This is a genomic window from Methylobacterium sp. NEAU K, assembly GCF_030700285.1.
Classification (GTDB): Bacteria; Pseudomonadota; Alphaproteobacteria; order Rhizobiales; family Beijerinckiaceae; genus Methylobacterium.
Window position 1 is genome coordinate 1 of record NZ_JAUYZJ010000025.1, and the last position, 57,379, is coordinate 57,379.

Genomic DNA, 57,379 nt, shown 5'->3' on the forward strand with positions numbered 1-57,379 from the left:
GGCGAATCGCCGTTCCTGCACTACGTGCGCACCGGCCGGGCGGCCGGGCTGATGGCCTGCCCGGAGGATCTGGGTCGCTTCCCGCCCATGGCCGCGCCGGAGCCGCAGGACTGGGACGGCCTGCCCCGGGCCCTGACCATCGCCCAGGCCCGGGTCGTCGTGATCGTGCCGGTCTACAAGGGCCGCGGCGAGACCCTGCGCGCCATCCACGCCTGCCTGTCCCAGCCGCAGCAGACCCCCTTCACCCTGCTCGCCGTCAACGACCGCTCGCCGGACCCGGAGCTCACCGCCGAGCTGGCCGCCCTCGCCCGCAGAGGCCTGTTCCACCTCGTCGAGAACGAACGCAACCTCGGCTTCGTCCGCTCGGTCAACCGCGCCCTCGCCCTGCGCCAGGGCCGGGCCGTGGTCCTGCTCAACTCCGACGCCGAAGTCTTCGGCGACTGGCTCGACCGGCTGGTGGCCCATGCCGAGACGGCCGAGGCTGAGGGCCGCCCGCGTGTCGGCAGCGTCACGCCCCTGTCCAACAACGCGACCATCTGCAGCTACCCGCGCTTCAACGCCAACAACACCATGCCGCTGGAGATCGGCAGGCCCGAGCTCGACCAGGCGGCCCGCGCGCTCAACCGCGGCCGCAGCCTCGAGGTGCCCACCGGCGTCGGCTTCTGCCTGTACATGACCGCCGCGGCGCTCGACGCGGTCGGCGTCCTGGACGAGGAGGCCTTCGGCAAGGGCTACGGCGAGGAGAACGACTGGTGCCTGCGCGCCCGCAAGGCGGGCTTTGCCAACCTCCTGGCCGAGGACGTGTTCGTCTACCATGCCGGCCAGATCTCGTTCGGGCTCGACCCGGGCGGCGAGTACGACCAGGGCCAGGCGGCTCTGCTCGCCAAGCATCCCGACTACACGGCGCTGGTCGGCCAGTTCGTCCAGGCCGATCCCGGCCGGCGCGGCCGGGCGCGGCTCGACCTGTACCGGCTGGCCCGGCACTTCAGCGGCCGGGCCGTGCTGTTCGTGACCCATTCCTGGGGCGGGGGCATCCAGCGGCACATCGACGACATGATCGCCCGGCTCAAGGACGAGGGCGTGAGCGTCGTGCTGCTCTCGGTCGACCGGGACCGGAACATCCAGATCAACGTCTCGTACCGCAGCCGCGAGTTCCTGTACCTGCCGAGCCTCGACAGCCTGTACCTGCCGCGCGACGCGGACGAGGTCGCCGGGTTCATCGACCGGCTGGCGCCGCGCCTGATCCACGTGCACTCGCTGGCGGGCTTACGCTGGTCGGCGGCGCGGGCGCTGATGGACCTGGTCTCCGGGTCGGGGCGGCCCTACGCCTGGACGCTGCACGACTTCTCGCCGGTCTGCCACCGCAACCACCTGGTGATGCCGGACGGGCGCGCTTGCGGGCTGGCGCCGGTGCCTGTGTGCCGGGACTGCCTGGCCATGGACGCGGACGGGTTCGAGGAGCCGGATCCGGGCGAGCGCCGGGCGGCGTTCGGGCGGTTCCTCTCCGGGGCCACGCGGGTGTTCGCGCCCTCGCGCGACACGGCGGCCCGGATCGGGCGGGTGTACCCGGATCTGGCGATCACGGTGCGGCCGCACCTGGAGCCCGACCTCCGGGTGCGCGCGACCGCCCTGCGGCGGCCGGGCCGCGTGCGCCGGGTGGCGGTGCTGGGCGCGATCAGCGCGACGAAGGGCGGCCTGCTGCTGCAGGCGCTGGCCACCGACGCGCAGGACCGGGACCTGCCGCTGCGGTTTGCGGTCGTGGGCTTCTCCGACCCGGCGCTCGCCGGCGGGCTGGCGCGGGTCGGGGTCACCCAGACCGGACGCTACGCGGGCGACGACGAGGCTCTGGATCTCGTCTGGCGGGTCTCGGCCGACCTGGTCCTGCTGCCGGCGATCTGGCCGGAGACCTACTCGTACGCCCTGACGCTGGGGCTGCGGACCGGCCTGCCGGTGGTCGCCTTCGATCTCGGTGCGCCGGGCGAGCGCCTGCGCGCCGACCCGAACGGCCACGTCCTGCCCTACGCCCTCTCGAACGACCCGGCCGCCTTCAACGACCGGCTGATGGCGATCGACATCTCCGCCGGCCGCCGCCCCTCCGTCCCGATCCAGGCGGCCGAATACGACGACCTGATGCGCGCCTATTACGCCCTGGACCTGAGTCCGGCCGGGACGGAAAGCGCAATCGACGAGGATGCCGCATGATCTCCGTCAACGAGGACATGAAGCAGGAGATGCTTCGGCGCGGCATCTCGGTGCTGCATCCGGCCCCGTTCGCCCTGCCGGAGGACTGCACCTTCGAGCCCCCCTGCAGCATCAAGTGGATGGGGATCGATTACTGCCTGACCATGGGGGCGTTCTCCTACGCGGTGAGCGGCTATTATTTCGGTGCCGACATCGCCCGCTACTGCTCGATCGGCGAGAGCGTGCAGGTCGGGCGCGGCAGCCACCCGGTCCATTGCGGCTCGACCTCGCCGCTGTTCTACACGCACCATTCCGCGGTGTTCGACCGCCTCGATCCCCGGGCGGAGGATTACGAGATCTGCGGCCCCTATCTGTGGCCCAAGCGCGTGCGCATCGGCAACGACGTCTATATCGGCCACGGCGCCTTCCTGATGCCCGACATCACGGTGGGTGACGGGGCGATCATCGGCGCCATGGCGGTGGTGACCAAGGACGTGCCGCCCTACGCGATCGTGGCGGGCAGCCCGGCCCGAATCGTGAAGATGCGGTTTCCCGACACGCTGATCGAGCGCTACCTGGCGGTGCAATGGTGGCGCTACGCCTTCTGGGACCTGCGTCAGTGCTCGATCACCGACCCCGAAAAATTCCTCGACGCCGTCGAGGAGCGGATCGCGGGCGGGATGCAGGAATACCGGCCGGAGCTGATCCCGATCCAGTCCCTCGTGCCGGGCGCCTGAGGGTCAGTCCCGGTCGGCGCCGAGCCGCGCGAAGGCCGCCACCAGCGCGTCGGCGGCCGGCTCGGTCAGGTCGCTGAAGCAGAGGCCCTCGCCGACGAACACGGTCCACACCCCGTCGTAGGTCGCTTCCTTGCGGATCCGCATGGCCGTCCTCCGGCATTGATCCGGATCAACGGCCCGGAGCGTGTGGCGTTGCGTCGATGGCGCCCCATCGGTGCCGAGTCGAGAACCTTCCGGGCGGCGGCGGCCCGTGTTTCGTCTGAGGGAATCCTGCCGGGATCATCACTTCAGGATTGTCATGTGGCTTCGTCCGTGGGGACACGATACATGTGGCGGCCGGCTGCAGGATTCCCGTGCATCAGGAAGCCGTCTCCGACCGACCGACTCAGCACCGATCCGGCCGTGAGCTTGCTGTAGGCCCCCAGACTCACGTTCGGAAGGATCGACGCGCCGGTACCCAGGAATGCGGCCGTCCCGCACACAGCGTGCCCGCACAAGCGCGCGCTCGGTGACAGGACGACGGAGTCATCGAGCCGGGCATCGTGACCGATCACCACCTGCGCGTTCAGCAGCACGTTCTCGCCGACCTGCGCGAAGGGGCCGATGAAGACACCGGGATAGACGATCGCCCCGTCTCCGATCACCGCCGACGGGGAAATGTAGGCCCTCGGGTGGACGATCCGTGCCAGGGTAAGGCCCAACCTGACAATCTCGACATACACTGTGTGCCGTACCACCGGATCGCCGATGCAGACGATGAACTGCTTCGCCTCCTTGGCCACGACGGAGGCGATATCCGCATGCGTTGTGAAGGCGTTGCCGCAGACTGCCGTGAGGTCCACAGCCCGCCCTGCCCCGGGGGAAACCACGTCCGTAACCAGGACGTCGTCCCCCCGCTCGCCAGCGTCGAGATCCCGCAAAAAGGTGGCGATCTCGACCGCCAGACTGCCCCCGCCGCACATCACGAGCCGACGCGTCATGGGTTCATCCTACGGTGCTTCGATCGATGGCCACAGAGCCCGTACGGTGCCCTGAGTCATGGCGCCTCGAGTGGCGCCTCGAATCCGGCCACCGCCCGCCACAGGGACGCGCAGGTGGCCGCGACGTCGGCCTCGGTCAGGGATTCGAAAGTCGGCAGGTTGAGCCCGCGGGCCGACCAAATTTCGGCGACCGGATAGCAGGTATCCTCACGATAGGGCGGCTGCTTGTGCATCGGATAGAAGACCGGCCGACTGTCGATCCCCTCGGCCAGAAGCGCGGCCATCACTGCATCCCGCTCGCGGGCGCCGCCCTCGGTGAGCAGCACGGTAACGAGCCAAGGCACGGGCACCGCCCACGGCTCGGCCCCGAGCAGGCGGACGCCGTTGATCCCAGCGAGGCGCTCCGCGTACCAGGCGGCGACCTGACGCCGGGCGGCGAGGATCGCGTCGATCCGTTCGAGCTGGGCGAGGCCGATCGCGGCTGCGACGTTCGTCATCCGGTAGTTGAAACCGACGACCGGATGTATGTAGCGGCGCTGCGGGTCGACGCCCTGACCGCGGTACAGGCGCAGGCGGGCCGCCAGCGCTGCGTCATCCGTCACCACCATGCCCCCCTCGCCGGTGGTGATGATCTTGTTGCCGTAGAAGCTGAAGGTGGCACAGGTACCGAACGACCCGACGGGACGCCCTCGACAGGTCGCCCCATGGGCCTCCGCTGCGTCTTCGACCACGATGAGGCCATGATGTCTGGCGAGGTCCAGGATCGGGTCCATGTTGGCCGGATGGCCGTAGAGGTGGACCGGCAGGATGGCCTTGGTGCGCGAGGTAATTCGTTCCGCAAGACGATCCGGGTCGAGGTTGAGGGTCGCAGGCTCGCAATCGACGAAGACCGGCTTGGCTCCGCAATAGGTCACCGCGTTCGCCGACGCGATGTAGGTGAGGTCGGGCACGATCACCTCATCACCGGGGCCGATGCCGAGGGCGGTGAGAGCAAGGTGAAGCGCGGCGGTGCCGTTGTTGACCGCCACGGCGTGGGATACGCCGCAGAAACGGGCGAAGGCGGCCTCGAAGGCATCGAGGAAGCGGCCGGTGGACGAGATCCAGGTGCTGTCGAGGCATTCGAGCACGTAGGCGCGCTCGTTCCCGGCCAGGTTCGGAGCGGCCACGGGGAGGAAGGGGCGGGGGGGCATGATCAGACGGTCGGCCCGGCGGCGAGCAGCGCTTCATCCGCCTCGCTGATCGGCCGGCCGGCGGCTTTGCGGTAAAGTACACCGAAACGACGGACCACCGATTCCCAGGTGTGCCGGGCAACGACATCCCGCCCGCGGGCGGTGAGTTGATCACGCAGGGACGCATCCGCCCACAGCTTGAAGATGACGCTGGCCATCTCACCGCTGTCGTCGGGATCGAACAGGATTGCGCCGCCGGCGGTCTGCGACGGCAGCGAGGTTGCGTTGGAGCAGGCGACGGGACAACCGATCGTAAAGGCCTCCCAGATCGGTGCGCTGGCAGCCTCGAATTTCGTCGGAACGAGAACGCCGCGGGCGAGGTGATAGAGCAGCACCAGATCGCGCTGGGCGATGTAGCCGGCCCACCGGATGCAGTCGCTCACGTTGAGGGCGGCCGCCCGCTCGAGTACACGCAGCGAGAACGGCACGAACGCTCCGGTGAAGACCATGAGCGGCGGCTCCAGGCCCTGGGCCCGCAACAGGGCTGCGGCCTCCACCAAGCCGATGTGGTTCTTGTGCGCCCATCCGGCTGCCGGATAGAGCAGGAAGCCGCCCGGCTGGAGCCGCAAGCGGTCGCAGATCGTCCGCACCTCCGCGGGTGTCGGCGGCGTGCGGTCGGCGGCGGGCGGCGCGAACGGGATGACGGCCATCTTCTCGGACGGCACGCGGTATTGCCGCCCGACATCCTCGGCAATCCAGTGCGAGGCCACGGGAATGATTTTCGCCACGCCACAGAAATACTGGTAGATCACCTCGCGATGCTCGAGTTCGGTCTCAGAGAAGAACTGCGGCAGGTGGAGATGCTGGAGATCGTGCGGGTGGTAGACGAGGGGCAGGTCGGAATCGATCGCGAATTGCGACAGGGCGTGCACCACCGTCACGCCTGCGGACCGCAATGGGCCCGTGGCGTCGGAAAGCTTCACCCGGAGCGTCGTGCTCTCGTCCTGGAAGTTGAACATCCGCTTGGCCGCCGGCGTGCCGGCCAGCCTGAACGCACGCTCGCGCACCGGCAGGGCTCCGGTGTTCAGCGGCAGCAACCTGCAATGGTCCGGCATGATGGCACGCAGGTCGTCGCGCGCCGGCGAGTCCACGATCAGGGAAAAGCGAAAGGCGTCCGCCGGGAGATGGTGGAGATGCGTCACCAGACCCCGCGTGACCTCGGCCACGCCCCCGGCTGCCCCGAGGGCGGGACGCGCATCGATCGCGACATGAAGTTGTTCGGACACTGTACGGAGTCCCTTTGACGATCCCGCCCAACAGTTCTGGCGGGCGACTCATCGGGCCGGATCCTTGCCCGGGGCTGTCTCACCAGGGAATGCGGCCGTAACGGTGGGTGAGCCTCGCGTATTCCGCCTGGCTCTGCTGTGTGAGGACCGGGTCGACGGCGATGCGCGCCGTGCCGGAGCGGGAATGCACCAGGCGGGTGACCAGCGGAGCCAGCATCGTGTGGCGCGTCACCTCCAGGTTGGCTCCGCCAAACCGCACGACGTTGGCGAGCCAGGGCCGCACCTGTTCCGCCAGTGCGATGTTGGCCGGCGCCATCGCGTCGACGAGATGACAGCGCCTGATGCCGCTTTCGCCCAGCCGGCCGAGCCATTCATTGTCGAGATGCCAGCGCATGGCAGGATCGAAGCATCCAACCCGCCGGAGGGTATCGAACGGCATCATCCAGCCCGACGGGGTCGGGAAGTCGTTGATGCGGATGATCTGGCCGTTTTCGTCGACCTCGAGCTGGGTTGTCGAGACGAAGCCGTAGCGTTTCAGGGCACCTAGACTCCAAGTCAGGTAGTTCGGATCCCAGCGATCGTCGTCCTCCAGGAATGCGATGCAGTCGAAGCGGTCGCCCGCAGCCGCGATCCCGGCATTCAGGGCTCCCGCCTGCGAGCACGCATCGCTGCGCGCCCAGACGATGTCGCTCCGCGCCGCGAGGCGTGGGGGGATGTCCGCATCCGCATCGATACCGACGATGAAGGCGAGCGAGGCGTCGCCCTCCGCAAGGGCGGTCTGAGCCAATGCGCTGGCGATTGCCCGCTCCACGAAGTGTTCGTTGGGGCCGATCTGCTGCAGACGGGATGGGATGATTACCCCGATCGACAATGCTGTTGACGCCACGCGTCCCTCCGACGACCGCATTCCGTTCCTGATCGAGCCCGGATCTCATCAAGCTCATGATCGCGACCCGACGGGCGGCTAGATGCCGACTTCCCGCACGCGTGTTCCTCGCATGCTTGGCGCGATGATAATATTCATATCCTTCATCAGGCGCCGCAAGTCCGGTAATCACGATTCGGCACGGACCAGATAAATAATTATGTTGTCGCATTACTGATTAATACGTGATCCCCGCCCCGAAGGAACGGGATCAACTCGTACCTAGCCGCTCCGGTTCGAGAGCGGAGATAAATCCGATTCCGCCACCGAACGCCAAACGACGGTCTCTCGCTCGAACAAGATGGTGCAATGAAGCGATTCCGATCGTTCAAAAGAGTTGCATTCGACCGTTTTCCCAATTTTGAGGATCGTATTAATATTCGATGATTTGAATTTCGAATCGCTGCCGGAACATAATCATGAATCTAAATATCCAAAAATCGGCCGATGTGTGATGTCCGATACGTTGACACGCCATCGCGCCGTCTGTCAACGGTGGTTTATTCAAGTATATATTTTTGTCATAATCGATATTTACATTTAAATTTCAAACGTTATAAATCCGCACCTGAAATTTATATCTATTTATTCCGTTCGACTGCGAGGATACTGATCCAGATGATTTACGCGAAATCCATCACGCGGCGAGCTATTTAAAGTCGCCGGCTCACCGGAACATGCGCGACGCAACGACGATCGGGTCCCCGATCGGCGTGATCGGGTTTGACTCTGCTCCAGCGCGTCCCGCACAGATCCGCCGAAAGCCGCGACGTTTCCGCGGCCGACAGGAGGACACCGTCGGCGGGATCCAGTCCTGCCAGGGGAGGCCATCCTGGAGCGGCAACCTCACCCCGCCAGCACCCGCGCCGCCGCCTCCCCCAGCGCCCGCACGCCGAGGGCGAGATCGGCGTCGCTCGTATCCTCCGCCCAGTGGTGGCTGATGCCGCCGATCGACGGGACGAACAGCATCGCGGCCGGCAGGATCCGGGCGACGTTCTGGGCGTCGTGGCCGGCGCCCGAGGGCATCACCTGCCAGGCGCCGGGGCAGACCCGCTCGGAGGCCTCCGACAGCGCGCGCATCAGCCCGGCGTCGCAGGGGGCGGGGATCGCCTTCGACAGGGCCGTGAGGGTGGCGGGGCAGCGCTCGCGCCGGTTCGACTCGCGCACCAGCGCCTCCAGGCACGCCTCCATCCGCTCCAGCACCGGCATCGATACGTCGCGGAACTGAAAGACCACCTCGGCGCGGCCCGGGATGATGCTGAAGCCGCCGGGGTCCAGGGTGATCCGCCCGGTGGTCCAGGTGCTGCGCGGGCCGCAGACCGTTGGGAATTCCCGGTCGATCGCCGCGAGCAGGCGCACCGCCGAGAGGCCCGCGTCCCGGCGCTCGGCCATGGTGGTGCCGCCGGCATGGTCCTGGCTGCCTTCGAACACGATCCGGAATTGCCAGATCGCCACGATGCCGCTCACCACCCCGAGATGCAGGCCGGCGGATTCGAGCTGCGTGCCCTGCTCGATGTGCATCTCCAGGAAGCCCCGGTAGCGGTCGGGATCGAGCCGCATCCGGGGCAGGCCGGTGAGGCCGGCGGCCTCGAGGGCCGTGCGCAGGGGCGTGCCGTCGGTGCGGTTGCGGGCGGCGTCGATCTCGGCCTCGGTCAGCTCGCCGATCGCCGAGCGGCTGCCCAGGAAGCCGCCGGAGAAGTGCCCCTCCTCGTCCGCGAAGGCGACGACGTCGACCGGCAGCCCGGCGCGCGCCAGCGCGACCCCTGCGACGACGCCGAGGGCCCCGTCGAGCCAGCCGGCCTCGTTCTGGGTCTCGATGTGGCTGCCCACCAGGAGATGCGGCCCGGGGCCGCGATGGCGCCCGAGCACGTTGCCGATCCCGTCGATCGAGGCCTCCAGGCCGCAGCCCTCGAGCCGGGCCATCAGCCAGCGGCGGGATTCCATGTCCTGGGGCGAGAAAGTCGGGCGGTGGACGCCGGTGCGGAACCGGCCGATGCCGCGCAGCGCGTGCAGGTCGGCCAGGAAGGCCTTGGTGTCGATCTCGGTCATGCTGGGCCCGGGTGCTGAACGGTCGGGCCGTGCAAGCTCCGTGCGCCGCGGCCCTGGTCGGCATCGTCCCGAACGGCTGCCGCCGTTCGGGACGATGCGCTATTCCGCCGCCGCAGGGCTCCAGGCCGCCGGCGCCTGCGGGCCCTGTACCCCCGCCATCCAGGCGGCGAGGTCGGTCCGGGCCCGGTCGGTCAGGGCCCGCTTCTTCAGCACGGCCTTTTCGGGCCCGCGCAGGCGGCGCCCGGTCTCGTTGCGGGGCGCCCGCTCGAGGGGCGGGAACAGGCCGAAATTGACGTTCATCGGCTGGAACGAGCGCGGGGCGTTGGCCTCGCCGTCGGCCACGACGTGCCCGCCGGTGATGTGGGCGATGAGCGCGCCGAGCGCCGTGGTCTGGGGCAGGGGGGCCAACGGATTGCCCGCGGCCTCGGCCACCGCGAAGCGGCCGGCCATCAGCCCGACCGCTGCGCTCTCGACATAGCCCTCGCAGCCGGTGATCTGGCCGGCGAAGCGCAGGGTCGGCCTGGCCTTGAGGCGAAGGGTGGCGTCGAGCAGCCGCGGGCTGTCGAGATAGGTGTTGCGGTGCAGGCCGCCCAGGCGCGCGAACTCGGCCTTCTCCAGCCCCGGGATGGTGCGGAAGATCCGGACCTGCTCGGCATAGGTCAGCTTCGTCTGGAAGCCGACCATGTTGTAGAGGGTACCCAGCGCGTTGTCCTGGCGCAGCTGCACGATCGCGCAGGGCTTCACCAGGGGATCGCGCGGGTTCGTGAGCCCCACGGGCTTCATCGGGCCGTGCCGCAGGGTCTCGGGGCCGCGCTCGGCCATCACCTCGATCGGCAGGCAGCCGTCGAAATACGGCGTGCCCTCCCACTGCTTGAACCCAATCTTTTCGCCCTTCACGAGGGCGGTCACGAAGGCGTCGTACTGCGCCCGGTCCATCGGGCAGTTGAGGTAGTCGGCCCCCGTGCCGCCGGGGCCGGGCTTGTCGTAGCGGGACTGGAACCACGCCACGTCCATGTCGATGGAGTCGCGGTGGACGATCGGCGCGATGGCGTCGAAGAAGGCGAGCGAGTCGGCGCCGGTGAGCGACCGGATTCCCTCGGCCAAAGCCGGGGCGGTGAGCGGGCCGGTGGCGACGATGCAGGAGCCCCATTCCTCCGGCGGCAGCCCCTCGACCTCGCCGCGCACGACCGCAACGTTGGGATGCTGTTCGAGCGCCCGGGTCACAGCGGCGGAAAAACCCTCGCGGTCCACCGCCAGGGCGCCGCCCGCCGGCACCTGGTTCGCGTCGGCCGCCCGCATGATCAGCGAGCCCAGGCTGCGCATCTCCTGGTGGAGTAGGCCGACGGCATTGCTCTCCGGGTCGTCCGACCGGAACGAGTTCGAGCAGACGAGCTCGGCCAGGCCGTCCGTCTGGTGGGCCTCGGTGCCGCGCACGGGGCGCATCTCGTGGATCACGGCGCGATGGCCGGCCTCGGCCACCTGCCAGGCCGCCTCGGATCCCGCGAGGCCGCCGCCGACGATGTGAAGGGTCTGTGTCATGCCCGAAAATAGCGAAGGACCGTCGCCCGGATCAACGGGCGGCGGTCCTTGGATCGGCTCTTGCGGTCGCGGAGATCAGGCGCGGGCGATGCCGTGGATCTCGCTGCGGTTGATGCCGAGATCGGCAAGATCGCGATCCGAGAGGCGGGAGAGCTGCGAGACGGTGTCGCGGTACCGGAGATAGGCGCGGACGCGGCTCAGGACGCTACGGGCGGCGGACATGGTGGACCTTGACCTCTGTTCAGGCAGATGATGGCGCCCTCTTGCGCATCGCTGCCTCTTGTTGGTGCAACGCACATATAAACCCGCCGCAGCGCAGCAGGAGAGGCAAGGTCAAGCATCTGATCTGCATGGGCCGCATGGCCGGCTTAAGAATCCGGCAACCTTGCGGTCTGGTCATTCTTTGGGCGCATGCGGAACCTGCAACCTGGACGCGCGAAGGGCGCCCCGCCGGCCGGCAGGGCGCCCTTCGCATCGCGGATCGGAACTCGCTCGATCAGTAGAACGGGCGCGGGCCGTAGAAGCCGTAGGGCCGGTAATAAGGCCGCGGCCGGACATAGCCGCCGAAATAGGCCGGCCGGCGCCAGTAGGGGCGGGGGCCCCAGCCCCAGTTCGGGCGGCAGATGCCCCAGGGATTGGGGTGGAAGCCTGGACCGCAGCCGCCCGCCGCCTGGGCGGAGCCCGCAAGCCCGAGGCCGCCGGCGATCGCGGCGGCCATAACGAGCGCCTTCGCGCGTGGTGCGCTCAGAATCGTCATGAGAGATCTCCTCAACGCGTCCGGCGGATCGGCAGCCGGTCGAAGGAGACTCGGCCACGCCGCCTGAACCGACGCTGAGCCTGCGGTTGTATCCGGTGCAGGCTTGCGGCGGCGGTCGGGCAACGCATCGCCCGCGGCGACGGTTTCTTGCGGCACCGCACCGCACCCGACGATCCGCGCAGGCCGCGGATCGTCGGTCGTCCGGCCCGCCCGTCAGTGCAGGGAGGGCGTGCGCAGGAACCGCTCCCGCTCCCCCGAGACGAGGGCGAGCTTCACGCTGCGCCCCTCGCGGCGCACGGTAAGCGGGACCCGCACGCCGGCCTCGCCCAGCGCCCAGATGCTGCGGAACAGGGCGGCGAGGTCCGGGACCGGCTCGCCCGCCACCGCCTCGATCACGTCGCCGCTCTGCAGGCCACCGGTCTCGGCGGGCCCGCCATCGGCGAGACCCATCACCACGATGCCCTCCTCGCTCTCGGTTGCGTAGAGGCCGAGCCAGGGCCGCGGCGGCCGGTTCGCGCGCCCGCGGGTCGCCAGATCGTCGAGGATCGGCGGCAGCAGGTCGATCGGCACCACCATGTTGATCGGGCGCGCGCCACTGGCCCCCCCCTGCTGCAATTGCAGCGAGCCGATGCCGAGCAGCTCGCCCTGGGCGCCGATCAGCGCGGTGCCGCCCCAGTGCGGGTGCGCCGGGGCGGTGAACAGGGCCTCGTCGAGGACGTACTCCCAGTAGCCCGCGAATTCCTGCCGGGCGACGACCTCGACGGCGACGCAGCGCTGCCGTCCGCCCGCTCCCGCCAGCACCGCCCGGTCGCCCGTCTTCAGCCCGGCGGAGCGGCCGAGCGGCAGGGCCGGCACGCCGAGTTCGCCCAGCGCCTGGACCAGGCCGAAGCCGGTGGCGGCATCGAAGCCGAGCACGTGGCCGGGCACCGAGCGGCCCTCCCGGGTGGTCAGCCACACGCTCTCGGCCTCCGTGACGAGGTAGCCGACCGTGAGCACCAGACCGTCCTCCCGGATCACCACGCCGTTGCCGGCGCGCTCGGTCCCCAGCGTCTCGGCTGTGAAGGCACCCTCCGGCACCCGCGCCGACAGGGCGAGCACCGCCGAGAGCGCCCGATCGAGGTCGTAGCCGTAATCCGCAGGCCTGGGCTGGGCCTGCGCGGGGATCTTCCACTCGCCCTGCGTCGCCATGAGGTTCCTTCGGGTCGTCCGCCCTGCGCCGGCCGGCGCCGGACGCGCGAAATCGAGACAAGATAGGATGTCCGTGCGGTTCGTGCCACGCGCGACGGGGCGCCACGCGCGAATCGCAGTCCGGCGGCGCGCCGGCACATCCTGCGCGGCGCCCCGAGTAGCCTTCACCACGAGGTTCTGCGATCCTGCGTTGAGAACCTGCTGACGATCAAAACCACGCGTGGACGAAGTGTTGGCCTACCACCGCAAGTCGGCTTAGAGCTATGCGCGCAGGCGCGACCGGCGGGAAACGGCGCGTGGGAAGCGGGGACGGATCTTGGGGGGACCGACCTTTGCCGCAGGCTCGTCCGGCACCGCGGCGCCGCCGGATGCGCGCGGCTCCGACGATGCGCGGCTGCGTCGGCTGCTGGCCGAGATCGGGCGCGGCGAGGCGGGCGCGCTCGCCGAACTCTACGACCTGACGAGCCCGAAACTCTTCGGCGTGATCCTGCGTATCCAGCGTGACCGATCGCTCGCCGAGGACGTCCTTCAGGACGCCTATCTGCGGATCTGGCAGGCGGCCGGGAGCTACGATCCCGAGGCCGGGCGCCCGCTGGCGTGGCTGTGCACGATCGCCCGGAACCGGGCGATCGACGGCCTGCGCCGGAAGGGCACGGTCGAGGTTCAGGGACCGGTGCGGGACGACGGCGAGGATTGGGTGACGCGGCTTATGGACCCGCACGACGACGCGGCGGCGTTCCTGGACCGGGAGGCGCTGGGCGCCTGCCTGGGCCGGCTGGAGCCGGCGCACCGGGACTGCGTGGTGCTGGCCTATTGCGAGGGCCGCTCCCGGGACGAGCTGGCCCAACGCTTCGACCGGCCGGTCAACACGATCAAGACCTGGCTGCACCGGGCGCTGACCTCCCTGAAGACCTGCCTGGAGGCCGTGTCGTGAGCGCGGGCAGCGGCGGGTCCGGCTCGGAGGCCGCCCCGGATCCGGACCTGCACGCGGCCGAGTACGTGCTCGGCACCCTCGGCGCGCGGGAGCGGGCCGAGATGGCGCGCGCGATCGCCGCCGATCCCGGCGCGGCCGGCCGGGTGCGTGCGTGGGAGCGGCGGCTCGCGCCGCTGCTCGACGCGGTCCCGCCCGTGGCGCCGCCGGCGCGGGTGCGCGCGGCGCTGCTGCGGTCGCTGCCGGGGGGCCCCGTCGGATCGCCCGACCAGCTCGCGCTCCTGCGCCGGCAGGTGCGGCGCTGGCGGATCGCCGCCGCGGGGGCCGGGCTGCTGGCGGCCGGACTCGCGCTGTTCGTGGCGGTCGGGTCGCGCCCGGAACCGGAGGGCGGCCGCTACCTCGCGGTGGTCCAGGGCGGCGGGGCCCTCCCGGCGCTGATCGTCCGGGTCGACACGCGCACCGGCATCGCGCAGGTCAGGCCGGTCGGCGCCGACGCGCCCGCGGGCCGGAGCCTGGAGCTCTGGTATGTCGGCGCAGAGGGGCCGAAGCCCCTCGGCCTCGTGGGGGGCACCCCGAGCCGGGTGACGCTGCCGCCGGGCGCCGCACAGGACGGGGTGATCGCGGTCTCGGTGGAGCCGCCGGGCGGCTCGCCGAGCGGCCGGCCCACGGGGCCGGTGGTCTATACCGGCAGGCTGATCGCCGAGTAGGGCCGCCCGGGCTTTCCCGGCGGCGCCCCGTGAGGCGGTCCCGTTGCGGGGCTCCCGGCGCCGCATCGGAGGCCGGCGGACGCTTTGCCCGCCCAATCGCGCGCGAGCGGAATGCCCGCGGCACCGGGAGGCGCCGCGGGCGACCGGATCAGGGCATCAGCACGGCGTTGACGACGTGGATCACGCCGTTCGACTGCATCACGTTCGGGATCGTCACCGAGGCGGTGCCGCCCTTCACGTCGGTGATGAGGACCGTCTTGCCCTGCACCGCGACGGCGAGCGGCTCACCCTCGACGGTGGTGAGCTGGCCCTGGCCGCCGCCCTTCTTGACCAGCGCCACCAAGTCCTTGGCGGTGTAGACGCCCGGGACCACGTGGTAGGTCAGGATCTTGGTCAGCGTCGGCTTGTTCTGCGGCTGCACGAGGCTCTCGACGGTGCCCGCCGGGAGCTTGGCGAAGGCCGCGTTCGTGGGCGCGAACACCGTGAAGGGGCCGGGCCCGCTCAGGGTGTCGACGAGGCCCGCGGCCTTCACCGCCGCGACGAGGGTGGTGTGGTCCCGGGAGTTGACCGCGTTCTCCACGATCGTCTTGTTGGCGTACATCGGCGCGCCGCCGACCATCGGGTTCTTGGCGTAGGCCGCGCCGGTCGCACCCAGGCCGAGGGCGAGGGTCAGGGCGACAGCCCGCACCGCGCGGCGGCCGTTGAATCCGTTAAGCATCTGGTTTCCTTCCGTCAGGCACCCCGTCATCCGGGATCGCATCGCCCGTTACGGACGCCCGTGCGGAAAGGTTTCGCGGACCGGATCGCGGGCGCGATCACGCCCGCGGCGCAACAAAAAACCGCCCGGCCGGGGCCGGGCGGTGCACCGTCCTGCCGGACGGTCTGGCGGAGATCCGGGATCTCCCGCCGCCGCGCGGGGCGGCAGCGGGAGACCGGCGTCTCGATCCTCGCGGATCAGTACTTGCGGACCAGAGCGGTCGGGACCGGCGAAGCGGGCGCCGGCGAGTACAGCGGCACGATGAACCGGATCCAACCGTCGGTGGAGTAGTCGCTGCGGGTCCGGCCGAAGGCGTTGGTGTACTGCGCACCGGTGACCACGTCGCGGGCGACGTAGGCCTGGACGGTGAAGATCTTGAAGTCGTAGCCGATGAGGCCGCCGAGGGCGAACCGGCCGCGATTGCCGGCCGCAGCGCTGAACTGGCTGATGTCGAAGTTGTAGGTGCCGTAGCCGACGGCGCCGATCTCGAAGTTGCCGAACTTCTTCGTCGCAGTGAGGTCGAAGTTCAGGGCATCCGACAGGCGGATCGGGCCGATCGCGGCGCCGACCTGGCCGGGGAAGCGACCGGGCGAGTCGTAGATGTTGGCGGTCAGGTTGGCGGTGAGGTTCCAGCCGTCGCCGGTGTAGCTGCCGGCGATGCCGAAGCGGTAGGTGTTGGAGGAGAGCTGCGGCAGCACCGGGGTGGCCGTCGTGCCGTTGGCGGTGATGATCGAGCCGCGATCACCGTTGAGGTCGTTCAGGTACACGCCGCCGAGCAAGCTGACGCCGAAGTTGCTGCCGAGGTCGAACGCCCAGATGCCGCCGACGAAGGTGCCGACGTTGATCGAGATGTCCTTGTTGCGCACGCCCGCCGGGTTGCGGGTGAAGGCGAACACGGTCGGAGGCGCGACGAGCAGCTCGACGCGGCCGCCGAACGGCACCAGCGGGGTCGACCACACCAGCACCGGGATGTTGACGGCCGTATCCGGATCGTTCCGGCCGTCGGTGCGGCGGTAGGTGAAGGTATTGATGGCGTAGATGCCCTCGGGCAGCGGAGCGCCGACCGCGAGGCCGACCTGCTCGCCCGGCACGGTCGTGGTCTGCGCCTGCGCGATGGTCGAAGTCATGCCGACCGTGAGCGCGACCGCGCCGGCCGCGAGCCAGTTCTTCATCATTTTCTCATTCCTTCCCAAGGTCTCAAGGCATCCGTCCCGCATTCGGCATTACCCTGCCGGTCTGCTCGCCGATCGCGGCCGCCAGCTTTGGATCTGCCGAGCGCCCCCACGGAGCCCGCCCGTCTCAACGTCGGTGACTATTCTACAGAGACCTGCGGAAAGACAGTGGAATGCCCGCCGAAGCGCCAAAACCGGCTGAACCGTTGCGCAAAAGCCGCATTTTTGCGGCGATGCAACACAGTGCCGGCGCGGGAATTCGGACGGGCGGCCGGCAAAATATCGTTGAACGGTCAAGCTGTTGAGGGCCGCTGCGCTGGGAGAATCCGGCAAAGCGGGGCGGGCGAACGGGCAGCCGCCCGCCGGGGGGACGCGGCCCGGATTCCGCGGCCGGACCGGCCCGCGGGGGGCCGGACCGGAATGCGGCGGCTCGAATCACTGGTTGTGGCGCGCGGTTCAGGCCGGAACCCGGCAAAATCTGCCGCGTCCGGCCCGGCCCGCGCGCCCGCCTCTATTCGGCGGCGTTGCGGCGGCCGGCCTGCGGGCTGGGGCGCCGGGCCAGCACGTCCCGCAGGAAGCGGCCGGTATGGCTCGCCGTCGAGCGGGCGATCTCCTCGGGGGTGCCCTCGGCCACCACCCGGCCGCCGCCGTCGCCGCCCTCGGGACCCATGTCGATCACCCAGTCGGCGGTCTTGATCACTTCGAGGTTGTGCTCGATCACCACCACGGTGTTGCCCTGGTCCACCAGCTCGTGGAGCACCTCCATGAGCTTGGCGACGTCGTGGAAGTGCAGGCCGGTGGTCGGCTCGTCGAGGATGTAGAGTGTGCGGCCGGTGGCGCGCTTCGACAGCTCCTTGGAGAGCTTCACCCGCTGCGCCTCGCCCCCCGACAGGGTGGTGGCCTGCTGGCCGACATGGACGTAGTGCAGGCCGACCCGCTTCAGGGTCTCGAGCTTGTCGCGGATCGCCGGCACCGCCTTGAACAGCTCGGCCGCCTCCTCGACGGTCATGTCCAGCACGTCGGCGATCGACTTGGCCCTGTACTTCACCTCCAGGGTCTCGCGATCGTAGCGCTTGCCCTTGCAGACGTCGCAGGTGACGTAGACGTCCGGCAGGAAGTGCATCTCGATCTTGATGACGCCGTCGCCCGAGCAGGCCTCGCAGCGCCCGCCCTTCACGTTGAAGGAGAAGCGGCCGGGCTGGTAGCCCCGCGCCTTGGCCTCCGGCAGGCCCGCGAACCAGTCGCGGATCGGCGTGAAGGCGCCGATATAAGTGGCGGGGTTCGAGCGCGGCGTGCGCCCGATCGGCGACTGGTCGATGTCGATGACCTTGTCGAGATGCTCCAGCCCCTCCAGCCGCTCGTAGGGCGCCGGGTGCTCCAGGGCGCCGTTCAGCTTCTTGGCCACCGCCTTGTAGAGCGTGTCGATCACCAGGGTCGACTTGCCGCCCCCCGAGACGCCGGTGATGCACGTGAAGGTGCCGAGCGGCACCTCGATATCCACGTCCTTGAGGTTGTTGCCCCGGGCGCCGAACACCCCAAGCTTGCCCTTCCGGCCCTTGCGCCGCGCGGTCGGGGTGCGCACCGACATCGCGCCGGTCAGGTACTTGGCGGTCAGCGAGGCGGGGTTGGCCAGCACCTCCGCGGGCGTGCCCTGGGCGATGATCTCGCCGCCATGGATGCCCGCGCCCGGGCCGACATCGACCACGTAGTCGGCCTGCAGGATCGCGTCCTCGTCGTGCTCGACCACGATCACCGAATTGCCGAGGTCGCGCAGGCGCTTGAGCGTGCCGAGCAGGCGCTCGTTGTCGCGCTGGTGCAGGCCGATCGACGGCTCGTCGAGGACATAGAGGACGCCGGTGAGGCCCGAGCCGATCTGCGAGGCCAGCCGGATGCGCTGGCTCTCGCCTCCCGACAGGGAGCCGGAGCCGCGGGCGAGCGTCAGGTATTCGAGGCCGACATCCACCAGGAAGCTCAGCCGGTCACGGATCTCCTTCAGGATCCGGACCGCGATCGCGTTCTGCTTGGCCGTGAGCTTCTCCGGCAGGTCCGAGAACCAACGATGGGCCTCGCTCACCGACAAGGCGGTCACGTCGCCGATATCGGCCATCGCGACCTTCACGGCCAGGGCCTCGGGCTTCAGCCGCTTGCCGCCGCAGGCCGCGCAGGGCGTCTCGCTCATGAAGCGGCCGATCTCTTCCCGCACCGAGTCCGAGTCGCTCTCCTTGAAGCGGCGCTCCAGGTTGGGGATCACGCCCTCGAACGGCTTGTTGACCGCGTATTTGCGCAGGCCGTCATCGTAGGCGAAGCGGATCGCCTGTTTCCCGGAGCCGTACAGCACCACGGCGCGGGCCGCCTCCGGCAGGCTCTGCCAGGGCACGCTCGTCTTGAAGCCGTAATGCTCCGCGAGCGCATCCAGCGTCTGGCCGTAATAGGGCGAGGTCGATTTCGCCCAGGGGCCGACCGCGCCGCGCTTCAGGCTCAGCGCCGGATCAGAGATCACCAGTTCGGGGTCGATCCGCATCTCGTGGCCGATGCCGCCGCAGGTCGGGCAGGCCCCGAACGGGTTGTTGAACGAGAACAGCCGGGGCTCGATCTCCGCGATGGTGAAGCCAGAGACCGGGCAGGCGAAGCGCGACGAGAACGTGATCGTCCGGGGCGCCTCGCCCTCGGGCGCGTCCGCGAACACGATCTCGCTGATGCCGTCGGCGAGTTCCAGCGCCGTCTCGAAGGACTCGGCCAGCCGGGAGGCGATGTCGGCCCGCACCACGATCCGGTCGACCACCACGTCGATATCGTGCTTGAACTTCTTGTCGAGCTTGGGAGCATCGTCGATCGAATAATATTCGCCGTCGATCCGCAGCCGCTGAAACCCCTTTTTTTGGTACTCGGCGATTTCCTTGCGGTATTCGCCCTTCCGGCCGCGCACCACCGGGGCCAGCAGGTACAGTCGCGTCTTCTCCGGCAGTTCCAGCACCCGGTCGACCATCTGCTGGACGGTCTGGCTCTCGATCGGCAGGCCGGTGGCCGGCGAGTAGGGGATGCCGACCCGCGCCCAGAGCAGGCGCATGTAGTCGTAGATCTCGGTCACCGTGCCTACGGTGGAGCGCGGGTTCTTGGAGGTGGTCTTCTGCTCGATGGAGATCGCCGGCGAGAGCCCGTCGATCTGGTCGACGTCGGGCTTGGACATCATCTCCAGGAACTGGCGGGCATAGGCCGAGAGCGATTCGACGTAGCGGCGCTGTCCCTCGGCGTAGATCGTGTCGAAGGCCAGCGACGACTTGCCCGAGCCCGAGAGCCCGGTGAACACCACGAGCTTGTCCCGGGGGATCGTCAGGTCGACGTTCTTGAGGTTGTGCTCGCGGGCGCCCCGGACCGCGATGACCCGCCGGTCGTGGGCGGAGGGCTGCGCGGCGTCGAACAGGGCCGCCAGCTTGGCGTCGGTGGCGGCCTCCGCGGCGGCGTCCCGCCCGGCGCCCTGCTCCGCCCCCTTCCGGGCGGGCGCGGGTGCCTCGGCCTTCACCCGGCCCGGCTTGGGAAGCACCGACTCGGGACGCGCCGCCTTGGCGGGAGCTTTGGCGGGACCCTGGGGAGACGTAGCCTCGGGAGACGTAGCCTTGGGAGCGGCTTTGCTGGCGACGGCTCGGCTTCCGGCTTGGGCTTTGGCCATGAGGGCGGCGGTCTTTCGAGGCGTCGACGCGGTCGGGGCGGGTTTGCGCGCGGGCCAGCCGCCGCACCGGCTCATGTCGAGCCCGAAGGGGTCGACGGCAAGATGGGGCCGGCGGGACGCAGGCCCGTCATGCGCCGTCCTTGCTAGAACGAAATGAGTACGCCGGCAACAGGTCGCCGGATCGGCACCCCGGTCGGGCCGTCGGCCGGTGTTGCACCGCGGGAGTCGGGGCACCACGTCGCAGGGCGCCCCCGCCCCCTTCGACAGGTGCCGATGCCCTCGCTCGACGCGACCCATCCCCCGGCCGCCACCGGCGCGGCCGGTTCCGATGCGGCCATCCCGGCCGGCCGCTCCCACAGGCTGTCCACGCGGCTGATCTTCCTGATCGTCGGGATCGGCACGGCCACCTGGGCGCCCCTGGTGCCGCTCGTGAAGGCGCGCGCCGGCCTCGACGAGGCGGGCCTGGGCCTGCTGCTGCTCTGCTTCGGCATCGGTTCGATCGTGGCGATGCCGAGCGCCGGGGCGGCCGCCGCGCGGTTCGGCTTCCGCCCGGTCCTGCTCGCCGGCACGATCGCGCTCTGCCTGACCCTGCCGGTGCTCGCCGCGGGCTCAGGGCTCGTGCCGCTCGCCCTGGCGCTGCTGCTGTTCGGGGCCGGGATGGGCGCGGTCGACTGCGTCATGAACCTGCAGGCGGTGGCCGTGGAGCGCCTGAGCGGGCGCCCGATGATGTCCGGCTTCCACGGCCTGTACAGCCTCGGCTGCATCCTCGGGGCGCTGGCCGCGAGCGGCCTGCTCGCCGCCGGGATCGGCGCGGGGACGAGCGTGCTGATCATGGTGGCGGGCATCGCGGCCCTGTTCGCGGCCGCCTGGCCCGGCATCCTGCAGACGGGCGCGGGGACGGGCGGGGACGCGGGGCCCGCCTTCGCGCTGCCCCGCGGCGCGGTGCTGGTCCTGGGCCTGCTCTGCTTCGTGGTGTTCCTCACCGAGGGCTCGGCCCTCGACTGGAGCGCGGTGTTCCTGATCCAGCTCCGGGGGCTCGATCCGGCCTGGGCGGCGCTGGGCTACGCGGCCTTCTCGGTGACCATGACGGCCGGGCGGCTCGCCGGCGACCGGATCGTGGCCCGGCTCGGCCGACGTCCGGTGGTCGTCCTGGGCGGCCTGCTCGCGGCCGCCGGCCTCGCCCTGTCGGTGGTGGTCCCGTCCTGGGAGGCGGCGCTCGCCGGCTACGCTCTGGTCGGGGCCGGCTGCGCCAACATCGTCCCGGTCCTGTTCACGGCGGCCGGCCGCCAGGACGCCATGCCGGAGAGCGTGGCGGTGCCGGCGGTCACGACCCTCGGCTATGCCGGCGTGCTGGCGGGACCCGCGCTGATCGGCTTCGCCGCCCAGGCCCTGGGCCTGTCCGCGGCGCTCCTGATCGTGGCGGCTCTGCTCGTCGGCGTGGCGGCGAGCGGTCGGTTCCTGCGGGTGTGAAGCCGGCGGCCTCAGCCTTCGGCGTTGCGCGCCATGAAGCTGGCGGGGGGTTCACCGAGATCGCCTCGACCGCCACCGGGAGGTCGCGGGGTCAGGGCTCGGGCCGGGCCGAAGTATCCCCGAAGGCGTAGTACAGTCCGACCGGGCGCGGGCGATCCCCGGAGCCTGCCATCCACGCGTTGAAGATGTGGGGCGACATGCACGCCGATGCGGCAAGTACAGTTCGGACTGCCGCCTGATTGGGCATTTGCTCGTTGCATCGAACAACTGCGCCGTAACGGTGTTTTTATCACCGTGCCGGATGGTGCGGGACGACCGACTGCATGGTTCTGGATCCCGATGGCCGTCCTCTCCTCGCTCCGTGCCCGCATCCTCGCGGTGGCGCTCGCGCCGTGCCTCGCCTTCGCGGGGGCCGCGGGATGGGCGGTGTCCGACCAGTGGACGCGGCGCGCCGAGATGGACCGGGTTGAGACTCTCGTCGGCCTCGCCTCGCGGATCAGCGCCTTCGTGCACGAGGCCCAGCGCGAGCGCGGCGCCTCCAGCCTGTTCTTGGGCGCCCGGGGGGGGCAGTTCGGGCCGGAGCTCGCGGCCCAGCGCGGGCGCACCAATGGGTCGCTCGCCGGGCTTCCCGAGGCGGTGGCCGCCGCGACGGACTTCGGCCCCGGCTTCGCGGCCCGGGCCGACGGCTTCACGAAGGCGCTCGCCGGGCTCGCGGCGCAGCGCCGGGCGGTGGATGCCCTCACCTCGGGGGTCCCGCAGGCAGCCGCGTTCTATACGGGCCTGATCGGCGAGGGGCTGGGCGTGGTCCGGGCGATGGGCGGGGTGGTCGACGAAGCCACCATCGCCGCCCGGGCGAACGCCTACGCGGCGTTCCTGTCCCTGAAGGAGGCCGCCGGCCAGGAGCGGGCCGCCGCCGCGGCGGTGTTCGCGTCCGGCAACCTGGACCTGCCCGCCGCACGCCGGCTGGTGACGCTCTCGGCCGATCAGGCGACCTATGCCGGTCTGTTCCGGGCGGGGGCCGACGTTGGGCAGGCCGGGCGGCTCGACGAGGCCGAGGCGACCGAGCCGGCCCGGGAGGTCGCGCGCCTGCGCAAGGCCGTGCAGGAGACGATGCCGGGCACGCCGCTCGCCTTCCACGACGCGCCGGCCTGGTTCCGCCTCGCCACCCAGCGCATCGACGCCCTGAAGGGCGTCGAGGACCGGCTCACCGCCGACCTGGTGGCGGCCGCCGGCGCGGTGCGCGCCCGGGCCGATCGGATGCTGACCCTCTGGATCGTGGGCGGCCTCGCCCTGTTCACGCTCTCGGCCGGCCTCGCGGTCTGGCTGGGCACGGCCATCGCCCGGCCCCTCGTCCGGATGGCCCGGGTGCTGACGGCGATCGGCCGCGACGAGGCGGGGGCCGACCTGGCGATCCCGTCGGGCGGCCCGCGCGAGGTGCGGGCGATCGCGGGCGCCGCGGCGGCGTTCCGCGACAGCGTCGCCGAGCGCCGGCTCGCCCGGGCCGCGCAGGAGCGGCTCGCCGCCGAGAGTGCCGCCGCGCAGCGTGCCGCCGCCCTCGGCCTCGCCGACAGCTTCGAGAACCGGGTCGGCGGCATCGTGGAGGCGGTCTCGGCGGCCGCCGCCCAGCTGGAAGCCTCCGCGCACGGCATGGCCCGGGCCGCGCAGGACACCACCGACCTCAGCCGGTCGGTGGCCGGCGCCGCGGATTCCGCCGCCCGCTCGGCCGACACGGTGGCGGCGGCCACCGAGGAGCTGACGGCCTCCGTGCGGGAGATCGGCGTGCAGGTCGGGGCCTCGGCCGACCTCGCGGCCGCGGCCACCCGGGACGCGGACGGCATGGCCGGGGAAGTCCGCCGCCTCGCGGAGGCCGCCGGCAGCATCGGGGAGATCGTCGCGATGATCTCGTCGATCGCCGCCCAGACCAACCTCCTGGCCCTCAACGCCACGATCGAGGCCGCCCGGGCCGGGGAGGCCGGCCGCGGCTTCGCGGTGGTCGCCGGCGAGGTGAAGAACCTCGCCGGCCAGACCGCGCGGGCGACGGAGGAGATCGCCGCCAAGGTCGCGGAGATCACCGGATCCACCGAGGCCTCGGTCCGCTCCATCGGCGGCATCACCGAGGTGATCCGCAACCTCGCCCGGATCGGGGCCGAGATTGCCGCCATGGTCGAGCAGCAGGGTGCCGCCACCGCCGAGATCGCCCGCACCACCGGCCAGACCTCGCAGGACACCCGCGCGGTCTCGGGCCACATCACGGGCGTCGGCGAGGCGGCGGACACCGCCAGCCACGGCTCGTCCCGGGTGCTGGAGGCCGCCAGCGACCTGTCCCGGCAGGCGAGCGCCCTGCGCGGCGCGGTCGGCGACTTTCTGGCCAACGTCCGGGCGGCCTGAGCCGGCCGCCCAACAAGACGGTCATGGATTGTCAAAAGGTCCGCGACCTTTTGCGGGCGCAGGGCAGAGCCCTGCGAACCTCAGGGGCTCCGCCCCTAAACCCGGCCAAAGGGCTGAGCCCCTGGGAAACCCAAACCTCACCTACGCGCCGAGGCCGAGGCCGAGCAAGCGGTCGGCGTTGCGCCAGAGGGCGGCCTCCAGGGCCTGCGCCGACAGGCCGAGCGCGCGAAAGTCCGCGACGCCCTGGCGCATCGGCCGGAACGGGAACGAGGAGCCGAACAGGAACTGGTCCTTCATGAAGCCGTTCGCCGCCTCCACGTAGAGGCCGCCGCCCGGCGCGAACGTGTACATGTCCGGGGAGACGAACACGTTCTCATTGCGGAAGGCCACCGTCACCATCTCGGCGACGTGCGGGTAGAATCCGTGGCAGCACACGATCGGCAGCTGCGGGAAGGTCTTGGCGACCCGGTCCACCGCCAGGGGGTCGTTGAGGCGCAGGTCCGGCGTCGTCGGCCCCGACATCACGAAGGCCGGGACCTTGAGGTCCTGGCAGAGTTCGTAGAGCGGCATCAGGCGCGGGTCGTCGGCCCGCATGGCCTCGCGGTAGAAGCCGGCATCGAGGTTGATCCCCCTGAAGCCGAGTTCGGTCACGGCGCGCTCGGCCTCCGCCACCGCGGCCTTGCGGCCGAGCTTCACCGGATCCACCGAGGCGATGCCGATCAGCCGCTTCGGATCGTGCCGGGCGACCTCAGCGAGGGCGTCGTTCGAGACCCGCACGCCGGGCACCGAGCGGGCGACCATCACGGCGACGTCGATGCCGGCCCCGTCCATCTCGGCACGGAAGCCCTCGATCGTGGTGCCGCGGGTGAAGTGCTCGACCTCCCGGCTGCCGACCCGCGCATTCAGCCAGCGGGCCACGCCGAATTCGGGCGTGTCCGGCTCGGCGCCGAAGAACCTGTGCAGGAAGGTCGGACGGCTGCGCATGTCCACGACGGGCATGGTCTGGGACTCCACTTTCATGACTCGAACAGAGAGCGTGTCATCGAACGGCGGTCGATGGAATCGTGCGCGCCGTGCGGTCGATCGTCGAACAAGATCATGGATTCAAAAGGTCCGGGACCTATTGCGGATGCAGGGCGGAGCCCTGCGACATCAGGGCTCCGCCCTGACGACCCGCCAAAGGGCTTGCAGCCCTTTGGAAACCCGATGTCGTCCAGGCCCTGTCAGTGCGAGACCGCCTCCAGCACCTTGCCGCGGGTCTCGACGCCGAGGGTGAGGACGAGGGCGGCGGCGATCAGGAAGCCGCCCGCGCCGACTTGGAAGGCGGTGGCCGGGCCGTAGTCGCGCACCAGCACCGGCACGATCATCGGCCCCAGGATCGCGCCGATCCGCCCGAAGGCCGAGGCAAAGCCGGCCCCCGTGGCCCGCGCCCGGGTCGGGTACAGCTCCGGCGTGTAGGCGTAGAGGCAGCTCCACATGCCGAACATGAAGAACTGCATCACGAAGCCGGAGACGAACAGCCAGGTCTCTCCGGCGGCGTTGCCGTACAGGTAGGCCGCCGCGGCCGCGCAGACGAGGAACAAGGCCGTGGTCGGCTTGCGGCCGATCCGCTCGAGCAGCAAAGCCGCGGTGGCGAAGCCCGGGATGCCGCCGAGCGTGATCAGGGTCACGAAGCCCACCGAGCCGACGATCGAGAAGCCGCGCTCCTTGAGCAGCACCGCGATCCAGGAATTGAGCCCGAAGAAGCCGATCAGGGCGAAGAACCACAGGCCGAAGGCCATGACGGTGCGCAGACGGTAGCCGGGCGCGAACAGGGTCGCCACCGCGCTCAGCCGGGGGGCGGGGGCTCCGGGCGCGACGGACGCGGCGATCTGCGGGGTGACCGGGGGCAGGGGCCGACCGGTGGCGCGCACGACCGCCCGCTCCATCGTGGCCATCACGGCCTCAGCCTCTGCGTGGCGGCCGGCCTCGGCGAGCCAGCGCGGCGATTCCGGCATGGCGCGGCGCACCACGAGCACCACCAGCGCCAGCAGGCCCACCACCACGAAGGCCCAGCGCCAGCCGAGATAGGGCAGCACGAAGAAGCTGATCGCCCCCGACAGCACGTAGCCCACCGCCCAGAACCCCTCCAGGATCGCGATGTACTTGCCGCGCACGGGAGCCGGGACGATCTCCGAGACCATCGCCTGCGCCACCGGTGCCTCGCCGCCGACGCCGACCCCGATGAGGAAGCGGCAGGCCATCAGCACCGGCAGGCTCCAGGCCGCCGCCGCCGCGAGGCTCGCCAGGCCCCAGACCACCATGGTCACCTGGAACACCGCCTTGCGGCCGAACCGGTCGGAGGCGGTGCCGGCGATGATGTTGCCGACGAGCTGGCCCGCGAAGGTCATGGCGGCGAGCTGGCCAGCCTCCGTGGGGCTCAGCCCGAAGGCGACCACGATCGAGCCGAGCAGGAAGGTCAGCAGCGCCACGTCGATCTGGTCGACCAGCCATGCGGAGGCGATGATCGCGAATATCCGCCGCTGGTAGCCCGACATCGGCAGCCGCTCGAGGCGCGCGGCGATGTCGGAGACGACCGGGCGCGCCTCCCCGGGGGGCATGACGACCGGCGGATCGGCGGCAAGCGGCACGGCGTTCTCTCCTCGACACCGGGGATCGCGCCGCGCGCGGGCCCCGCGGGCGATCCGGTACAGCACGCCCGGCCGTCGGAACAGGCATGACGCCGGATCGCGCCGCGCTGTCGGCGGCCCGGATCCGGCCTATCTCGTCCGGCGCCCCCGCAGGCCTGGATACGCGATGGACGATCCCACGATGGCTGCGCAGCACGGCCGCTACCGCTACAGCGCGCTGCCCGACCGCCCGGTCTAGGACTGGCCCGGGGGCAAGCGGCTGGCGGTCTATGTCGGCCTCAACCTCGAGACCTTCGATTTCGGGTCCGGGTTCGGGGCCGAGCTCGCCCCGGGCGGTCCGCAGCCCGACGTGCTGAACTACGGCTGGCGCGACTGGGGCAACCGGGTCGGGGCCTGGCGGCTGCGCGACGCCCTCGACGGCCTCCGCCTGCCCGCCAGCGTGCTGGTCAACAGCCGGCTCTACCGGGACTGCCCCGGCCTGATCGAGGCGTTCCGGGCCCGCGGCGACGAGATCGTCGGCCACGGCCGCACCCATGCCGAGCGGTAGGGCACGTTCTCCGAGGCGCAGGAGCGCGCCCTGATCGCCGAGGCGATTGCGATCCTGACCCGGGAGGAGGGCAGGGCGCCCGCCGGCTGGCTCGGGCCCTGGATTTCGCAATCCGGGCTCACGCCCGACCTCCTCGCCGAGGCCGGGTACCGCTACCTGCTCGACTGGTGCCACGACGACCAGCCGACCTGGATGGCGACCCGGCGGGGCGGACGAATCCTGGCGGTGCCCTACCCGCAGGAACTGAACGACATCCCGGCGATCGTCGCCCGCAAGGACACGGGGCGGCAGTTCGCGGACGCGATCGTCGACGCCTTCGACGAGATGCTGGACCTCTCCGCTGCGGCGCCCCTGGTGATGGGCATCGCGCTCGATCCCTACATCGTCGACCAGCCCCACCGGCTGCGGCCGCTGCGGGCGGCGCTCGGCCACATCGCGGCCCACCGGGACCGGATCTGGATCACCACGGCGGGCGCGATCACCGCGCACGCGACGGCCCTGGCCGGTTGACCGGCGCGCACGGGTCCGCTGGGTGCGACATCCCGCCCAACCGCCTTCCGGGTCACGATTTTCGCGCGGTCAGCCTTGCTGCCGCCATCGTTGCCCCGGAGGCGGCAGGACCCGCCTCCGCCGATCACGCCGCTATGCACGACGCCCTGGACCCGTGCCGCCACGCGGCGCCGTCCGACTCCGCCACGCCCGATCCCCCGCCGGAGGCCGGGTTCGGCGACATCGTCCGCATGGCCCGCCGGGCCTGCGGAGCCGCGGTCGCGCTGCTCGGCCTCGCCGACGGGGACCGGCTCCGGCTCGAGGCCCGGGCCGGGCTCGTGCCCGGCCCGCTTCCGCCCGAGACGACCCTCGAGAGGATCTTCGAGCACAGCCAGGGCTGCATCCCCGTCGGGCCGGGACTCCTCGTCATCCCCGACCTGGCGCAGGATGCGCTGACCCGCGACGGCCGGCCGCCGGCGGCCGCACCGTCCCCGCGCTTCTGCGCCGGGGCGCCCCTGGAGACACGGGCGGGCGAGCGCCTCGGCATCCTCTGGGTGATCGACCATGCCCCCCGCCCCGGGGGGCTGGGGGCGGAGGAGGCCGAGGATCTCTCCGCCCTCGCCCGGCTGGCCGTGGACCGGCTGGAGCTGCGGCGGACGCGGGCGGAACGCGACCGCACCCTGGCCCAGCGCGGCGTGGTGGCCTCCGTGCTGGCGGCCCTGGCGGAAGCCGGGGGCGACCTGCAGGCGATCCTCGACCTCCTGGTGGCGGCCGCCATGGATGCGGTGCCGGAGGCCGAGGGCGGCGGCATCGAGATGCGCGAGGGCGCGGAGCTGGTCTACCGCTCGGGGGCCGGCACTCTCGCCCGCCACGTCGGCCTGCGCCTGCCGCTCGCCGGCAGCCTGTCGGGAGCCGCGTTGACGGGCGGTATCGCGATCCTCAGCCCCGATGTGTGGGCGGATCCGCGGGTGGCGCACGACCTGCTCCCGGTGCTCGGGATGCGCTCGGCCCTCTACGTGCCGGTGCGCCGCGGCGGCGAGGCGGTGGGCATCCTCAAGCTGCAATCGGCCCGGGTCGACGCCTTCACGCGCGACGATCTAGAGATCGCGCAGCTGATCGCCGGCACGGTCGCCTCGGGGCTCGCCGAGGCCGGGGAGGCCGAGGCCCGGCGCGCCACCCGTCGCAGCGAGGACCGCTACCAGGCGGTTTTCGAGGGCGCCCTGGACCACGCCATCGCGGTGATGGACCGCGACGGCCGCATCACCGACTGGAACGCCGCCGCAGTCCGCATCCTCGGCTGGAGCCCGGACGAGATCCGGGGCGAGCCGGCCGCGGTCCTCTTCACCCCCGAGGATCGGGCGGCCGATGTCCCGGCCCAGGCGATGCGGCTGGCCCTGGAGACGGGCCGGAGCAGCGACGAGCGCTGGCACCTGCGCCGGGACGGCACCCGCGTCTTCGCCAGTGGCGAGATGCTGGCCCTGCGCGACGACGACGGCGTGGCCACGGGCTTCCTGACGATCCTGCGCGACCGCACCGAGCAGCGCGCGGCCCTGTCGCGCCTGGAGGCGAGCGAGCGCGCCCTCGCGGTGGAACGCGCGTTCCTGGCCGCGATCCTGCGGCAGGCCCCGGTCGGCATCGTGATCGCCTACGCGGACGGGGGGAGCCTGGTGAACCTGCGCGCCGAGGCGATGCTGGGCCACGGCGCCGGCGAGCGGGCGGGAGAGGAAGCCCGCGCGGCCGGCATCGGTCCGGTCGATCCGGACGGACGCCCCTACGGCGCTGCGGACGATCCGACCCAGCGGGCGCTGCGTCGGGGCGAGACCGTCCGGGACGCGCGCATGCTCTACCGGCGGGAACCGGAGGGCGAGCCGCGTCGCTGGGAGGTGTCGAGCACGCCGATCCCCGGGCCGGACGGGCGCCCGGCCGCGGCCGTGACCGTGCTGGTCGACGTGGAGGAGGAGCTGTGCGCCCTCGACGCGGCGCGCACCAGCCAGGCCCGGCTCGCCACCGTAATGGATGCGGTCCCGGTGGGGATCCTGCTCGCCGAGGCGCCCTCGGGCCGCATCGTCATGGGTAACCGGCGCATCCGGGACGTGCTCGGCCACGACACGCTCTACGCGGCGGTCAGCGCCGATTACGGCGCCTACGTCGCCTTCCACGCCGACGACCGGCCTGTGGCCCCGGAGGACTATCCACTCGCGCGCATCTGCGCGGGGGATGTCGACCGCGCCGAGCTGGAGGTTCGCTACCAGCGCCCCGGCGGGTCGCGCCGCTGGATCGCCATCACCGGCGAGGCGATCAAGGACGCGGCCGGCGCCACCATCGGGGCGGTGGTGGCGATCTCCGACATCGAGGCGCGCAAGCGCACCGAGGCGAACCAGGACCTCCTCAACCGCGAGCTGTCGCACCGGCTCAAGAACACCCTCGCGCTGGTGCAGGCGATCGCCGCCCAGACCCTGCGCAACGCGCCCGACATCGACGCGGCCCGGGAGTCCCTGGCCGCGCGGCTGATCGCCCTGGGCCAGGCCCACGACATCCTGCTCGCCGGCCATGCCGAGGCCGCCAGCGTCGCCGCGGTGGTGAACGGGACCCTGGCGCTGCATCAGGACGGTCCCGGGCGGATCGGCCTCGACGGCCCGGACCTGCTGATCGGGCCCTCGGCGGCTCTGTCGCTGGCCCTGATGCTGCACGAGCTCGCCACCAACGCGGCCAAGTACGGTGCCCTGTCCACACAGACGGGCCGGGTCGCGGTGACCTGGGGGGTGGCGCCCGGTCCGGCGGGACAGGAGACCTTCACGCTGGCTTGGCGGGAGAGCGGCGGGCCGCCCGTGACCAGGCCCACGCGAAAGGGGTTCGGCTCGCGGCTGATCGAGCGCGGGCTCGCCGGGGCGGTGGGTGGCCGGGCCGTGCTCAACTACGCCCGCAGCGGGCTGGTCTGCACGCTCACCGCCCCGCTCGCGGGCTTCCGGGCCGAGTCGTAGGCGTCCGGGCGATCGATGGGTCGATCTGATCAGTCCGGGATCGCGAAGCCGATCGACAGGCACAGGGCGGCCACGGCGGTGAGCGCCAGGACCGCCTGACGGATCTGATGCCAGCGCGCCGCGCGGGCCCGCTCCTCCGGGCTGGCGCCCAGGCACAACTCGTCGTCGAAGCCCTTCACGAAGGATTCGAAGCTCGGGAAGGCCCGCCGGGCGAGCCACAGCCACGCGCCGACGGCGATCAGGCTGAGGGCCCAGCCCCCGTAAGTAAACGCATCGTCCAGCATCCGGCGCACGCCTTCCAGCCTACGCCCCCCTCGATCACTCCACTACGTTAAGGTGAAGACATTGCCTAGATCGCCCGCCGGCTCCGGCGGGCGACTTTTTGTTGCCGGACATGTCCCGGCAGCGGATTCAGGCCTGCGGGCGACCCAGCGCGTAGAGCGTGATGGCGGCGGCGTTGGACACGTTGAGGCTGCGGATCGCCCCCGAGAACGGGATCCGGGCCAGGACGTCGCAGCAGCTCCGCGTGCGCTCGCGCAGGCCCTTGCCCTCCGCCCCCAGGACGATCACCAGCGGCCGGGCGACGGTCAGCGTATCGAGGCTCGCCGGCGCGTCGGAATCGAGGCCGATCCGGGTGAAGCCCCGCTCGCCCAGCGCGATCAGCGCCTCCGCGAGATTGCGGACGGTGACGAACGGCACGTGCTCCAGGCCGCCCGAGGCGGATTTCGCCAGGACGCCGGTGGCGCCCGGCGCGTGCCGCACCGTGGTGACGATGCCGGCGACCCCGAAGGCCGCGGCCGTGCGCACGATCGCCCCGACATTGTGGGGATCGGTGATCTGGTCCAGCGCCAGCAGCAGGGCATCGGCGGGCAGCTCGTCGAGGCCGGGGGCGGGCAGGGGCTCGGCCTCGAGGTACAGGCCCTGGTGGACCGCGTCAGGCCCGAGCAGGCGCCCGATCTCGCTCGGCCGCACCAGCTCGGGGGCGATGCGCAGGGACCCGCCGAATTCCTCGGCCAGCCGGGCGGCCGCGTTCTCGGTGGCGAGCAGCCGGTGGAGGCCGCGTGCCGCGTTGCCCAGCGCCTGCGCCACCGGATGCCAGCCGTAGAGCACCGTGACGCCCTCGCCCGGACCGGCCTCGGGCCTGGGTCCACCGGGGCGGCCGCCGGGCCGGAAACCGGGGCGGCGCGGGCTGGCGGGACGTCCGTCGTTGCGGCGGACTGTCATCGGGACGCGATCGGGGGGCAGGGCATCGGCTCGGCCTTCTCTGGATGGATGGGCCGTGAAACCGGGCGGCATCGCCCACGTCAAGCCGGAGCATCCGGAAAGGCTCCCGAGAAAGCCTGCTCTGCGGCTCCGATCGCGACCGCGATTCCCTGCGATCGAACCCCCGGGTTGTGGACGAAGCCTGCATATTCCCTCCAATTCATGTGCCTATCGGCCGGTCCGGGCGGGTTCGTCAGAACGAACAAGCGCTCGGTTAAGTAGGAAGATTATCAAGCTAGAATCTTTTAGAGAGTCAGTTCGGCAAGCTATATGCTGTCCCGGTTTCACCATAGGAGGCAATGACTTGGCGAGGTTTCGCGCATCGAACTCTGCGCGCTGCCGCATCGGACTCTGCGCACGCCCGTATCGGATTCGGCGTGGATCGGGCCGGGCGACGCATTGGATTCTGCGTGGCCGCGTATGGGATTCGGCGCGGATTCGGGCCAGAGGCGGTGGATAACGGGGACGGAATGCGCGGGGCCCCCGTATCGAACTCTGCGCAGGCCGGAGCCGGCGGATCGGCCCGTATCGAACTCTGCGTCAAGCCGGCCCGAATCATCCCCGGAGAAGCGTGGATTGCCGGGACAAGCCGGGCCGGACCGGGGCCGCGGCGCGCGAATCATGGCATGGCAGGCTCGGGCCGCGCCTCCGCCTGCCGGTGGGGGTGCGGTCCCGTGCGGCTCGGGCTGAGGGGCGATGGGCATCGAGGAGAAGATCGCCGGGATCCACGACGCGGATCTGCGGGCCGAGATCGAGGCGGCGCGCGGCGGCTTCCTGTTCGCGCAGATCGTCGAGCACGTGCTGCACCGCCAGCGCGAGCGCGACGCCCAGGCCGCAATCCTGGGGGAGCAGGAGCTCCGCCGGGCCCAGCTGTCGCGCGACCAGCGCCGCCGGGACGCGGTGCGCCTGGTGATCGAGAGCGAGCCGGCGCTGCCCTCGAGCCTGCAGCACATCCACTCTGTTCTGGCTTTGTGCGGGCTGCCCTATCGGGATCCCGGGCCGGTACGGGAGTTCTCCCGCACCTACGGGCGCAATTCGCTGAGCCTGCTGGCCGGGCGGATCAAGGATCCGGAGACCGGTGCCTTCGAGCCCCAGGGGCTGCCCTACGGGCCCAAGGCCAGGCTGGTGCTGCTGCACCTCTGCACCGAGGCCGTGCGCCAGCGCAGCCCGACCGTGAAGGTCGCCGAGACGCTGTCGGGCTTCATGCGCGAGATGGGTTTTGCCGTGACCGGCGGCGAGCGCGGCACCATCCGGCAGTTCAAGGAGCAGCTGAACCGGCTGGCCGCCTGCACCATGCAGATCGGCCTGTGGGATGGGCGCGACAGCGCCACCACCCTCAACGTCCCGCCGTTCCGGAGCCTGGAGCTGTGGCGTCCGCGGGCCGGCGAGGGCGACGACCAGGCGGGGCGGACGGTGCGCTTCGATCCCGAATTCTACGCGACGCTGATCCAGCACGCTCTGCCGGTGGATGTGCGGGCGGCCCGGGCTTTCTCCGGCTCGGCGCGCAAGCTCGACCTGCTGTTCTGGACCGGCTACCGGCTGCGCGCCCTGCAGCGTCCGCTTCGGCTGACCTGGAACAACCTGCACGCGCAGTTCGGGGCCGAGAACGCCTCGATCCGCAGCTTCCGGCAGGCCTTCAAGGCGGATCTGGCGCATCTGCGGGAGGTGTTTCCGCGCCTGCCGATCGTGCTCGACGACGGTGGCCTCACCCTGCATCCGGCCGATCCGAGCGCGCTCCTGGTGCCGCCGAGGCCGGGATCCGCGAAGGGAACGAGGAGCCGACGTCAAGGAACATGAGCCCGGCGTCTTGAAGGGAATACGGTCCCGTCGATCCATTCCTTTTCGAATCTTTGGAATGAGCCGAACGGCCCATGGGAATAAGTGGGCGGTATTCCCGACGTTCCCGAAACGCGCTAAATGTTCCTTCCGGTCGGAGGGAACGCCGCATGGGCCTGTCGGACGATGAGATCGAGGCCCGACTCGCCGCGCTGAGGCGGCAGCGCGAGGCGCTCGACCGGGAGATCGCCGATCTCGTGCTCTATCTGGAACTCGGCCGCCGCCTGCGCGGGGCGGGGGCGAGGCCGGTTCCGCCCGACCCGGACGAGCACGCCCCGGATCGCAGCGCCGGCCCGGCGGCCGGGCCGACCGCGAGACCCACCGCAAGGTCGGCTTCGGGACCCCGAGAGGTCCCGGCTCCCGGCCCGGCCGCCGCCCCGCGGCCCGGGCCGGAGGGGGGGGCGTCCGAGGAGGCCGCGCCGGACGGGATCCCGCCGGCGATCGCCTTCACGGAGGATGCGGCGGGCGCCCGCCGCTACGGCCGGGCGCTGGTGGAAGCGGCCTGTGCGGCGATCGCGCAGGCCGGCCGGCCGCTGCACGCCGGCGAGATCCTGGAGACTCTGCTGGCCCGCGGCTTCACCCTGCCGGGCCGCGATCCGGTGGCGGCCCTCAACACCCGCCTGTGGAAGCGGGCCGGCCCGGGAGGGCCCCTGCGCCGCGTCGCCGAGGCCACCTACGCCCTGGCCGGGGCGCCGGACGCGGAGGCCGATCGCCCGTAGAGTCGGTTCCGCGCACCGCCGGCTCGACGAGAGCGCCGCCTGGGAACCGCCCGGGGCGGGAGCCCGTCGCGCCGGTCGTGGCCCGATTGGGGCGACGCACGAACCGGGCTGTTCGGAGCCGATCGTCTGGAAATCGTGAGTCCTGCGCGAGTCGCTGGGACCGGCCGGGATCGCATCTGCGGGGACGCGTCGCGATGGCGGCGCTCGCCGCGCCGGCCGCCCAGCTCCGCGCCTTCACGCGCGGCGATCCACGCCGGCCGCACGCATGCCGTGGGCATCCGCCCGGTCCGGTCGAACCCGGGCAGCGCTCGGGTTCGACCGGACCGCTGTCAGTTGATCAGGCAGAAGCCCGCCCCGGTGCCGACACGGCGCTCCTGCGCGCACCGGGGCCTGGGTGCCTCCGCGGGACTCTTCAGGGCGGAGGTGGTCTGGGCGGCCTCGGGCTCCGGGTGCCGGAGCGCGAGGCTGTCGAGGACGCTCCGGGAGCCGGGCTCCGGAGTCGCTGCCTCCGCCCCGGGACTCGCCGCCACCGGCTGCGCGAGGGCGGGCGGGTTCAGGCCAGCCTGTCCGGGCCGATCCTGCGCTGCGGCGGGCCCGGCCAGGGCCAGGCAGGCGGCGGCCGCGAGGAACCTGAGCATCGACGAAGCTCCCTGCCGAAGACGTGCGGCCCGCGGATCCCGCGCGGCGGGTCGGACCGAACGGACGAGTGTGGCGGCAGCATCTTAAGAGGGCGCGAAGATTCAATCTTAACCGGATCCGAAGATCGGAGACCGGTGGCCCAAGGCTTCGATTCTGCCGGCAGCTGGCCGGTCTCTCACTGCGTGGGGGCGGCCACCGCGGCAGCGAGGCGGTCATGGGGGATGCCCGAGCCGCCGACCACGGCGACGCGGGTGCCGGCGGCCATGCGCCGGTTCGCCCAGTCACCGATCAACTCCAGGCATGTGTGGTCGATGACCGCGAGGTTTTCGGTGGCGAGGCGCACCTCGCCGCCCACGGGGGTGCGCTCCAGCGCCGCCGTGAGGCTCGGCAGCTGCAGGAAGGTCGCCGCCCCCGACAGCCGCAGCTCCGGCACGCCGGGCACTTCCGGGGCCGCCGCGTGCTCGATCCTGAGCCGCCCCTTGCGCAGGCTCGGGAGGGTCTGGGCGAGGCTCAGGGCGAGGCCCGTGAGCACGCCGGTGAGCAGGTCCACCGCCACCACGGTCGCCATCGTGGCGAGCCAGATCGCCGCGGTGAGCCAGCCGTAGCGCGCCTGCAGGTGCAGGGCGTGGACGGGGTTCGCCAGCCGCCAGCCGGTGACCACCAGGATGCCCGCGAGGCTCGCGGTCGGCACCAGCTCCAGCAGCCAGGGCAGGGCGAGACCAGGAAGGCCAGGATCCAGGTCCCGTGCAGCACCGTGGCGGCGCGGCTGGCCGCCCCGGCCTGGACGTTGGCCGAGGAGCGCACGATCACCCCGGTCATCGGCAGGGCGCCGAGCAGGCCGCAGATCAGGTTGCCGACGCCCTGCGCCCCGAGTTCCCGGTCGAAGCGGGTGCGCGGGCCGTCATGCATGCGGTCGACGGCGGCGGCCGAGAGCAGGCTCTCGGCGCTGGCGATCACCGCGATGACGAGGGCCATCATCAGGATCTCGGCCTCGGCGAGCCGCGCCCAGGCCTCCGCGCCCGGCAGGGCGAGGCCCGAGACGATCGCCTCCGGCACCGCGACGCGCTTCACCGCGAAGTCCCCGAGCCCCGCCACCAGGCTGCCCGCCAGCACGCCGACGAGCGCCCCGGGCAGCATCCGGAGCCGGGGCGGGCGCAGCCGCTCCCAGGCGATCATCGCCGCGATGGTCGCGGTCCCGACCACTACGGCGCCGGTGCGGTCGCCCGTGCCGGTGACGAAGTCGAAGAAGGCGGCCGGGATCGCCACGAGGTTGTCGAGGCCGCTCGCCCGGGGCAGGGCGTCGGTGAGGACGTGGATCTGGGCGAGGACGATCAGGATTCCGATGCCGGCCAGCATGCCGTGCACCACCGCAGGCGAGATCGCCCGGAACCAGCCGCCGACCCGCAGGGCTCCCGCGGCGAGCTGGACGAGGCCCGCCGCCACCAGGACGGGGCCGAGGGCGTCGAGCCCGTGCGCCTGCACGAACCCGTACACGATCACGGCGAGCCCGGCCGCCGGCCCGCTGACCTGGAGCGGCGAGCCCGCGATGAGCCCGACCACGATGCCGCCGACGATGCCGGTGATCAGGCCGCGCTCGGGCGGCACCCCCGACGCGATGGCGATGCCCATGCAGAGGGGCAGCGCCACCAGGAACACCACGAACGAGGCGGGCAGATCCCGGGCGAGGCTCGTCCGGATCGCGCCGCCGGGCCGGAGGCCGGCACCGGACCCGAGGCCGGCGCGGAGGCTGCGGGGGATCCGCATCGCGCTCACGCCGCCCGCGCGCGGGCGGCGGGCAGGGGGAGCGAACCGGGGACCGGCGCGTATTCCGGGGCGGCGACCTGCGGGACCGGGGCCACCGGCATGTCCGCCTCCGCGATCGGCCTGAAGCGTCCGCTCGCGCCGTCATGGGCCAGCAGCGCGCCCGACTCGATCTCGAAGAACCAGCCGTGCAGGCGTAAGGAGCCCTTGGCGAGGCCGGCCGCGACGCTCGGGTGGGTGCGCAGGTTGGAAAGCTGCACCACCACGTTCTCCAGGGCGAGCGCCCGGTGGCGCGCCTGCGGGTCCATGCCCTCGGGATAGGCCTCGCAGACGATGCGCTCGGCGGCCTCGGCGTGGCGCAGCCAGGCCGCGACGCTGGGCATCCGCGCCACGAGGCCCGGGTTCATCAGGCCCTTCATGGCGCCGCAATCGGAATGGCCGCAGACCACGATGTCGCGCACCCCCAGCGCCATCACGGCGTATTCGATCGCCGAGGAGACGCCGCCGATCACATCGGAGGCCGGGGGCACGATGTTGCCGGCGTTGCGGCAGACGAACAGGTCGCCGGGCCCCGCCTGAGTGATGTGCTCGGGCGAGACGCGGGAATCCGCGCAGGCGATGATCAGCGCGCTCGGGTGCTGACCGTCCCGCACGAGCTGCTGGTACATCTGGCGCTGGCCCGGGAAGACGTTGCCCTGGAAGCTGGCGATGCCCTGGATGATGTTGTTCACGGATGTGGCCTCTGAGGCTGGGAGGAGGGGGGCGGACGCGCGAAGCCCGGGCGCCGCGCCTCGGGACCGTCAGTCCGGACGGGGAGGGCAGGGCGGTCGGGCGGCGGCCTCGTCAGCGCCGGGGCCGGCTTTCCGTCGTGCCGGAGGCCCAACGGGGATCGATCACGCGGCGGCGCGCGACCGCAGTCTCGTCCTGGACCGTCGGCCCGGGCCCCGAGGCGGGCGGCGCGAGGGCGCCGCTCAGGAGCGCGAGGATGAGCTGGGTCCTGGTGTGGGTCATCGAGCCCCCTCGTGCATTCGTCGTCCCGACGCCGAACACCGTGTCCTGCGCCGATGAGCCGAACATAACTCCCGTTACTCGAAGTTGATGTGCGTGTTGGCACAGTAAATCAAGATAAAATTTAATCCATTGCTTTGGTTTACTTGGTGTGAGATCGCACCTCGGCGTTCCGCTGCGCGATGATCTCGGGGATTAGAGTGCGTGCTGCTGCGCGCGGGCCCCCCTTCCGGAGAGGCCGCCGCGCGCGTCGGGGATTGGGGGCGGCCGAGCTCGGGCCAGCCAACCGCGTCGGGGTGGCGCGCGGCATCGTTCGGGCCGCCGCGCGACGGCAGGATCTGAGACGCCGCCGGCACGGGGTGAAGAGGCCGCCTGCGGGCCGGTTCAGACCCGCCGTGTCCCTGCGCGGCGCGTGATCGGGATCGGGGCGGCCTCGGGCCGGCAGGCCGCGGGCAGCTGTGCCGACGCCATGTAGACGAGGCCCCCCGGCTCGTACGCGAGGCTCGCGCTGTCGCGGCCGGCAAAGCCCCGCTCCAGCAGGCGGGTACCGAACCCCTTTCGCGACGGGGGCGCCACCAGCGGGCCGGCGCATTCGCGCCAGGTCATCCGCAGGGTCCGGGCGCCGGGCGCGGATTCCAGCGCCCAGGCGAGCGATGCGCGTCCGCCCGGTGCCGAGAGCGCGCCGTGCTTGACCGCGTTGGTGCAGAGCTCGTGCAGGATCATCGTGAGCGCGAGGGCGACCTCGGGGGGCAGCCGCAGGTCGGGCCCGTCCAGGGTGACGCGTGCCGCCTCCTCACCCAGGAAGGGGTGCACCGCCTGGTCGGCGATCCCGCGCATGTCGGCGCCCACCCAGCTCTCGCGGGTGAGGACGTCGTGGGCGCGGGACAGCGTGAGCAGCCGTGCCTCGAAGGCGTCGCGCCCGGCTGCCGCGCCGTCGCCGAGGTTCTTCAGGCTCTGGGCCGCCATCGACTGTACGGTGGCCAGGGTGTTCTTGACCCGGTGGTTCAGCTCGTCGACCAGGAGGAGGTGGGCCTCCGCGCGCCGGGCGAGTTCGTCCGCCGCCCCGGTGAGGGCCTCGGCGATCATCGCGCCTTCGCGTACGATCGCCCGGGGAAGGGGCGGCAGCGGCCCATCGCGCCCCAGCGCCCCCGCGGCCGCCGCCAGGTCCCGCAGCGGGCGGGCGATCAGGCCGGCGAGCAGCCATCCGAGCAGCGCCGCCGCGAGCGCGACCGCGCTGCCCGCTTCCAGGATAGTCCAGCGCAGGGCTGCCACCGGGGCCAGGGCCCGGTCGGCCTTCTGGCGCACCACCACCCGCCAGCCGAGGCCGGGATAGTCACGGTAGCCGGTCGTGCGCGCGCTGGCGCTGAGATACGCGGCGGTGCCGTCGGGCCAGGGTCCGACCCGGCTCGTGCCCTGCGGGTCGAGGGCGCGGCCGCCCGGCAGCACGGCCTCGGGGAGGAGGGTACCCTGCAGGGCTGGCGGCCCGAGCAGCACGGTGCCGTCGCGCGACAGGATCAGGATCTCGGCCCCCTCGCGGTAGCTCCGGAGCGCCCCCTCAAGGTCGCGCGCCAGGTCGCGTGCCCAGATCCAGTCGAGATGGGCGGCGAGCACGCCGAGGAAGCGCCCGTCCGGCGCATGGACCGGGGCGGCGACGTCGAGGAGGCGCAGGGGCTCGCGCGCGACCGGGGCGAGCATCTTCAGCAGGAGCTTGGCCGGGTGCACGTCCCCCACGAAGGGGCCGTCGCGTGCCTTGCGGAAATAGTCGCGGCCGGAGACATCGGCCCCCTCCAGCGCGCCGGTGCTGGTGACGGAGACGCGCCCGTCCGGATCGATCAGCCCGATGATCGAGTAGGCCGGGTAGGTCGCCTGGAGGCGCTCCATCACGGCGCGCTTGGTGGCCGCCCCGGTTCCGGGGGTTCGCAGGCTGTCCGAGGCGGCCGCGACCTGGATGTCGCGCCAGCGCTCGAACATGCCCAGGTCCAGGCCCCGCGCCATTTGCCCGGCGATCTCGGCGAGCTGGCCGCCGACCTCGGCCTCGAGCCGGCGCGTCGCCTCACGGCTCACCAGGACGGCCAGTGCCAGGGCGGCCAGGAAGCCGAGCATGCCGAAGCCCAGCGCTAGCACGAGGCGCAGCCGCGGCACGGCCGGCCTGCGACGGGGGGCGAGATCGGTCAGGCCTCCGTGATCGGATCGCGATTCCGACGCCGCTGCGGGCTCCGATCGGGCGACCGCTTGCATCCGCTCCCCCCGGGGACCCGGCCGGCCCGCCCCCGGTCGAGGGAGATCGCGTCCGCCACAGCGTGTCTCAGCACGCGCGGGATGCCTCAGCAAGGCAGGATCGAACTCCGGCGACCCATTATTGCTATCGGTAGTTGCAAAGATGCACCCGGCAGCCCCGGTGCCGCCAGCCCCCGAGCTGCGGGTGAGCCGACCGCCGGAGGCGAGGGCCACGGCGGGGTCGCACGCATCACGGTGCGGGAATCCGGGAGGGACGCCCGGGTGCGTCAGAATCCGGGCGAGGCCCCCGGGATCGTGCCGCCGTAGCCCCAGCCGGTGAAGGGCGGGGCCGCGACCCGCTCCCGCGTGGCCGGGGGAACCGAGAGCGCGAGCGGCCGGCGCACCGGCCCGGCTCGCCAGATCAGGAGCCGGTCGCCCGCTGCCATGCGGGCCAGGGTCCGGTCCATGTCCGACTGTGCCGTCCGGTGGTGATGCCGCCCGGGATGCGGGCGGGCCTCGGCCGGCGCGCCCGCCAACAGCAGCGCCGCCGGGAGCAGGGCCGGGAGGATCGAGACGGGACCGGTGCGCATGGTGCGGCTCGACACTTCGTGTGCGACGGGAAAGCGCCCGCACCGGCAGCTACGCCGCCGCGCGGCCCCGGGTTCCGCGACCGGGGCACGATGCGCGTTCCGCTCTCCCGCCCGGATTGCGGCGCGCCGGGACCGGACGAAGAAACCTTTGCGCCGCTCGCGGCTTGGATGGGCGGCGGGCCGCGGGGCCGGATCGGGAATCGTCTCAAGCACATGGCCAGCCTCAGCGTCGCGATCGCGTTCGGCGTCCGCCTGCTTCTCGTGCTGCTGTTCCTGCCGTTCAGCGCGCTCGACAAGATCCTGAACTTCGAGGGCGCCGTCGGCCAGGCGCGGCAGGCCGTGCACGCCACCGCGGCGGCCACTTTGCTGATCCTGATCGGGCTCGGCGTCGAGATCGGGATGTCGCTCTGCATCCTGACCGGCACGGCCGACCGGGCCGCCGCCTTCGTGCTCGCCGGCTATTGCGGCGTCACGGCGCTGCTGTGGAAGCGGTTCTGGGCGCCCGGCGACTTCTGGGCCGGCGGCAAGGGCCGTGAACTGTTCTGGGACTTCTTGAAGAATTTTGCGCTCGCGGGCGGCTTCCTGCTCATCACCTTCGGCACGGGGGCCGGGACGGTCCAGAGCTTCTTCGCCGACCCGCTCGCCTCGTCCCACCCCTACACGGTCGCGGACCACGCCCGGCCGTAGCCGGGCGCCGGATCCTCACCCCTTCGGCACGGTGGCTTCCATCGAGGGCCGGCGCTCGAACACCGCGTACCACGCCGCGGTGGCGGGGCGCCCCTCACGCCACGTCAGATCGGCGAAACGCAGGTCGAGGTAGCCGAGCGCGCAGGCCATCGCCACCGTGCCGATATCCAGCACCGGCAAGTCGGCCACCAGCGCCTCGAACCGGTCCAGCGCCGCGTTGATCTTGCCGACCTGGCCGGCCTCCCAGGCGTCCCAGCGCTGGGCTTCCGGGCGCAGCACCCGCTCGTAGCGGGTGAGCAGCGCCGCATCGAGCAGGCCGTCGGCCAGCGCCTGCCGGGTCAGGGCGTCCCAGCGGGCGGGCCCCTCCGGGAACAGGCGGGGGCCGGCCGAGAGGCTGTCGAGATACTCGCAGATCACCCGGCTGTCGTAGAGCGCGGTGCCGTCCTCCAGCGCCAGGGCCGGGATCTTGCCCAGCGGGTTGTGGGCGGCGACCTCCGCGGACGGTCCGGTCGGGGAGGCCCCGGCGGCGGTGACGGCGATCCGGTCGATCAGCCCGGTTTCGTGGGCGAGCACCAGCACCTTGCGGGCGTAGGGGGAGGCGGGGGAGTAGAGGAGCTTCATCGGACCGTCCCGGTTCGTCGTGACGCCGGGACCTTGCACCGTTGCCCCGCGGAATCCAGCCCCGGGCACGGCCCGACGGACGATCAGACCTTCCGGGTCATGCCGGAGCCGGCATGCACCGCCCGCCCCCGGCTCCGACCCTTGGCCCGGACGCGCGCGCGCCACGCCAGGATGCCGGTGGCCGCCCGGTCCAGAAGGAACAGGGACAGGCTGACGACGATCGCCAGCACGCAGATGGCGCCGATGAGCACGCCCCAGATCCCGGGCGCCGGAATGATCATCAGGCACAGCAGGCCGAACACGGCCGCGCCGGGAATCCACTTCGCCATCGCGCTGCCAGCCTCGGGACAGAGTGAAATACTGCCCTGAGGTTCGTATGAAGTCCTTAATATAATCATTCACCAGAATTGATTTGCGATGTCTAATTTATCAGATCTGTTCCGGCTTAAAAGTCGGTTTCAAATCGGTAAATAGAGTATCGACAGCGACCGGCGATCGACCGGCGACGGCCGGGATCGCTCCCGGCCGGTGACAGCGCGGCCGCGCTGTCTGCACAAGCCGCAACGTGCCGGGAATCCGGGCTTCACCGGCGCGGCCGAATCGGCGTATCGAACGGAGAGCCCATCGCGACGATGCGGGAGAGACCGGGATCCTCCCACCAGAGGGGGCTCGGCGCCGACGGAGCAACCGCCCCGGAAACTCTCAGGCACCGGAACCGTGTCGTCAGGGCGATCTGGAGAGTGGTGCAGCGGGTCCTCCCGTGGGCACCCGCCGAAGGGGACGTCCGCGTGAAGCCTCGCCAGGGCCGATGTGGATCAAGCTCTCAGGCACCGGGACAGATGGGGCGCGCAACCGGCCGACCACACAGGACGGCCTCCTCGCGTCCCCATGTCCCGGAGTCCAAACCCATGACCCACATCGCCGTGATCGGCGCCGGCATCACCGGCGTGACGACCGCCTATGCGCTCGCCCAGCGCGGCTACCGCGTCACTGTCCTCGACCGGCAGCGCTACGCCGCCATGGAGACCTCCTTCGCCAATGGCGGCCAGCTCTCGGCCTGCAACGCCGAGGTCTGGAACAAGCTCTCCACGGTGATGCAGGGCCTGCGCTGGATGCTCCGCAGCGACGCGCCGCTGCTGATGAACCCCAGCCCCTCCTGGCACAAGCTCTCCTGGATGGCGGCGTTCGTGCGCGAGATCGCCCATTACCGCGCCAACACCTTGGAGACCGTGCGGCTGGCGCTCCGGGCCCGCAAGGCGCTGTTCGCGATGGCCGAGGCCGAGGGGATCGACTTCGACCTGAAGACCCGCGGCATCCTGCACTTCTACCGGGACCGGGCGAGCTTCGAGAAGGCGCAAGCCGTCAACGCGCTGCTGCAGGAGGGCGGCCTCGAGCGCTACGCCGTGACCCCGGAGGAGATCCGGACCATCGAGCCGACGCTCGCCGGGTCGTACCATGGCGGCTTCTTCACGCCCTCCGACGCCACCGGCGACATCCACGCCTTCACCCGGGGCCTCGCCGCCGCCTGCGCCCGCAAGGGTGTCGCCTTCATCCACGATGCGAGCGTGGAGCGGATCGCCCCGGGCGAGGGCGGCTACGCGATCGGCTGGCGCCGCGCCGACCACTTGACCGGCCACGCGGCTGACCGCGCCGCCGACCCGCAGCTGCTCCGGGCCGACGCGGTGGTGATCTGCGCGGGCTGCGCGAGCCGGCACTTCGCCGCGATGCTCGGGGACCGGGTCAACATCTACCCGGTGAAGGGCTACTCGATCACCGTGAACCTGCTGTCCCCGGAGGCCCGGAAGGCGGCCCCGGAGGTGAGCATCCTCGACGAGGCGGCCAAGATCGTCACGAGCCGCCTGGGCGATGAACGCCTTCGGGTCGCCGGCACCGCCGAGTTCAACGGCTTCAACCGCGATATCCGCCACGACCGGGTCCAGCCGCTGATCGACTGGACCCGGGAACAGTTCCCGCGGGTCGACACCGACCGGGTGGTGGCCTGGAGCGGCCTGCGTCCCATGCTGCCGAACATGCTGCCCAAGGTCGGGCGCGGCCGCCTGCCGGGGGTGTTCTACAACACCGGCCACGGCCATCTCGGCTGGACGCTCTCGGGTGCCACCGCCGAGATCGTCGCGCAGGCGGTCGTGGCCGAGCACGACCCGGAGACCTCCGTCCTGCCGCTCGCGGCCTGACGGAACCGGATCCCGATCCGGCGCCGGGCTCACGGCTCCGGACCGGGACGAAACGCGCAGTCCCTTCGGGGGGACGGACGGCGCGTTTCACCAGATTATTTTGTATTCTCTGCCAGAGCCGCCCCGGAAGCCCGAGCCGCGATGCGCATGTCCCCCGCCTATATCGACCCCGTCACGCGGAAGACCTACCCGATCGAGACGCCGCGCTGGCGCTCGGAGACAGGCGGTCCGCTGATGATCACCGACCTCCCGGGGATCGGCCGCGGTGAGATCGACACGGGGCGGCGCTCCCTCTGGCGCTACGCCGCCGCACTGCCGGTGGCGGTGGCCGATCCCGTTTCCCTCGGCGAGGGCTGCACCCCGCTGGTGCGCCGGCCCTGGCGCGGTGGGGAGGCCCATTTCAAGCTCGAGTGGTTCGCGCCCTCGGGCAGCTTCAAGGACCGCGGCGCCGCCGTGATGCTGTCGATCCTGCGCCAGCAGGGCATCGGCGCGGTGCTGGAGGATTCCTCCGGCAACGGCGGCGCCGCGGTGGCGACCTATGCCGCCGCCGCCGGGATGCGTGCCAGGATCCTGGTCCCGGCCTCCACGTCGCCTGCCAAGACCGTGCAGATGCGGGCCGCCGGGGCCGAGGTCGAGCTGGTGCCCGGCACCCGCCAGGACACCGCCGACGCCGCCGTGCGGCAGGCGGATTCGATCTTCTACGCCAGCCACAACTGGCAGGCGCATTTCCTCCAGGGCACCAAGACCCTGGCCTACGAGCTGTGGGAGGATCTGGGCTTCCGCGCGCCCGACGCCGTGATCATCCCCTGCGGCGCGGGCAGCAACGTGCTCGGCTGCGACATCGGCTTCTCGGAACTGCTGCGCCGGGGCGAGATCGCCCGCCTGCCCCGACTCTACGCGGTCCAGCCGGCCCATTGCGCGCCCCTGCACGCGGGCTTCGCGGCCGGCGCCGAGGATTTCGTGCCGGTCACGCCGCGCCCGACGCTGGCCGAGGGCGCCTCGATCGCCCAGCCGGTGCGCGGCCGGGCGGTACTGGCGGCGCTTCGCCGCTCGGGCGGCGGCACCGTGGCGGTCTCCGAGCCGGCGATCGAGGCGGCGCTGATGGACCTCGCCCGCTCCGGCCTCTACGTCGAGCCGACCTGCGCGATGGCCGCGGCGGCGCTCACCGACCTCACCGCGCGCGGCGCGATCCGGCCGGACGAGACCACCGTGGTGGTGCTCACCGGCACCGGCATCAAGGCGACGCCGCGCATCGCCGAGCTTCTGGGCCTCGCCCCGTGACGCAAGCCCGCTGACGCGCGATCAGGATCAGGAGGAAACCCCATGCGCAACAACATCCCCGCGAGCGTCGGCATGCCGGTCGAGGCGGTCGACACGCCCTGCCTGATGGTCGATCTCGACGCCTTCGAGCGCAACGTCGCGAAGCTCGGCCGCTTCATGAAGGAGAACGGCCTGCGCCACCGGGCGCACGCCAAGACGCACAAATCCTCCGACATCGCGACCCTGCAGATCGAGCTGGGCGGCGCCTGCGGCGTGTGCTGCCAGAAGGTCAGCGAGGCCGAGGCGCTGGTGAGCGCCGGCATCCGCGACGTGCTGGTCTCCAACCAGGTGGTCGCGCCCCGGAAGATCGAGCGGCTGGCCGCGCTCGCCACCCGGGCGCGGGTGCTGGTCTGCGTCGACGACCTCGGCAACGTCGACGACCTGTCGGCGGCGGCCGTGAAGTACGGCGTCACCCTCGAATGCCTCGTGGAGATCGATGTCGGCGCCGGCCGCTGCGGCGTCGCCCCGGGCGAGCCCGCGGTGGCGATCGCCAAACGCATCGCGGCGGCGCCCGGGCTGACATTCGCGGGGCTGCAGGCCTACCAGGGCAAGGCGCAGCACGTCCGCGATTACGGCGAGCGCAAAGCCCTGATCCAGGCGGCGATCGACGAGACCCGGCGCACCGTGGACCTGCTGAAGGCCGCGGGGCTCGCCTGCGACATCGTCGCGGGCGCCGGCACCGGCAGCTTCGCCCTGGAGGGCGGCAGCGGCGTCTACAACGAGCTGCAATGCGGCTCGTACGTCTTCATGGACGCCGACTACCAGCGCGTGAAGGACGCCGACGGCCGGCCGATCGCGGATTTCGAGAACAGCCTGTTCATCGTCACGGCGATCATGAGCAAGGCGAAGGCGGAGATCGCGATCTGCGACGCCGGCCTGAAGGCCCAGAGCATCGACAGCGGCCTCCCGGTGGTGTTCGGCCGCGACGACGTGGAATACATCAAGTGCTCGGACGAGCACGGGGTGATCAGCGATCCCGGCAACGTGCTCAGGCTCAACGACCGCCTGATGCTGATCCCGGGCCATTGCGACCCGACGGTCAACGTCTACGACTGGTACGTGGGCGTGCGGAACGGCCGGGTCGAGGCGGTCTGGCCGGTCACCGCCCGCGGCATGACCCTGTGATCGATCGGTACAGGCGCCGCTCCCGCCAGCCCCCCTCATCCTGAGGCCTCCGCTGCGCTCCGGCGCCTCAGCATGAGGGCGCGGGCGGCAGCGGCCCGAGTCAGAGGAAAGGTTTGCCGCTCATGCGCTTCATCTCGGAAGAGGACTCCGCCGCCCTGGTCGACCACGCCATGGCGTTCGAGGCGGCCCGGGAGGCGCTGATCGCCGCGGTCTCGCCCGGCACGACCCTGTTCCCGGCGGTGCTCGGGCACGGCACGGACCCGGCCAACCGCTTCTCGATCAAGTCGGGTTCGACGGCCGATTACGCGGGCCTGAAGGTCGGCTCGTTCTGGCCCGGCAACCCGGCCCGCGGGTTGCCGCGGCACAATTCGGTGATCCTGCTGTTCGACCAGGCGGTCGGCCGGATCGACACGGTGATCGAGGCGGGGCGGGTCAACGCCTACCGCACCGCCGCCGCCGACGCGGTGGCGGCGCGCGTGCTGGCCCGGCCGGATTCGGCGGTCCTGGCCCTGTTCGGGGCGGGCAACCAGGCGGAGTTCGAATGCGCGGCCCTCGCCCGGGTGCTGCCGATCCGGGAGGTGCTGGTGGTCGCCCGGGACCCGGCCAAGGTCGCGGGCTTTTCCGAGCGCCTGCGGGGGCAGGGGGCTTCCGGGATCGCCGTGCGGGCGGTCTCTCCCCGGGAGGCCTGCGAGGCCGCTGACGTGATCGTCACCGCCACCCCCGCGCGGGCGCCGCTGTTCGAGGCCGCGTGGGTCCGGCCCGGCACGCATATCGCCGCCATGGGGGCGGACGCCAAGGGCAAGCAGGAGCTGCCCCCCGACCTGCTGGAGCGGGCGGCCCTGTTCTGCGACCTGCCGGGGCAATCCCGCGCCATCGGCGAGTTCCAGCACGCCCCCGCGGACGCGGTCCTGCGGGCGATCGGCGCCGTGCTCGGGGGCGGGGAGGGGGGCCGGACCGCGCCGGACGCGATCACGGTGTTCGATTCCTCCGGCATCGCCCTGCAGGACCTGACCATCGCGCGGGCGATCCTCGCCAAAGCGGACGGGCGCGGGTAGGGGACGCCGACGCCGGCCCTCCCCGCCCCGGCGTAGGACAGCGCGGCATGCAGGACAGGCAAATCCGGGTCATCGGCATCGGCACGGGCGATCCCGAGCACCTGACCCTGCAGGCGGTGCGGGCGCTGGCCGACGTCGACGCGGTGTTCGTGCTCGACAAGCGCGCCGAGACCGCCGACCTCGTAGCGATCCGCAGGCGGGTCTGCGCGGCGCATATCCGAAAACCCCACCGGGTCGTCACCGTGGGGGACCCGCCCCGGGAGCGCCGCCCCGCCGATTACGGCGGCACCGTCGAGGCCTGGCACGCGGCCCGGGCCGAGCGCCTGGAGGCGGCCTTCGCGGCGGAACTCGGAGCCGGGGAGGTCGGGGCGATCCTGGTCTGGGGCGACCCCGCCCTCTACGACAGCACCCTGCGCATCCTCGACCGCATCACTGCGGGCGGGCGCCTCGCCCTGAGCCGGACGGTGATCCCCGGCCTGTCCAGCGTGCAGGTCCTGGCCGCCCGCCACGGCGTGCCGCTGAACGCGATCGGCGGGACGGTGCTGATCACCACCGGGCGGCGCCTCGCCGCGGGCTGGCCCGCAGATGCCGACAGCGTCGTGGTGATGCTCGACGGCGACCCGGGCTTCGCCCATCTCGACCCGGACCTGACGATCTACTGGGGCGCCTATCTCGGCAGCCCGGACGAGATCCTGGTCGCCGGCCGTCTCGGCGCGGTCGGCGAGGAGATCCTCCGGGTCCGGGCCGAGGCCCGCGCCCGCCACGGCTGGATCATGGACATCTATCTGCTGCGGCGTGACCGAGCCGCTACGGACAGAGCAGGCGGACCCGGCTAGACCGCCGCGATGCTGCGTTTGCGGGATTACCAGCGCGCCAGCCTCGACGCGCTCTCGGCCGCCTGGGGGCGGGGAGGGGCGGATGACGCGGCGCCCGGCCACCTGGTCGTGCTGCCCACGGGGGCCGGCAAGGCCCTGGTCATCGCGGCCCTGGCCCGCGAGACCCTCGAACAGGACCCCCGCGCCCGGGTGGCGATCGTCACCCACAGCCGCGAGCTCGTCGCCCAGAATTGTTCGGAATTGACCCGCTACTGGCCGGAGGCGCCGGCCGGCATCTTCTCCGCCGGGCTCGGGCGGCGGGAGGCCGGGGCGCAGGTGCTGGTCTGCGGCATCCAGTCGGTGGCGGACCGGCTCGACACGATCGGCCCGCGCGACCTCGTGATCGTCGACGAGGCGCACCTGATCCCGCGTGCCGCCGACACCCGCTACGGCCGCTTCCTGGCGGGCCTGCGGGCGCTCACGCCCGGCCTACGGGTGGCGGGCTTCACCGCGACCCCCTACCGGCTCGATTCGGGCCGCCTCGACGCAGGCGCCGGCCGCCTGTTCGCCGGGATCGCCTACGAGGCCGATACCGGCGACCTGATCCGGCGCGGCTTCCTGGCGCCGCTCGTGTCCAAGGCGACGCTGACCCAGCTCGACGTCTCCGGGGTCGGCCGGCGTGGGGGCGACTACATCCCGGGCGAGCTGGAGGCGGCGGTCAACCGCGACTGGATCACCCGCGCCGCCGTGGCGGAGCTGGCCGAGTACGGGCGCGGGCGCCGGGCGTGGCTCGCCTTCTGCGCCGGCCTCGCCCATGCCGATTCCGTGCGCGACGCGGTGCGCGCCGAGGGCTTTTCCTGCGAGACGGTCTCGGGTGAGACCGGGCGCCGGGAGCGCGATCGGATCGTGGCCGCGTTCCGGGCCGGACAGATCCGCTGCCTGACCTCGGTCGGCGTGCTCGGCACCGGCTTCAACGCCCCCGAGGTCGACCTCGTGGCCCTGCTGCGCCCGACCCGCAGCACCGGCCTCTACGTGCAGCAGGTCGGCCGGGCGCTCCGGCGCGCACCGGGCAAGGACGACGCGCTGATCCTCGACTATGCCGGCCTGGTGCGGATGCACGGCCCGGTCGATGCCGTCACCGCCCGGAGCGCCGCCCAACTGCTCGGCGGGGCAGGGGGCCTGCGGGCCAAGCCCTGCCCCAGCTGCGGCGCCCTGATCGCGCTGAACGCCTCAACCTGCGAGGCCTGCTGGACCGAGCCGGAACACGAGGCCGATGCCGCCGCCCTGCACGAGGCCGCGGCCGATGACGAGCTGCCGATCCTCTCGGCCGACCTCGGCAGGGCCGGCTCCGAGCCGGCCGGCCCTCCCCCCGAGGCGGATGCGCCCTGGCATCCGGTGACGGCCCTGAGCCTGGAGGCCGCCCCGGACGGCCTCGACCTCGTGCTCGGCTGGCGGGACGGCGCCGCTTCGGCCGATTGGCGGGTGCGCCTGCGGCCCGAGCGCAGCGGCTACGAGCGGGAGAAGGCGGTGCTGTGGTGGCGCGGTCTCGGCGGCGGCCGCGACGCGCCGATGAAAGCCGCCGGCTTCCTGGAGCGGGCCGAATCCCTGGCGCGGCCGGCGGCGGTCCGGATCCGGCCGGGCCGTCTGTCGGAGCAGATCGAGTGCCGCGCGCAGGATGGCCGGATCCTCGGGGACATGCGCCGGCTGGGCGCGCGCGCGGCGTGACGCCGCGGGGAGGGGACATGGACCGCCCTCGCCCGGTTCACCCGACACCGGCCGACGGCCGGGCCATAAATCCGACCGGACACCAGGCTCGGCGACCGGCCGCGCGGCCGGGTGCTTTGGAGGCCGGGTGTTTGGCATGCCCCCTCGCCCGGCCGATTCAGGTCTTTGGTTCCATAATATATCTTATGCGAACGCTCGGTGTCGGTCGGGCGCGGGTCGGGAGGGCCCTGGTCAGGATGGACGATGGGCATGCCTGGATGCGCGTCGTCGTGGCGAGGCCGGACGACCAGGCTCCAGGGGCCCGCTCGGACCCGCATGCCCGGGCCCGCCGGTCGCCAGATCCTGTCGCGATGCCGTGTCGGCGGTCTCGGCTGCGGTTACGAGAACCGTGACCGCAGCCGGGCGAGGAGGCCCAGGCCGTCGGGCCGGGCAGGCGGCGTGGGCAGCCTGGGCGGGGCCCCCTGCTCCGGGATCGGCCCCTCATGGAAGCGCGCGCCGTACGACCAGAAGCTGTCCCGCTTCGTCCCGATCATGCCGAGCCCCACGGGTTCGCGGTCCACGCCCGCGCGCATCCTCCCGGCCGCCCAGACGCGCTGCCAGCAGGCGCGTTTCGACAGGTCGGCGTCGCGCCAGCCCAGGCGCGCATAGCCGGCGGCCGCGAAGACCCGCTCGCCGCCGAACGCCTCCGGGATCCACACCCAGCTCGAGAACACGTAGACCTTGTCGGTGCCGAGGGTGGCCGGGTCGACCGCCCGTGTGTAGGCGCTGAGCGCCACCTCCGGGTGCCGGCCGGCATGCCGGCGCAGGCCCCCCCGCAGGCGCAGGGCCTCGGCAAAGGCGCCCTCGCCCAGATTGGTCGGCGCCTCGCCGTGTTTCAGCGCGTAGGCGCTGTCGACCAGGCGGAGCCAGGGCTCCAGGTCGACGTCCCACGCCTGCTCGGTGGGCGCGAAGCGGCGCACCCTCCCCTCGATCAGCCGGTCGGCGACGGGCTGGGCGGGCTCGGGCCTCCAGTCCGGCCCGGCCTCGGTCACGCGCAGCAGCGTCGACGGGCCGTGTGCCCAGACCGCCTCGGCCAGCTGCGCGAAGGCGGAGGCCGGCTCCTCGCGGCCGGCCTTGCGCACCAGGATCTTCGATCCGTCGGCGAGATCATCCAGCATCTTGCGCTTGAGATGAGCGAGCCGGCCGTATTCGCGCTCCAGCAGCAGTGCCGGGTCGATCGACCCGGCCGGGTGACCCGTATTCGACCAGATGTTGTAGTGCAGGCTGTGGCAGTAATAGGTGCCGCCGTCGCTCACGGCGATGCGCAGGTCGCCCGGAACGCCGAAATCCGCGAAGCCGCAGCGCAGGCCGCGGATCAGGTCCTCGATCGGCGTGTAGGCGAATCGGAGCAGGCCGGACGGCTCGACACCGCCGTAGCGCTGCACGAACCCGAACTCGCAATTGTCGCCCAGGCTCCGAAAGCCGTGGAGCCGCTTCGAGAGCGCCGCGGCACCCGCGTTCCTGATCTCGCTCACTGTGTCCGTCTGTCTCGCCGAGCCCTTCGGGCGCAGATCGCGACTTCCGCGGGCGTTTGTCCAGCCCCGCTCATGCCCGGACTTCATCGCCGGCGAGCGGCAGGATCCGCGGTCCCGGATCCCGCACCCGCGTGCCGGCCTGCCGCGGGGGAGGGGCGAACCGCGTCATCCGATGAGGGACCGGAGCGGCCTGCCCCCTGCCCTCGCCGATCTCCGCGCCGAGGCCCGGTCGCGTCAGGCGGCCCGTCGCCGCGCCTCCGCGTCGGGCGCGCGCTCCGGCCCCCCGCCCCGGAACCGGGCGAAGCGCAGGGCCAGGTCCGGCAGGATCGCGAGGTTGAGCAGCGTCGAGGTGACGAGGCCGCCCAGGATGACGAGGGCCATCGGGCCCTCGATCTCCCGGCCGGGCTCCCCCGCCCCGAGGGCCAGCGGCAGCAGGCCGAGGCCGGTCACCAGGGAGGTCATCAGGATCGGCACCATCCGGTCGGCGGCGCCCTCGACCGCGGTGGCCCGGATCCAGGGGCGCCCCTCGGTCACGAGCTGCTCGTAATGGGCGATCATCATCACGCTGTTGCGCAGGCTGATGCCCGACAGGGTGACGAAGCCGACGATCGAGCCGAGGGAGAGCACGCCCCCGGTCATCACGATGGCGGCCACCCCGCCGACGAAGGCGAAGGGCAGGTTCACCAGCACCAGGAGCAGGTTGGCCCCCGAGCCCGTCACCACGGCGAGCAGCAGCACGATGCCGAAGCCCGCCAGGCCGGCATGGGCCAGCAGATCGGTGCGCGCCCGCGCCTGCGCCTCCGCGGCCCCCGCGAAGGCGACGTAGACGCCCTCCGGCAGGCGCACCGAGCGGGCGATCTTGGTCCGCGCCGCCGCCACGAAGCCCGCCACGTCCCGCCCCTCGACGCCCGCGGTCACCGCCTGGACGCGCTGCGCACCCTGGTGCTGTACCTGGTAGCGCCCGGCGCTCTCGTAGATGTCGGCGACCTGGGACAGGCGGACGTAGCGCCCGCCCGGCGTGCGCAGGGGCAGGTCGCCGACGGCGCTGAGGCGGCCGCGCGCCCGCCCGTCGAGGATCACCAGCACGTTGAACACCGCGTTGCCGACATAGGTCTGGCCGACCGTGTCGCCCTGGTAGGCGGTGCGCACGGCCTCCAGCACCTCGATCGCGTCGAGGCCCCAGTGGCGCAGGTCCGCGGGGCGGAGCGCCGCCGTCACCTGCGGCAGGCCGGCCGGGGAGGCGAGCTGCACGTCGCGGGCGCCCCGGACCTCGGCGAGTTCCCGTGCCACCGCGCGGGCGGTGGCCTCGATCCGGTCGAGGTCGTTGCCGACCACGTTGACGACCACCGGCGCGGTGTAGCCCGAGACCGTCTCCTCGATCCGCTCGGTCAAAAAGGTCTTCAGGGAGAAGGCCGCGCCCGGGAACCCGGCGATCAGCCCGCGGATCCCGGCCTCCACGGCCCGCTGGGCCGCGCCGTCGAGGCCGGGCTCGAGGTCGATATGGATCTCGCTGTAATGGGTGCCCGCCGTGTCCTGCCCCGCCTCGGCCCGGCCGATCTGCGAGGCCACCGCCCGCACCCCCGGGATGCGCTTGAGGTCGCCCGTGATCAGGCTGCCCAGGCGCTGCGATTCCTGCAGGGCGGTGCCCGGCGCCGCCGCCATGTGCAGGATCAGGTGGCCCTCCTTCAGGTCGGGCAGGAAGCTCGCGCCGAGCCGCGGCAGGAGGGCGACCCCGGCCAGCACCGCCAGGGCGCTCGCGGCGATCGCGGTCCGCGGCGCCCGCCCGATGCCGGAGAGCAGCGCCCGGTAGAGCGCCCGGCTCCGGCGCACCACCGGCGGATCGCCCGCCCCGGCCCGGTCGCGTCCCGCGCCGCCGAGCAGGAGCAGCGCGAGCGCGGGCGTCACGGTGAGCGCGACCAGCAGCGAGGCCAGCACGGCGGCGATGTAGGCCAGCGCCAGCGGTCCGAACAGGCGGCCCGCCACGCCGGTGAGCGCCAGCACCGGCAGGAACATCAGCAGCACCGCCAGGGTCGCGTAGGCGACCGCGCTGCGCACCTCCAGGATGGCGTCGAACACCACCCGGGCCGCCCCGCCGCCCCTGCCCCCGGCCCGCGCCTCGCGCAGGCGCCGCGCCACGTTCTCGACGCCGATCACCGCGTCGTCCACCACCTCGCCGATGGCCAGCGCGAGCCCGCCCAGCGTCATGGTGTTGAGGCTCTCGCCCCAGGCCTGCAGGGCGAGGGCGGCGGCGATCAGCGAGAGCGGGATCGCGGCGGCGCTGATCAGCGCGGTGCGCCAGTCGGCCAGGAACACCAGCAGCACGACGACCACCAGCGCGCCGCCGAGCGCCAGCGCCTGGATGACGTTGCCGTTGGCGACGTCGACAAAGTTCGCCGGGCGGAACAGGTCGGCGTGCAGGCTCACGCCCGCCCGCGCCAGTGCCGGCCGCAGCTCCTCCAGCGCCGCCTCCAGGCGGCCCGTGACCGCGCGGGTGTCGACGCCGACCTGCGCGCCGACCATCAGGAGCACGCCGGGCCTGCCGTCGACGAGCGCCGCGCCGATCGGCGGCTCGGGGGCCGACGTGACGGTGGCCACGTCGGCCAGCACCACGCTCGCCCCGCCCTCGTTGATCAGCACCGTGCGCCCCAGCGCCTCCGGGGTGAGCGACTGCCCCTCGGTGCGCAGGCCCACCCGCTGGTTGGGCGTATCCACGAAGCCGGCGCCGCGCACGCCGGTGGCCTTGCGGGCCGCCGCCAGCACGTCGTTGAGCCCGACCTGGTAGCGGATCAGGTCGTCGGGTCGGACCTGCACCTGGAGCGAGCGCACGTCGCCGCCGTAGACCGAGACCTGCGCGATGCCCGGCACCGCCTGGAGGCGCAGCCGGACCGTCCAGTCGGCCAGCGTGCGCAGCGCCATGGCGTCGCGGCTCTCGGAGGTTAGGCCGACGAGCAGCACCGTCGAGGTGGAGGAGGTGAGCGCGGTCATGGCGGGCGCCATCACCCCCTGCGGCAGCCGGCCCGCCAGCGCCGCGAGCCGCTCGTTGACGCGCTGGCGCACCCGGTCGACGTCGCTCCCGGCCTGGAATGCCGCGGTGATCACCGACAGGCCCTGGATCGAGGAGGAGCGGAGCGTCTCCAGCCCGGGCAGGCCGCCTACCGCCACCTCGATCGCCTGGGTGACCAGGACCTCGACCTGCTCCGGATCGAGGCCCGGCGCCTCGGTCTGGATCGTCACGGTCGGCGGCGCGAATTCGGGGAACACGTCGTAGCGGGCGCTCCGGAGGGCGTAGAGCCCGAAGACCAGGAGCGCGCAGGCCAGGGCCAGCACCACCCGGGGCAGCCGCACCGAGAACCCGACCAGCGCGGCCTGGGGGCCGCCGCGGGGAGCGGGGGGCCGCTCAGTCATCGTCGTCGCCGGCGACCCGGATCTGGCCCTTCATCTCCTCGGAGAGCAGCGCCTGGCCGCCCTTGAGCACGATCTCGCTGCCGCCGGGCAGGTCCTCGACCACGAAGGCATCGGCCGACATCGGCGCGTCGGCCCGGACCGGGTGGCGGACGTAGCCGCCGGCCTCGACGCCCCGGTAGACCCAGGTCCCCCCCTCCCCGTGAACCACCGCGTCCTCCGGCACCAGCACCCCCGTGGCCGAGCGCGCGGCCGGCAGGAACGCCATCGTGCTCATGCCGGGCAGGAGGCCGCTCTCGCCGGAGACGAGGTAGAAGAAGCTCTGGCCCTGGATCCGCGGGTCGGTGCGGGTGGCGGGCGAGACGAGGCGCAGGGCCACCCGGCTGCTCTGCGGCGGCACCTCGGCGAAGGCGGCCTGCGGCGGCGGGTTCAGGGCCTCCCCCGGCGGCAGCGTCACCTGCATCAGGAAGTCGGCGCGCTCGATCAGCCGCGTGACCAGCGGCGCCCGCTCGACGATGCCCCGGCCGATCACCGGCCCCCATTCCTGCTGGGCGGTGGCGGCCAGGGTGCGCACCTGCGACTCGGCGGCGGTCACCGCGGCCTGGTCGGTGAGGGCCGTGCCCTCGGCGGTCTCGATCTGGGCGGCCGCGACCGTCGCGGTGCCGAGGCTCCGGGCCCGCCGCGCGGCGCTGCCCGAGACCTCGGCGCGGGCCCGGGCGGTCTGGAGCGCGGCGACCGCGCCGGCATAGGCGTTGGTCAGCTCCGTCACCCGGGCGAGGTCGAGGACGCTGCCGTAGGCGGTCAGCTCCTGCCGGTGCGGCAGGGCCGCCAGGATTGCGGTCGCGAGGCCGATCCGGCCGCGCTCCTCCGGGGTGAGGCGCACGACCGTGCGTCCGTCCTCCACCGCGACGCGGGTCGCCGGCTGCGCCTTCTGATCCGGCGCGCCGGCGACCCGCGTGACCGGGACGAGCCCGTTCAGGGCGGTGAGGATCGGCGCGGTCTGGTCGCGCAGGCGCGCGCCCGCCCCCGTCAGGGCGGCCAGCGCGAGGGCGCCCGCCAGGACCAGCCCCGCGAGCAGCACGGGCCGCCGCCGTCGCACCACGCTTTCCTCCGCAACCGCTGCCCTCGGGCCTGGATTGCCACTTTTGCCCGTTTTCTTTGTCCGGATCTACCCGATCCTGGGCGCCGCATCACGGTCGCTCGGGTTGCGGATGCCGACCTTCAGCCCGCCAGCGGCACCTCCAGGCGGAAGCAGGCGCCTTCGCCGGTCCGCGGCGTTGTGAGGCTGCCGCCGAGCTGCCGGGTGAGGCTGCCGACGACGCGCATGCCGAGGCTCCGCGAGGTGCGCCCGATCTCGAAATCCGCCGGCAGCCCGACCCCGTCATCGGCCACCTCGACCACGAAGGCGTCGCGTTCGCGCTCGGCCCGGACCCGGATCTCGCCGCCCTCCGGGCGGGTCTCGGGCGGGTAGGCGTATTTGAGCGCGTTGGTGACGAGTTCGTTGACCAGCAGCCCGATCGGGATCGCCCGGTCGGCCGAGATCCTCTGCGGCGCGGCCGTGCAGGCGAGCCGCCGGCCCGGCGCGCCGCTGGCGAGGTTGGCCACCAGCTTCTCCAGGAAGGGGGCGAGGTCGAGTTCGCCGGGCACGCCTTCGCCCTCCCCCTCCCCGGCTCCGTCTCCTTGCCGCCAGAGCTGGTCGTGGACGCTCGCGATCGCCTCGACGCGGTTGCGCGCATCCGTCAGGGCCGTCTGCACGGCGGGCTCGGCCTCGGCGGCCCGGGCCTGGAGGGCGAGCAGGCTCGCCACGATGGCGAGGCTGTTCTTGACCCGGTGGCTCATCTCGCGGGCGAGCAGGTCCTGGCGGGCCAGCGCGGCGCGCAGCAGGCTCTCGGTGCGCAGGCGCTCGATCGCGCCTCCGAGCAGGTTGGCGAATCCCTGCATGAAGGCGATGTCGGCCTCCTCGAACATGCCCTCGCGGGTGTCGTCCACCTCCAGCACGCCGAAGGCGCCGTCCCGATTCTCGATCAGCACGTTGATCGCCCGGCGGATGCCGTGGTCGGCCATGAGCTGCGGCGTGCGGAAGCGGGTCTCGTCGGCGAGGTGGTTCGAGATCACCGGCCGGCCCGTCTTGAGGGCGAAGCCCGCCGGGGAGGCGAGGTCGGCCCCGACCCGGGCCTGCCCGATCACGTCGGGTCCCCAGCCGATTCCCGCGCGCACCAGCAGCTGGTCCTCGCCGCGCCGGTACTCCAGGGCCTTGCAGAACTCGGCGCCCATCCCCTGCGCGCACAGCTCCGCGGCGCGCTGCAACAGGTGGTCGACATCGGTGCCGCGCAGGGCCTC

At 72.2% G+C, this 57,379-nt stretch carries 44 protein-coding genes, 2 pseudogenes and 2 riboswitches (1 of these 48 cut by a window edge); of the genes and pseudogenes, 17 read left to right on the top strand and 29 right to left on the bottom strand.

From position 1 onward, the window contains the following. Both Q8W67_RS18850 and Q8W67_RS18855 read left to right on the top strand, forming a co-directional pair. Positions 1–2,202, top strand: a 2,202-nt coding sequence (locus Q8W67_RS18850) for a glycosyltransferase (RefSeq protein WP_305548499.1), incomplete at its 5' end; no start/stop codon positions are given. After that, positions 2,199–2,918 carry a CatB-related O-acetyltransferase gene (locus tag Q8W67_RS18855; protein WP_305548501.1) on the top strand — a complete coding sequence of 240 codons (720 nt, stop codon included), beginning with the start codon at positions 2,199–2,201 and terminating at the stop codon, positions 2,916–2,918. The genes Q8W67_RS18850 and Q8W67_RS18855, both read left to right, overlap by 4 nt. A 3-nt stretch (positions 2,919–2,921) precedes the next feature. Here Q8W67_RS18855 and Q8W67_RS18860 read toward each other — a convergent pair whose 3' ends face one another. The 10 genes from Q8W67_RS18860 to Q8W67_RS18905 all read right to left on the bottom strand — a co-directional run bounded on the left by Q8W67_RS18860 (position 2,922) and on the right by Q8W67_RS18905 (position 12,811). Continuing rightward, positions 2,922–3,062, bottom strand: a complete 141-nt coding sequence (locus tag Q8W67_RS18860; RefSeq protein WP_305548503.1) for a hypothetical protein — start codon at positions 3,060–3,062, stop codon at positions 2,922–2,924. 152 nt (positions 3,063–3,214) lie between these two features. Beyond that, a complete protein-coding gene (locus Q8W67_RS18865; RefSeq protein WP_305548505.1) occupies positions 3,215–3,898 on the bottom strand; it encodes an acetyltransferase in 684 nt (227 codons plus the stop codon). Positions 3,899–3,954: 56 nt separating this feature from the next. Then, positions 3,955–5,088 carry a DegT/DnrJ/EryC1/StrS aminotransferase family protein gene (locus Q8W67_RS18870; RefSeq protein WP_305548507.1) on the bottom strand — a complete coding sequence of 378 codons (1,134 nt, stop codon included), beginning with the start codon at positions 5,086–5,088 and terminating at the stop codon, positions 3,955–3,957. Between the two features lie 2 nt (positions 5,089–5,090). Next, positions 5,091–6,353, bottom strand: coding sequence for a glycosyltransferase family 1 protein (locus Q8W67_RS18875; RefSeq protein WP_305548510.1), 1,263 nt, complete (start codon positions 6,351–6,353; stop codon positions 5,091–5,093). 79 nt (positions 6,354–6,432) lie between these two features. Next, positions 6,433–7,260, bottom strand: coding sequence for a glycosyltransferase family A protein (locus Q8W67_RS18880; RefSeq protein WP_305548512.1), 828 nt, complete (start codon positions 7,258–7,260; stop codon positions 6,433–6,435). 864 nt (positions 7,261–8,124) lie between these two features. Beyond that, positions 8,125–9,327, bottom strand: coding sequence for a Zn-dependent hydrolase (locus Q8W67_RS18885; protein ID WP_305548514.1), 1,203 nt, complete (start codon positions 9,325–9,327; stop codon positions 8,125–8,127). A gap of 99 nt (positions 9,328–9,426) precedes the next feature. Continuing rightward, positions 9,427–10,866 (bottom strand): methylenetetrahydrofolate--tRNA-(uracil(54)-C(5))-methyltransferase (FADH(2)-oxidizing) TrmFO, encoded by a 1,440-nt coding sequence (gene trmFO / locus Q8W67_RS18890; protein WP_305548516.1) that lies wholly within the window; start codon positions 10,864–10,866, stop codon positions 9,427–9,429. Between the two features lie 75 nt (positions 10,867–10,941). Beyond that, entirely contained in the window at positions 10,942–11,088 is a 147-nt protein-coding gene (locus tag Q8W67_RS18895; protein WP_243968864.1) for a DUF1127 domain-containing protein, read from the bottom strand. Between the two features lie 274 nt (positions 11,089–11,362). Next, positions 11,363–11,623: a GCG_CRPN prefix-to-repeats domain-containing protein gene (locus Q8W67_RS18900; protein WP_305548520.1), complete on the bottom strand. Its 261-nt coding sequence runs from the start codon at positions 11,621–11,623 to the stop codon at positions 11,363–11,365. 213 nt (positions 11,624–11,836) lie between these two features. Then, on the bottom strand, positions 11,837–12,811 hold the full coding sequence (locus Q8W67_RS18905) for a S1C family serine protease (RefSeq protein ID WP_305548522.1): 975 nt from the start codon (positions 12,809–12,811) through the stop codon (positions 11,837–11,839). Positions 12,812–13,205: 394 nt separating this feature from the next. Between Q8W67_RS18905 and Q8W67_RS18910 the strand changes: the two genes are divergently transcribed. Further along, positions 13,206–13,745, top strand: a complete 540-nt coding sequence (locus tag Q8W67_RS18910; RefSeq protein WP_305548636.1) for a sigma-70 family RNA polymerase sigma factor — start codon at positions 13,206–13,208, stop codon at positions 13,743–13,745. Next, positions 13,742–14,449, top strand: a complete 708-nt coding sequence (locus Q8W67_RS18915) for an anti-sigma factor domain-containing protein (protein ID WP_305548525.1) — start codon at positions 13,742–13,744, stop codon at positions 14,447–14,449. Before Q8W67_RS18910 ends, Q8W67_RS18915 begins: the two co-directional genes overlap by 4 nt. A 148-nt stretch (positions 14,450–14,597) precedes the next feature. Here the strand turns inward: Q8W67_RS18915 and Q8W67_RS18920 are convergent, their stop codons facing one another. The 3 genes from Q8W67_RS18920 to uvrA form a co-directional block, all read right to left on the bottom strand. Further along, positions 14,598–15,167 carry a fasciclin domain-containing protein gene (locus Q8W67_RS18920; RefSeq protein ID WP_305548528.1) on the bottom strand — a complete coding sequence of 190 codons (570 nt, stop codon included), beginning with the start codon at positions 15,165–15,167 and terminating at the stop codon, positions 14,598–14,600. A 236-nt stretch (positions 15,168–15,403) separates the two neighbouring features. Next, positions 15,404–16,381, bottom strand: coding sequence for a transporter (locus Q8W67_RS18925; protein ID WP_305548530.1), 978 nt, complete (start codon positions 16,379–16,381; stop codon positions 15,404–15,406). Positions 16,382–16,889: 508 nt separating this feature from the next. Continuing rightward, the gene (uvrA, locus tag Q8W67_RS18930) at positions 16,890–20,045 is read right to left on the bottom strand and encodes an excinuclease ABC subunit UvrA (protein ID WP_305548532.1); all 3,156 of its coding nucleotides are present in this window, start codon (positions 20,043–20,045) and stop codon (positions 16,890–16,892) included. A gap of 273 nt (positions 20,046–20,318) precedes the next feature. Between uvrA and Q8W67_RS18935 the strand changes: the two genes are divergently transcribed. Both Q8W67_RS18935 and Q8W67_RS18940 read left to right on the top strand, forming a co-directional pair. After that, positions 20,319–21,515 (top strand): MFS transporter, encoded by a 1,197-nt coding sequence (locus tag Q8W67_RS18935; RefSeq protein ID WP_305548534.1) that lies wholly within the window; start codon positions 20,319–20,321, stop codon positions 21,513–21,515. A gap of 339 nt (positions 21,516–21,854) precedes the next feature. Further along, positions 21,855–23,903 carry a methyl-accepting chemotaxis protein gene (locus Q8W67_RS18940; RefSeq protein WP_305548536.1) on the top strand — a complete coding sequence of 683 codons (2,049 nt, stop codon included), beginning with the start codon at positions 21,855–21,857 and terminating at the stop codon, positions 23,901–23,903. A 141-nt stretch (positions 23,904–24,044) separates the two neighbouring features. Here Q8W67_RS18940 and Q8W67_RS18945 read toward each other — a convergent pair whose 3' ends face one another. After that, complete coding sequence (locus Q8W67_RS18945; protein WP_305548538.1) at positions 24,045–24,902, bottom strand: amidohydrolase family protein; 858 nt, start codon at positions 24,900–24,902, stop codon at positions 24,045–24,047. 224 nt (positions 24,903–25,126) lie between these two features. Continuing rightward, the gene (locus Q8W67_RS18950) at positions 25,127–26,503 is read right to left on the bottom strand and encodes an MFS transporter (protein ID WP_370693907.1); all 1,377 of its coding nucleotides are present in this window, start codon (positions 26,501–26,503) and stop codon (positions 25,127–25,129) included. A 196-nt stretch (positions 26,504–26,699) separates the two neighbouring features. Between Q8W67_RS18950 and Q8W67_RS18955 the strand changes: the two are divergent. Both Q8W67_RS18955 and Q8W67_RS18960 read left to right on the top strand, forming a co-directional pair. After that, a pseudogene (locus Q8W67_RS18955) lies at positions 26,700–27,590 on the top strand (polysaccharide deacetylase family protein). A 134-nt stretch (positions 27,591–27,724) separates the two neighbouring features. Next, complete coding sequence (locus tag Q8W67_RS18960; protein ID WP_305548542.1) at positions 27,725–30,550, top strand: PAS domain S-box protein; 2,826 nt, start codon at positions 27,725–27,727, stop codon at positions 30,548–30,550. Between the two features lie 29 nt (positions 30,551–30,579). On the opposite strand, the gene Q8W67_RS18965 is transcribed toward Q8W67_RS18960, so the two are convergent. Both Q8W67_RS18965 and Q8W67_RS18970 read right to left on the bottom strand, forming a co-directional pair. Continuing rightward, complete coding sequence (locus tag Q8W67_RS18965; protein WP_305548544.1) at positions 30,580–30,834, bottom strand: hypothetical protein; 255 nt, start codon at positions 30,832–30,834, stop codon at positions 30,580–30,582. Between the two features lie 127 nt (positions 30,835–30,961). Beyond that, the gene (locus tag Q8W67_RS18970) at positions 30,962–31,774 is read right to left on the bottom strand and encodes an RNA methyltransferase (RefSeq protein WP_305548546.1); all 813 of its coding nucleotides are present in this window, start codon (positions 31,772–31,774) and stop codon (positions 30,962–30,964) included. A gap of 735 nt (positions 31,775–32,509) precedes the next feature. On the opposite strand from Q8W67_RS18970, the gene Q8W67_RS18975 reads away from it, so the two are divergent. Together Q8W67_RS18975 and Q8W67_RS18980 are read left to right on the top strand one after the other, a co-directional pair. Then, the gene (locus Q8W67_RS18975; protein WP_305548548.1) at positions 32,510–33,610 is read left to right on the top strand and encodes a replication protein RepA; all 1,101 of its coding nucleotides are present in this window, start codon (positions 32,510–32,512) and stop codon (positions 33,608–33,610) included. 149 nt (positions 33,611–33,759) lie between these two features. Then, positions 33,760–34,368 carry a hypothetical protein gene (locus Q8W67_RS18980; protein WP_305548550.1) on the top strand — a complete coding sequence of 203 codons (609 nt, stop codon included), beginning with the start codon at positions 33,760–33,762 and terminating at the stop codon, positions 34,366–34,368. A gap of 329 nt (positions 34,369–34,697) precedes the next feature. Here Q8W67_RS18980 and Q8W67_RS18985 read toward each other — a convergent pair whose 3' ends face one another. The 6 genes and pseudogenes from Q8W67_RS18985 to Q8W67_RS19015 form a co-directional block, all read right to left on the bottom strand. Further along, the gene (locus Q8W67_RS18985; RefSeq protein WP_305548553.1) at positions 34,698–35,006 is read right to left on the bottom strand and encodes a hypothetical protein; all 309 of its coding nucleotides are present in this window, start codon (positions 35,004–35,006) and stop codon (positions 34,698–34,700) included. Positions 35,007–35,182: 176 nt separating this feature from the next. Then, a pseudogene (locus Q8W67_RS18995) lies at positions 35,183–36,771 on the bottom strand (SulP family inorganic anion transporter). Between the two features lie 5 nt (positions 36,772–36,776). Continuing rightward, the gene (locus Q8W67_RS19000) at positions 36,777–37,499 is read right to left on the bottom strand and encodes a carbonic anhydrase (RefSeq protein WP_305548559.1); all 723 of its coding nucleotides are present in this window, start codon (positions 37,497–37,499) and stop codon (positions 36,777–36,779) included. A gap of 112 nt (positions 37,500–37,611) precedes the next feature. Next, entirely contained in the window at positions 37,612–37,779 is a 168-nt protein-coding gene (locus Q8W67_RS19005; RefSeq protein WP_305548561.1) for a hypothetical protein, read from the bottom strand. Between the two features lie 381 nt (positions 37,780–38,160). Continuing rightward, positions 38,161–39,918: a sensor histidine kinase gene (locus Q8W67_RS19010; protein ID WP_305548563.1), complete on the bottom strand. Its 1,758-nt coding sequence runs from the start codon at positions 39,916–39,918 to the stop codon at positions 38,161–38,163. Positions 39,919–40,280: 362 nt separating this feature from the next. After that, on the bottom strand, positions 40,281–40,583 hold the full coding sequence (locus Q8W67_RS19015; protein ID WP_305548565.1) for a hypothetical protein: 303 nt from the start codon (positions 40,581–40,583) through the stop codon (positions 40,281–40,283). Positions 40,584–40,796: 213 nt separating this feature from the next. On the opposite strand from Q8W67_RS19015, the gene Q8W67_RS19020 reads away from it, so the two are divergent. After that, the gene (locus Q8W67_RS19020) at positions 40,797–41,270 is read left to right on the top strand and encodes a DoxX family membrane protein (RefSeq protein WP_305548568.1); all 474 of its coding nucleotides are present in this window, start codon (positions 40,797–40,799) and stop codon (positions 41,268–41,270) included. 15 nt (positions 41,271–41,285) lie between these two features. On the opposite strand, the gene Q8W67_RS19025 is transcribed toward Q8W67_RS19020, so the two are convergent. Both Q8W67_RS19025 and Q8W67_RS19030 read right to left on the bottom strand, forming a co-directional pair. Further along, complete coding sequence (locus tag Q8W67_RS19025; protein WP_305548570.1) at positions 41,286–41,891, bottom strand: glutathione S-transferase; 606 nt, start codon at positions 41,889–41,891, stop codon at positions 41,286–41,288. Positions 41,892–41,974: 83 nt separating this feature from the next. Then, positions 41,975–42,220 (bottom strand): hypothetical protein, encoded by a 246-nt coding sequence (locus tag Q8W67_RS19030; RefSeq protein WP_305548572.1) that lies wholly within the window; start codon positions 42,218–42,220, stop codon positions 41,975–41,977. A gap of 296 nt (positions 42,221–42,516) precedes the next feature. Next, positions 42,517–42,619, top strand: a riboswitch (glycine riboswitch). Between the two features lie 3 nt (positions 42,620–42,622). Next, positions 42,623–42,732, top strand: a riboswitch (glycine riboswitch). Positions 42,733–42,799: 67 nt separating this feature from the next. On the opposite strand from Q8W67_RS19030, the gene Q8W67_RS19035 reads away from it, so the two are divergent. The 6 genes from Q8W67_RS19035 (at position 42,800) to Q8W67_RS19060 (ending at position 50,123) form a co-directional block, all read left to right on the top strand. After that, positions 42,800–44,083: a D-amino acid dehydrogenase gene (locus tag Q8W67_RS19035; protein ID WP_305548574.1), complete on the top strand. Its 1,284-nt coding sequence runs from the start codon at positions 42,800–42,802 to the stop codon at positions 44,081–44,083. 141 nt (positions 44,084–44,224) lie between these two features. Next, complete coding sequence (locus Q8W67_RS19040; RefSeq protein ID WP_305548576.1) at positions 44,225–45,364, top strand: pyridoxal-phosphate dependent enzyme; 1,140 nt, start codon at positions 44,225–44,227, stop codon at positions 45,362–45,364. A gap of 42 nt (positions 45,365–45,406) precedes the next feature. Next, positions 45,407–46,528, top strand: coding sequence for a DSD1 family PLP-dependent enzyme (locus Q8W67_RS19045; RefSeq protein WP_305548578.1), 1,122 nt, complete (start codon positions 45,407–45,409; stop codon positions 46,526–46,528). 122 nt (positions 46,529–46,650) lie between these two features. Then, positions 46,651–47,583 (top strand): ornithine cyclodeaminase family protein, encoded by a 933-nt coding sequence (locus Q8W67_RS19050; RefSeq protein WP_305548580.1) that lies wholly within the window; start codon positions 46,651–46,653, stop codon positions 47,581–47,583. 47 nt (positions 47,584–47,630) lie between these two features. Beyond that, positions 47,631–48,419 carry a precorrin-6A synthase (deacetylating) gene (gene cobF, locus Q8W67_RS19055; protein ID WP_305548582.1) on the top strand — a complete coding sequence of 263 codons (789 nt, stop codon included), beginning with the start codon at positions 47,631–47,633 and terminating at the stop codon, positions 48,417–48,419. 9 nt (positions 48,420–48,428) lie between these two features. Then, a complete protein-coding gene (locus Q8W67_RS19060; RefSeq protein ID WP_305548584.1) occupies positions 48,429–50,123 on the top strand; it encodes a DEAD/DEAH box helicase in 1,695 nt (564 codons plus the stop codon). 377 nt (positions 50,124–50,500) lie between these two features. Here the strand turns inward: Q8W67_RS19060 and Q8W67_RS19065 are convergent, their stop codons facing one another. The 4 genes from Q8W67_RS19065 to Q8W67_RS19080 form a co-directional block, all read right to left on the bottom strand. Then, positions 50,501–51,637 carry a hypothetical protein gene (locus Q8W67_RS19065; RefSeq protein ID WP_305548586.1) on the bottom strand — a complete coding sequence of 379 codons (1,137 nt, stop codon included), beginning with the start codon at positions 51,635–51,637 and terminating at the stop codon, positions 50,501–50,503. A gap of 234 nt (positions 51,638–51,871) precedes the next feature. Next, positions 51,872–55,042: an efflux RND transporter permease subunit gene (locus tag Q8W67_RS19070; protein ID WP_305548588.1), complete on the bottom strand. Its 3,171-nt coding sequence runs from the start codon at positions 55,040–55,042 to the stop codon at positions 51,872–51,874. Continuing rightward, a complete protein-coding gene (locus Q8W67_RS19075) occupies positions 55,035–56,141 on the bottom strand; it encodes an efflux RND transporter periplasmic adaptor subunit (protein WP_370693906.1) in 1,107 nt (368 codons plus the stop codon). The genes Q8W67_RS19070 and Q8W67_RS19075 overlap by 8 nt, the downstream gene beginning before the upstream one ends. 119 nt (positions 56,142–56,260) lie before the next feature. Then, a protein-coding gene (locus tag Q8W67_RS19080) for a sensor histidine kinase (protein ID WP_305548591.1) crosses the window boundary here: on the bottom strand, positions 56,261–57,379 show its 3' portion. The gene runs 120 nt beyond the window's last position; the window shows 1,119 of its 1,239 coding nt (coding positions 121–1,239); its start codon lies beyond the right edge, outside the window; it ends in the stop codon at positions 56,261–56,263.

What these genes read in the sequence shown, in the direction of transcription:
- Q8W67_RS18935 (WP_305548534.1), top strand. Translation starts at nt 20,319, where the DNA reads ATGCCCTCGCTCGACGCGACCCATCCCCCGGCCGCCACCGGCGCGGCC.
- Q8W67_RS18885 (WP_305548514.1), bottom strand. Translation starts at nt 9,327, where the DNA reads ATGACCGAGATCGACACCAAGGCCTTCCTGGCCGACCTGCACGCGCTG.
- Q8W67_RS19060 (WP_305548584.1), top strand. Translation starts at nt 48,429, where the DNA reads ATGCTGCGTTTGCGGGATTACCAGCGCGCCAGCCTCGACGCGCTCTCG.
- Q8W67_RS18880 (WP_305548512.1), bottom strand. Translation starts at nt 7,260, where the DNA reads ATGCGGTCGTCGGAGGGACGCGTGGCGTCAACAGCATTGTCGATCGGG.
- uvrA (WP_305548532.1), bottom strand. Translation starts at nt 20,045, where the DNA reads ATGGCCAAAGCCCAAGCCGGAAGCCGAGCCGTCGCCAGCAAAGCCGCT.
- Q8W67_RS19050 (WP_305548580.1), top strand. Translation starts at nt 46,651, where the DNA reads ATGCGCTTCATCTCGGAAGAGGACTCCGCCGCCCTGGTCGACCACGCC.
- Q8W67_RS18960 (WP_305548542.1), top strand. Translation starts at nt 27,725, where the DNA reads ATGCACGACGCCCTGGACCCGTGCCGCCACGCGGCGCCGTCCGACTCC.
- Q8W67_RS18905 (WP_305548522.1), bottom strand. Translation starts at nt 12,811, where the DNA reads ATGGCGACGCAGGGCGAGTGGAAGATCCCCGCGCAGGCCCAGCCCAGG.
- Q8W67_RS18965 (WP_305548544.1), bottom strand. Translation starts at nt 30,834, where the DNA reads ATGCTGGACGATGCGTTTACTTACGGGGGCTGGGCCCTCAGCCTGATC.
- Q8W67_RS19035 (WP_305548574.1), top strand. Translation starts at nt 42,800, where the DNA reads ATGACCCACATCGCCGTGATCGGCGCCGGCATCACCGGCGTGACGACC.
- Q8W67_RS18925 (WP_305548530.1), bottom strand. Translation starts at nt 16,381, where the DNA reads ATGATGAAGAACTGGCTCGCGGCCGGCGCGGTCGCGCTCACGGTCGGC.
- Q8W67_RS19045 (WP_305548578.1), top strand. Translation starts at nt 45,407, where the DNA reads ATGCGCAACAACATCCCCGCGAGCGTCGGCATGCCGGTCGAGGCGGTC.
- Q8W67_RS19070 (WP_305548588.1), bottom strand. Translation starts at nt 55,042, where the DNA reads ATGACTGAGCGGCCCCCCGCTCCCCGCGGCGGCCCCCAGGCCGCGCTG.
- Q8W67_RS18980 (WP_305548550.1), top strand. Translation starts at nt 33,760, where the DNA reads ATGGGCCTGTCGGACGATGAGATCGAGGCCCGACTCGCCGCGCTGAGG.
- Q8W67_RS18860 (WP_305548503.1), bottom strand. Translation starts at nt 3,062, where the DNA reads ATGCGGATCCGCAAGGAAGCGACCTACGACGGGGTGTGGACCGTGTTC.
- Q8W67_RS18975 (WP_305548548.1), top strand. Translation starts at nt 32,510, where the DNA reads ATGGGCATCGAGGAGAAGATCGCCGGGATCCACGACGCGGATCTGCGG.
- Q8W67_RS18970 (WP_305548546.1), bottom strand. Translation starts at nt 31,774, where the DNA reads ATGACAGTCCGCCGCAACGACGGACGTCCCGCCAGCCCGCGCCGCCCC.
- Q8W67_RS18985 (WP_305548553.1), bottom strand. Translation starts at nt 35,006, where the DNA reads ATGCTCAGGTTCCTCGCGGCCGCCGCCTGCCTGGCCCTGGCCGGGCCC.
- Q8W67_RS18870 (WP_305548507.1), bottom strand. Translation starts at nt 5,088, where the DNA reads ATGCCCCCCCGCCCCTTCCTCCCCGTGGCCGCTCCGAACCTGGCCGGG.
- cobF (WP_305548582.1), top strand. Translation starts at nt 47,631, where the DNA reads ATGCAGGACAGGCAAATCCGGGTCATCGGCATCGGCACGGGCGATCCC.
- Q8W67_RS18945 (WP_305548538.1), bottom strand. Translation starts at nt 24,902, where the DNA reads ATGCCCGTCGTGGACATGCGCAGCCGTCCGACCTTCCTGCACAGGTTC.
- Q8W67_RS19025 (WP_305548570.1), bottom strand. Translation starts at nt 41,891, where the DNA reads ATGAAGCTCCTCTACTCCCCCGCCTCCCCCTACGCCCGCAAGGTGCTG.
- Q8W67_RS18950 (WP_370693907.1), bottom strand. Translation starts at nt 26,503, where the DNA reads ATGCCCCCCGGGGAGGCGCGCCCGGTCGTCTCCGACATCGCCGCGCGC.
- Q8W67_RS19005 (WP_305548561.1), bottom strand. Translation starts at nt 37,779, where the DNA reads ATGACCCACACCAGGACCCAGCTCATCCTCGCGCTCCTGAGCGGCGCC.
- Q8W67_RS18855 (WP_305548501.1), top strand. Translation starts at nt 2,199, where the DNA reads ATGATCTCCGTCAACGAGGACATGAAGCAGGAGATGCTTCGGCGCGGC.
- Q8W67_RS18940 (WP_305548536.1), top strand. Translation starts at nt 21,855, where the DNA reads ATGGCCGTCCTCTCCTCGCTCCGTGCCCGCATCCTCGCGGTGGCGCTC.
- Q8W67_RS19015 (WP_305548565.1), bottom strand. Translation starts at nt 40,583, where the DNA reads ATGCGCACCGGTCCCGTCTCGATCCTCCCGGCCCTGCTCCCGGCGGCG.
- Q8W67_RS19030 (WP_305548572.1), bottom strand. Translation starts at nt 42,220, where the DNA reads ATGGCGAAGTGGATTCCCGGCGCGGCCGTGTTCGGCCTGCTGTGCCTG.
- Q8W67_RS18895 (WP_243968864.1), bottom strand. Translation starts at nt 11,088, where the DNA reads ATGTCCGCCGCCCGTAGCGTCCTGAGCCGCGTCCGCGCCTATCTCCGG.
- Q8W67_RS19020 (WP_305548568.1), top strand. Translation starts at nt 40,797, where the DNA reads ATGGCCAGCCTCAGCGTCGCGATCGCGTTCGGCGTCCGCCTGCTTCTC.
- Q8W67_RS18865 (WP_305548505.1), bottom strand. Translation starts at nt 3,898, where the DNA reads ATGACGCGTCGGCTCGTGATGTGCGGCGGGGGCAGTCTGGCGGTCGAG.
- Q8W67_RS18900 (WP_305548520.1), bottom strand. Translation starts at nt 11,623, where the DNA reads ATGACGATTCTGAGCGCACCACGCGCGAAGGCGCTCGTTATGGCCGCC.
- Q8W67_RS18920 (WP_305548528.1), bottom strand. Translation starts at nt 15,167, where the DNA reads ATGCTTAACGGATTCAACGGCCGCCGCGCGGTGCGGGCTGTCGCCCTG.
- Q8W67_RS19040 (WP_305548576.1), top strand. Translation starts at nt 44,225, where the DNA reads ATGCGCATGTCCCCCGCCTATATCGACCCCGTCACGCGGAAGACCTAC.
- trmFO (WP_305548516.1), bottom strand. Translation starts at nt 10,866, where the DNA reads ATGACACAGACCCTTCACATCGTCGGCGGCGGCCTCGCGGGATCCGAG.